Source organism: Ensifer adhaerens (assembly GCF_001270265.1).
In the GTDB taxonomy this organism is placed as follows: Bacteria; Pseudomonadota; Alphaproteobacteria; order Rhizobiales; family Rhizobiaceae; genus Ensifer; species Ensifer adhaerens_B.
Genome location: NZ_LGAP01000009.1, coordinates 55,789 through 107,324 on the forward strand (window position 1 = coordinate 55,789; position 51,536 = coordinate 107,324).

Annotated in this window: 64 protein-coding genes and 1 tRNA gene (2 of these 65 only partly in view); 22 read left to right on the forward strand and 43 right to left on the reverse strand. The window is 62.5% G+C overall.

Annotated features, from left to right (window positions below; genetic code table 11):
* From AC244_RS15595 to AC244_RS37520, 6 genes are all read right to left on the reverse strand, one after another.
* Positions 1-183: the 5' portion of a sensor histidine kinase gene (locus AC244_RS15595; RefSeq protein ID WP_152975968.1), read on the reverse strand. The gene continues 1,311 nt to the left of window position 1, outside the view; 183 of the gene's 1,494 nt are visible here — the first part of the coding sequence; its start codon is at positions 181-183; its stop codon lies beyond the left edge, outside the window.
* A gap of 249 nt (positions 184-432) precedes the next feature.
* The gene (locus AC244_RS15600) at positions 433-669 is read right to left on the reverse strand and encodes a sulfurtransferase TusA family protein (RefSeq protein ID WP_053249739.1); all 237 of its coding nucleotides are present in this window, start codon (positions 667-669) and stop codon (positions 433-435) included.
* Complete coding sequence (locus tag AC244_RS15605) at positions 669-2,126, reverse strand: L,D-transpeptidase family protein (RefSeq protein ID WP_053249875.1); 1,458 nt, start codon at positions 2,124-2,126, stop codon at positions 669-671. The genes AC244_RS15600 and AC244_RS15605 overlap by 1 nt, the downstream gene beginning before the upstream one ends.
* Positions 2,127-2,336: 210 nt before the next feature.
* Complete coding sequence (locus AC244_RS15610; protein ID WP_053249740.1) at positions 2,337-3,290, reverse strand: acetyl-CoA carboxylase carboxyltransferase subunit alpha; 954 nt, start codon at positions 3,288-3,290, stop codon at positions 2,337-2,339.
* A gap of 64 nt (positions 3,291-3,354) precedes the next feature.
* Complete coding sequence (xerD, locus tag AC244_RS15615; RefSeq protein ID WP_053249741.1) at positions 3,355-4,317, reverse strand: site-specific tyrosine recombinase XerD; 963 nt, start codon at positions 4,315-4,317, stop codon at positions 3,355-3,357.
* Positions 4,314-4,463 (reverse strand): hypothetical protein, encoded by a 150-nt coding sequence (locus AC244_RS37520; RefSeq protein WP_152975969.1) that lies wholly within the window; start codon positions 4,461-4,463, stop codon positions 4,314-4,316. Before AC244_RS37520 ends, xerD begins: the two co-directional genes overlap by 4 nt.
* Positions 4,464-4,704: 241 nt before the next feature.
* Here AC244_RS37520 and AC244_RS15620 point away from each other — a divergent pair, with 241 nt between their 5' ends.
* The 3 genes from AC244_RS15620 to AC244_RS15630 are packed head-to-tail and all read left to right on the forward strand — an operon-like array spanning position 4,705 to position 7,725.
* Positions 4,705-5,295: a shikimate kinase gene (locus tag AC244_RS15620; protein WP_053249742.1), complete on the forward strand. Its 591-nt coding sequence runs from the start codon at positions 4,705-4,707 to the stop codon at positions 5,293-5,295.
* The gene (gene aroB, locus AC244_RS15625) at positions 5,288-6,421 is read left to right on the forward strand and encodes a 3-dehydroquinate synthase (RefSeq protein WP_053249876.1); all 1,134 of its coding nucleotides are present in this window, start codon (positions 5,288-5,290) and stop codon (positions 6,419-6,421) included. Before AC244_RS15620 ends, aroB begins: the two co-directional genes overlap by 8 nt.
* Complete coding sequence (locus AC244_RS15630) at positions 6,418-7,725, forward strand: HlyC/CorC family transporter (protein WP_053249743.1); 1,308 nt, start codon at positions 6,418-6,420, stop codon at positions 7,723-7,725. Before aroB ends, AC244_RS15630 begins: the two co-directional genes overlap by 4 nt.
* A 3-nt stretch (positions 7,726-7,728) precedes the next feature.
* Here the strand turns inward: AC244_RS15630 and AC244_RS15635 are convergent, their stop codons facing one another.
* A complete protein-coding gene (locus AC244_RS15635) occupies positions 7,729-8,010 on the reverse strand; it encodes a BolA family protein (protein ID WP_053249744.1) in 282 nt (93 codons plus the stop codon).
* A gap of 143 nt (positions 8,011-8,153) precedes the next feature.
* Between AC244_RS15635 and AC244_RS15640 the strand changes: the two genes are divergently transcribed.
* The 5 genes from AC244_RS15640 to AC244_RS15660 all read left to right on the forward strand — a co-directional run bounded on the left by AC244_RS15640 (position 8,154) and on the right by AC244_RS15660 (position 13,300).
* On the forward strand, positions 8,154-8,789 hold the full coding sequence (locus AC244_RS15640; RefSeq protein WP_053249745.1) for a J domain-containing protein: 636 nt from the start codon (positions 8,154-8,156) through the stop codon (positions 8,787-8,789).
* Between the two features lie 74 nt (positions 8,790-8,863).
* Complete coding sequence (gene cobS, locus AC244_RS15645; RefSeq protein ID WP_053249746.1) at positions 8,864-9,859, forward strand: cobaltochelatase subunit CobS; 996 nt, start codon at positions 8,864-8,866, stop codon at positions 9,857-9,859.
* Between the two features lie 153 nt (positions 9,860-10,012).
* Positions 10,013-10,309, forward strand: coding sequence for a GNAT family N-acetyltransferase (locus AC244_RS15650; protein ID WP_268750768.1), 297 nt, complete (start codon positions 10,013-10,015; stop codon positions 10,307-10,309).
* Positions 10,306-12,201, forward strand: coding sequence for a cobaltochelatase subunit CobT (cobT, locus tag AC244_RS15655; protein WP_053249748.1), 1,896 nt, complete (start codon positions 10,306-10,308; stop codon positions 12,199-12,201). Before AC244_RS15650 ends, cobT begins: the two co-directional genes overlap by 4 nt.
* Before the next feature lie 106 nt (positions 12,202-12,307).
* Complete coding sequence (locus AC244_RS15660; protein WP_053249749.1) at positions 12,308-13,300, forward strand: esterase-like activity of phytase family protein; 993 nt, start codon at positions 12,308-12,310, stop codon at positions 13,298-13,300.
* A gap of 47 nt (positions 13,301-13,347) precedes the next feature.
* Here AC244_RS15660 and AC244_RS15665 read toward each other — a convergent pair whose 3' ends face one another.
* Positions 13,348-13,986 (reverse strand): VUT family protein, encoded by a 639-nt coding sequence (locus AC244_RS15665; protein ID WP_053249750.1) that lies wholly within the window; start codon positions 13,984-13,986, stop codon positions 13,348-13,350.
* Positions 13,987-14,139: 153 nt separating this feature from the next.
* A complete protein-coding gene (rpmB, locus tag AC244_RS15670; protein ID WP_053249751.1) occupies positions 14,140-14,436 on the reverse strand; it encodes a 50S ribosomal protein L28 in 297 nt (98 codons plus the stop codon).
* A gap of 389 nt (positions 14,437-14,825) precedes the next feature.
* Here rpmB and AC244_RS15675 point away from each other — a divergent pair, with 389 nt between their 5' ends.
* Together AC244_RS15675 and AC244_RS15680 are read left to right on the forward strand one after the other, a co-directional pair.
* On the forward strand, positions 14,826-15,602 hold the full coding sequence (locus AC244_RS15675; protein ID WP_053249752.1) for a DUF3108 domain-containing protein: 777 nt from the start codon (positions 14,826-14,828) through the stop codon (positions 15,600-15,602).
* Positions 15,603-15,791: 189 nt separating this feature from the next.
* Positions 15,792-16,682, forward strand: a complete 891-nt coding sequence (locus tag AC244_RS15680) for a DMT family transporter (RefSeq protein ID WP_053249753.1) — start codon at positions 15,792-15,794, stop codon at positions 16,680-16,682.
* Between the two features lie 77 nt (positions 16,683-16,759).
* Here AC244_RS15680 and AC244_RS15685 read toward each other — a convergent pair whose 3' ends face one another.
* Both AC244_RS15685 and gloB read right to left on the reverse strand, forming a co-directional pair.
* A complete protein-coding gene (locus AC244_RS15685) occupies positions 16,760-17,203 on the reverse strand; it encodes a cupin domain-containing protein (protein ID WP_053249754.1) in 444 nt (147 codons plus the stop codon).
* Complete coding sequence (gene gloB, locus AC244_RS15690; RefSeq protein ID WP_053249877.1) at positions 17,203-17,973, reverse strand: hydroxyacylglutathione hydrolase; 771 nt, start codon at positions 17,971-17,973, stop codon at positions 17,203-17,205. The genes AC244_RS15685 and gloB overlap by 1 nt, the downstream gene beginning before the upstream one ends.
* 182 nt (positions 17,974-18,155) lie before the next feature.
* Here gloB and AC244_RS15695 point away from each other — a divergent pair, with 182 nt between their 5' ends.
* The 3 genes from AC244_RS15695 (at position 18,156) to AC244_RS15705 (ending at position 21,041) form a co-directional block, all read left to right on the forward strand.
* Positions 18,156-18,920, forward strand: coding sequence for a class I SAM-dependent methyltransferase (locus AC244_RS15695; RefSeq protein ID WP_152975970.1), 765 nt, complete (start codon positions 18,156-18,158; stop codon positions 18,918-18,920).
* 91 nt (positions 18,921-19,011) lie between these two features.
* On the forward strand, positions 19,012-20,118 hold the full coding sequence (hisC, locus tag AC244_RS15700; RefSeq protein WP_053249755.1) for a histidinol-phosphate transaminase: 1,107 nt from the start codon (positions 19,012-19,014) through the stop codon (positions 20,116-20,118).
* Complete coding sequence (locus tag AC244_RS15705; RefSeq protein ID WP_053249756.1) at positions 20,115-21,041, forward strand: prephenate/arogenate dehydrogenase family protein; 927 nt, start codon at positions 20,115-20,117, stop codon at positions 21,039-21,041. The genes hisC and AC244_RS15705 overlap by 4 nt, the downstream gene beginning before the upstream one ends.
* A gap of 69 nt (positions 21,042-21,110) precedes the next feature.
* Here the strand turns inward: AC244_RS15705 and AC244_RS15710 are convergent, their stop codons facing one another.
* Positions 21,111-22,124 (reverse strand): DUF2125 domain-containing protein, encoded by a 1,014-nt coding sequence (locus AC244_RS15710; RefSeq protein ID WP_053249757.1) that lies wholly within the window; start codon positions 22,122-22,124, stop codon positions 21,111-21,113.
* A 192-nt stretch (positions 22,125-22,316) separates the two neighbouring features.
* On the opposite strand from AC244_RS15710, the gene AC244_RS15715 reads away from it, so the two are divergent.
* On the forward strand, positions 22,317-22,868 hold the full coding sequence (locus AC244_RS15715; RefSeq protein WP_053249758.1) for a gamma-glutamylcyclotransferase: 552 nt from the start codon (positions 22,317-22,319) through the stop codon (positions 22,866-22,868).
* A gap of 5 nt (positions 22,869-22,873) precedes the next feature.
* On the opposite strand, the gene AC244_RS15720 is transcribed toward AC244_RS15715, so the two are convergent.
* The 4 genes from AC244_RS15720 to ftsE form a co-directional block, all read right to left on the reverse strand.
* Positions 22,874-23,665 carry a lysophospholipid acyltransferase family protein gene (locus tag AC244_RS15720; RefSeq protein WP_053249879.1) on the reverse strand — a complete coding sequence of 264 codons (792 nt, stop codon included), beginning with the start codon at positions 23,663-23,665 and terminating at the stop codon, positions 22,874-22,876.
* 125 nt (positions 23,666-23,790) lie between these two features.
* Positions 23,791-24,489, reverse strand: coding sequence for a YdcF family protein (locus AC244_RS15725; protein ID WP_053249880.1), 699 nt, complete (start codon positions 24,487-24,489; stop codon positions 23,791-23,793).
* A gap of 96 nt (positions 24,490-24,585) precedes the next feature.
* Complete coding sequence (locus AC244_RS15730) at positions 24,586-25,533, reverse strand: cell division protein FtsX (RefSeq protein WP_152975977.1); 948 nt, start codon at positions 25,531-25,533, stop codon at positions 24,586-24,588.
* A gap of 73 nt (positions 25,534-25,606) precedes the next feature.
* Positions 25,607-26,266 (reverse strand): cell division ATP-binding protein FtsE, encoded by a 660-nt coding sequence (gene ftsE / locus AC244_RS15735; protein WP_063934108.1) that lies wholly within the window; start codon positions 26,264-26,266, stop codon positions 25,607-25,609.
* A gap of 294 nt (positions 26,267-26,560) precedes the next feature.
* On the opposite strand from ftsE, the gene AC244_RS15740 reads away from it, so the two are divergent.
* From AC244_RS15740 to AC244_RS15750, 3 genes are all read left to right on the forward strand, one after another.
* Positions 26,561-27,229: a hypothetical protein gene (locus AC244_RS15740; RefSeq protein WP_053249760.1), complete on the forward strand. Its 669-nt coding sequence runs from the start codon at positions 26,561-26,563 to the stop codon at positions 27,227-27,229.
* 63 nt (positions 27,230-27,292) lie between these two features.
* Positions 27,293-27,838: a hypoxanthine phosphoribosyltransferase gene (gene hpt, locus AC244_RS15745; RefSeq protein WP_025424639.1), complete on the forward strand. Its 546-nt coding sequence runs from the start codon at positions 27,293-27,295 to the stop codon at positions 27,836-27,838.
* A gap of 300 nt (positions 27,839-28,138) precedes the next feature.
* Complete coding sequence (locus AC244_RS15750) at positions 28,139-28,498, forward strand: response regulator (RefSeq protein WP_025424638.1); 360 nt, start codon at positions 28,139-28,141, stop codon at positions 28,496-28,498.
* A gap of 161 nt (positions 28,499-28,659) precedes the next feature.
* On the opposite strand, the gene AC244_RS15755 is transcribed toward AC244_RS15750, so the two are convergent.
* The 4 genes from AC244_RS15755 to argH form a co-directional block, all read right to left on the reverse strand.
* Positions 28,660-31,278: a TIGR02302 family protein gene (locus AC244_RS15755; RefSeq protein ID WP_053249761.1), complete on the reverse strand. Its 2,619-nt coding sequence runs from the start codon at positions 31,276-31,278 to the stop codon at positions 28,660-28,662.
* A gap of 154 nt (positions 31,279-31,432) precedes the next feature.
* Entirely contained in the window at positions 31,433-32,701 is a 1,269-nt protein-coding gene (gene lysA / locus AC244_RS15760) for a diaminopimelate decarboxylase (RefSeq protein WP_053249762.1), read from the reverse strand.
* Between the two features lie 15 nt (positions 32,702-32,716).
* Positions 32,717-32,911, reverse strand: coding sequence for an LPS translocon maturation chaperone LptM (lptM, locus tag AC244_RS15765; protein ID WP_053249763.1), 195 nt, complete (start codon positions 32,909-32,911; stop codon positions 32,717-32,719).
* Between the two features lie 150 nt (positions 32,912-33,061).
* Positions 33,062-34,465: an argininosuccinate lyase gene (gene argH, locus AC244_RS15770; RefSeq protein ID WP_053249764.1), complete on the reverse strand. Its 1,404-nt coding sequence runs from the start codon at positions 34,463-34,465 to the stop codon at positions 33,062-33,064.
* A 26-nt stretch (positions 34,466-34,491) separates the two neighbouring features.
* Between argH and tlpA the strand changes: the two genes are divergently transcribed.
* On the forward strand, positions 34,492-35,163 hold the full coding sequence (gene tlpA, locus AC244_RS15775) for a thiol:disulfide interchange protein TlpA (protein ID WP_053249765.1): 672 nt from the start codon (positions 34,492-34,494) through the stop codon (positions 35,161-35,163).
* A 175-nt stretch (positions 35,164-35,338) separates the two neighbouring features.
* On the opposite strand, the gene AC244_RS15780 is transcribed toward tlpA, so the two are convergent.
* The 7 genes from AC244_RS15780 to AC244_RS15810 all read right to left on the reverse strand — a co-directional run bounded on the left by AC244_RS15780 (position 35,339) and on the right by AC244_RS15810 (position 40,945).
* A complete protein-coding gene (locus AC244_RS15780; protein ID WP_053249881.1) occupies positions 35,339-36,211 on the reverse strand; it encodes a 3-hydroxybutyryl-CoA dehydrogenase in 873 nt (290 codons plus the stop codon).
* 157 nt (positions 36,212-36,368) lie between these two features.
* Positions 36,369-37,298, reverse strand: a complete 930-nt coding sequence (locus tag AC244_RS15785; RefSeq protein WP_053249766.1) for an electron transfer flavoprotein subunit alpha/FixB family protein — start codon at positions 37,296-37,298, stop codon at positions 36,369-36,371.
* Positions 37,299-37,320: 22 nt separating this feature from the next.
* Positions 37,321-38,070, reverse strand: coding sequence for an electron transfer flavoprotein subunit beta/FixA family protein (locus AC244_RS15790; protein WP_053249767.1), 750 nt, complete (start codon positions 38,068-38,070; stop codon positions 37,321-37,323).
* Positions 38,071-38,358: 288 nt separating this feature from the next.
* The gene (locus AC244_RS15795; protein ID WP_053249768.1) at positions 38,359-39,153 is read right to left on the reverse strand and encodes a rhomboid family intramembrane serine protease; all 795 of its coding nucleotides are present in this window, start codon (positions 39,151-39,153) and stop codon (positions 38,359-38,361) included.
* 135 nt (positions 39,154-39,288) lie between these two features.
* A complete protein-coding gene (locus AC244_RS15800; RefSeq protein WP_053249769.1) occupies positions 39,289-39,867 on the reverse strand; it encodes a cob(I)yrinic acid a,c-diamide adenosyltransferase in 579 nt (192 codons plus the stop codon).
* A 16-nt stretch (positions 39,868-39,883) separates the two neighbouring features.
* The gene (locus AC244_RS15805; RefSeq protein ID WP_053249770.1) at positions 39,884-40,087 is read right to left on the reverse strand and encodes a twin transmembrane helix small protein; all 204 of its coding nucleotides are present in this window, start codon (positions 40,085-40,087) and stop codon (positions 39,884-39,886) included.
* Positions 40,088-40,111: 24 nt separating this feature from the next.
* On the reverse strand, positions 40,112-40,945 hold the full coding sequence (locus tag AC244_RS15810) for an SDR family oxidoreductase (RefSeq protein WP_053249771.1): 834 nt from the start codon (positions 40,943-40,945) through the stop codon (positions 40,112-40,114).
* 183 nt (positions 40,946-41,128) lie between these two features.
* On the opposite strand from AC244_RS15810, the gene AC244_RS15815 reads away from it, so the two are divergent.
* Positions 41,129-42,010 (forward strand): YihY/virulence factor BrkB family protein, encoded by an 882-nt coding sequence (locus AC244_RS15815; protein ID WP_053249772.1) that lies wholly within the window; start codon positions 41,129-41,131, stop codon positions 42,008-42,010.
* A gap of 210 nt (positions 42,011-42,220) precedes the next feature.
* Here AC244_RS15815 and gluQRS read toward each other — a convergent pair whose 3' ends face one another.
* Positions 42,221-43,147 carry a tRNA glutamyl-Q(34) synthetase GluQRS gene (gluQRS, locus tag AC244_RS15820; RefSeq protein WP_152975972.1) on the reverse strand — a complete coding sequence of 309 codons (927 nt, stop codon included), beginning with the start codon at positions 43,145-43,147 and terminating at the stop codon, positions 42,221-42,223.
* A gap of 18 nt (positions 43,148-43,165) precedes the next feature.
* Between gluQRS and AC244_RS15825 the strand changes: the two genes are divergently transcribed.
* Both AC244_RS15825 and AC244_RS15830 read left to right on the forward strand, forming a co-directional pair.
* Positions 43,166-43,813 carry a DNA-3-methyladenine glycosylase family protein gene (locus AC244_RS15825; RefSeq protein WP_053249774.1) on the forward strand — a complete coding sequence of 216 codons (648 nt, stop codon included), beginning with the start codon at positions 43,166-43,168 and terminating at the stop codon, positions 43,811-43,813.
* Positions 43,814-43,919: 106 nt separating this feature from the next.
* Entirely contained in the window at positions 43,920-44,477 is a 558-nt protein-coding gene (locus AC244_RS15830) for an HNH endonuclease (protein WP_025424621.1), read from the forward strand.
* A 118-nt stretch (positions 44,478-44,595) separates the two neighbouring features.
* Here the strand turns inward: AC244_RS15830 and AC244_RS15835 are convergent, their stop codons facing one another.
* Positions 44,596-45,105 carry a disulfide bond formation protein B gene (locus tag AC244_RS15835; RefSeq protein ID WP_053249775.1) on the reverse strand — a complete coding sequence of 170 codons (510 nt, stop codon included), beginning with the start codon at positions 45,103-45,105 and terminating at the stop codon, positions 44,596-44,598.
* A gap of 220 nt (positions 45,106-45,325) precedes the next feature.
* On the opposite strand from AC244_RS15835, the gene AC244_RS15840 reads away from it, so the two are divergent.
* Positions 45,326-45,410 (forward strand) — tRNA-Leu (locus AC244_RS15840).
* A 90-nt stretch (positions 45,411-45,500) separates the two neighbouring features.
* Here the strand turns inward: AC244_RS15840 and AC244_RS15845 are convergent.
* The 14 genes in view from AC244_RS15845 to AC244_RS15905 are tightly spaced (at most 8 nt apart) and all read right to left on the reverse strand, a layout consistent with a single transcriptional unit that may run on beyond the window.
* The gene (locus AC244_RS15845; protein WP_053249776.1) at positions 45,501-46,592 is read right to left on the reverse strand and encodes a tyrosine-type recombinase/integrase; all 1,092 of its coding nucleotides are present in this window, start codon (positions 46,590-46,592) and stop codon (positions 45,501-45,503) included.
* A complete protein-coding gene (locus AC244_RS37525; protein ID WP_202596077.1) occupies positions 46,576-46,872 on the reverse strand; it encodes a hypothetical protein in 297 nt (98 codons plus the stop codon). Before AC244_RS37525 ends, AC244_RS15845 begins: the two co-directional genes overlap by 17 nt.
* Positions 46,873-46,880: 8 nt before the next feature.
* Positions 46,881-47,252: an HNH endonuclease signature motif containing protein gene (locus tag AC244_RS15855; protein WP_053249777.1), complete on the reverse strand. Its 372-nt coding sequence runs from the start codon at positions 47,250-47,252 to the stop codon at positions 46,881-46,883.
* On the reverse strand, positions 47,249-47,779 hold the full coding sequence (locus AC244_RS15860; RefSeq protein WP_053249778.1) for a hypothetical protein: 531 nt from the start codon (positions 47,777-47,779) through the stop codon (positions 47,249-47,251). The genes AC244_RS15855 and AC244_RS15860 overlap by 4 nt, the downstream gene beginning before the upstream one ends.
* Positions 47,776-48,021, reverse strand: a complete 246-nt coding sequence (locus AC244_RS15865; RefSeq protein ID WP_053249779.1) for a hypothetical protein — start codon at positions 48,019-48,021, stop codon at positions 47,776-47,778. The genes AC244_RS15860 and AC244_RS15865 overlap by 4 nt, the downstream gene beginning before the upstream one ends.
* A complete protein-coding gene (locus AC244_RS15870; RefSeq protein ID WP_053249780.1) occupies positions 48,018-48,221 on the reverse strand; it encodes a hypothetical protein in 204 nt (67 codons plus the stop codon). The genes AC244_RS15865 and AC244_RS15870 overlap by 4 nt, the downstream gene beginning before the upstream one ends.
* Entirely contained in the window at positions 48,218-48,478 is a 261-nt protein-coding gene (locus AC244_RS15875) for a hypothetical protein (RefSeq protein WP_053249781.1), read from the reverse strand. Before AC244_RS15875 ends, AC244_RS15870 begins: the two co-directional genes overlap by 4 nt.
* Complete coding sequence (locus AC244_RS15880) at positions 48,475-49,509, reverse strand: DUF5131 family protein (protein WP_053249782.1); 1,035 nt, start codon at positions 49,507-49,509, stop codon at positions 48,475-48,477. The genes AC244_RS15875 and AC244_RS15880 overlap by 4 nt, the downstream gene beginning before the upstream one ends.
* Positions 49,502-49,744, reverse strand: coding sequence for a hypothetical protein (locus tag AC244_RS15885; RefSeq protein ID WP_053249783.1), 243 nt, complete (start codon positions 49,742-49,744; stop codon positions 49,502-49,504). Before AC244_RS15885 ends, AC244_RS15880 begins: the two co-directional genes overlap by 8 nt.
* Positions 49,741-50,343, reverse strand: a complete 603-nt coding sequence (locus tag AC244_RS15890; RefSeq protein WP_053249784.1) for a hypothetical protein — start codon at positions 50,341-50,343, stop codon at positions 49,741-49,743. The genes AC244_RS15885 and AC244_RS15890 overlap by 4 nt, the downstream gene beginning before the upstream one ends.
* Positions 50,336-50,506 (reverse strand): hypothetical protein, encoded by a 171-nt coding sequence (locus AC244_RS37530; RefSeq protein WP_202596078.1) that lies wholly within the window; start codon positions 50,504-50,506, stop codon positions 50,336-50,338. The genes AC244_RS15890 and AC244_RS37530 overlap by 8 nt, the downstream gene beginning before the upstream one ends.
* A complete protein-coding gene (locus AC244_RS37535) occupies positions 50,499-51,122 on the reverse strand; it encodes a hypothetical protein (RefSeq protein ID WP_053249785.1) in 624 nt (207 codons plus the stop codon). The genes AC244_RS37530 and AC244_RS37535 overlap by 8 nt, the downstream gene beginning before the upstream one ends.
* On the reverse strand, positions 51,119-51,451 hold the full coding sequence (locus AC244_RS15900; protein ID WP_053249786.1) for a hypothetical protein: 333 nt from the start codon (positions 51,449-51,451) through the stop codon (positions 51,119-51,121). The genes AC244_RS37535 and AC244_RS15900 overlap by 4 nt, the downstream gene beginning before the upstream one ends.
* A protein-coding gene (locus AC244_RS15905; RefSeq protein WP_152975973.1) for a hypothetical protein crosses the window boundary here: on the reverse strand, positions 51,451-51,536 show its 3' portion. 190 nt of this gene lie beyond the right edge of the window; 86 of the gene's 276 nt are visible here — the last part of the coding sequence; its start codon lies beyond the right edge, outside the window; the stop codon is at positions 51,451-51,453. Before AC244_RS15905 ends, AC244_RS15900 begins: the two co-directional genes overlap by 1 nt.

Below are 51,536 nucleotides of genomic sequence, written 5' to 3' on the forward strand. Positions count from 1 at the left end.
CGTCGTCCAGATCGTGAGGGCGATCATCAGCGCCACGACGACGAAGGAGGCAATGATGATGAACTGAACCTCGAGCCGCAGCCGCTGGAACGTCGACAGCAGGTTTCGCAAGATGGCTGGCCGGCTCAAGTTCTGCAGGAAGGTTTGCTTGGCCGTTTCTGTGTCGTTCCTGGCGGAGTCCATGAGATTTGCCCGATCACGTGCTGGCGCCTTTATATGCTCTATTCCTTAAAAATGCCTCCGCCGATTCCGGCATCATCGACAAAAAGATTCCACAAACCGGACGGGTGCAAGGGAATTCTGCAGCCAATCAAATGGTTGACCTTTCCTCGAGGGGAAGGAGCTGCCCTGTGGTGATCGGCCCAGCTCGGCGCTGCAGCGGAATCGGACCTCGGCCAGCGGGCGGCTGATCGAGAACACTGTGGTTCCGCGTCAGGCGCCCTTGCGGATCAGGAAGCGATGCCCGCCTTCTGCCGGGCAAGCCGCTTCAAGGCTATGGCCGTCTTCCCGGCAGAAATGCGGGATATCGATCACCGCCATCGGGTCGGTGGTCTCGATCTCGAGCAGTGCGCCTGCGGCCATGGAGGCGATACGCTTGCGGGCCTTCAAAACGGGAAGGGGGCATTTAAGCCCCCTGAGGTCGTAGACCGTCTTTCCTTCGTCAGGCATCAATTGCCCCAGATCTTCCAGAATGGGCGCTTCTTCGGCGGTTCCTCGACGGCAACAGGTGCTTCAGCCGCTGGCGCCGCTGCGCCCTCAGCACTTGCGGATGCCATCGCGGCACTCTCAGGCTGAGCATTTTGAGGTGCTGCGGCCGACCGTGTCTGCTTTGCCGCTGCTCCTGCCGGCTGCACCTGCGGCTGAACGGCGGCCTGCTCATCCGGGGCCACAGCGACGGGCGCGGGTGCCTGCGCCTGTTCTGCGGCCTCGCCCTTGGAGAACAGGCTCCAGAAGGACTTCTTCGCCGGCTGCTGCTCGACGGCCGCCTGCAGTACGGGCTGAGGGATGGGATTGGCGGCGGGAACGGGCACGTGGGTGCCACCCTTGGTCGCCTTTTCCAGTTCCTTCTTCTGGATCTCGACAGCCAGCTTGGTTTCTTCGGCTTCCTTCTGCTCGGCCAGCTTCTTCTCGAGGTCGCTCGCCTTCATCAGCTTGCCGGCATCGATCGAGTTGCCGGTCGGCGCGTAGGCAAGCTCGCGGCCGGCGCGCTGCTTGGCGACGATCGCCTTGCGCTCAGCTTCGCTCGGCTCATACCAGACCATGCCATCGTACTTCTTCATGGCCTTGTCGTAGTCGAGCTTATAGCCCTTCTCGAACGTCGACATGGCCATCTGCAAGGCAGGCGGGGTCGACATGGCCGGGCATGTTCCACCCGGATTGAAAGCGCCGCTGCCCTGTTGGTTGAAGACGTATTTCTTCTCGCAGACATTGATCTCAGGCGGACGCTTGGTGACTTCGAACTGGTCGTAGCCGACCTTGAGCATGTTCCAGAAATCGATGTTCGGATTGTTGCGATGACGCGCCATGTTCTCGGCGGTCATGCGGAAGGGGAAAGCTTGCAGCTGGACGCTTTGCTGCCCGCCCTTGAAGGCGTCGCGTGCCATGGCGAAAATTTCGATCATCTGCTCGTCGGTCATCGAGTAGCAGCCGGACGACGAACAGGCGCCGTGGATCATCAGATGCGTACCCTGACGACCGTTGGCGCGGTCATAGGTGTTGGGGTAGCCGGTGTTGATCGCCAGATAGTATTTCGAGTTGGGATTCAGCTGTTGCGGGAACAGCGGATAGAAGCCTTCCGGCGCCTGACGGTCGCCTTCCTTCACTTTCGGACCGAGTTTGCCCGACCAGGCGCAGATCTTGTAGCTCTTCAGCAGCTGGAAGCGGTTGGACGTGTTGGCCTTCCAGACCTCGAGCGTGCCTTCTTCCTTGAAGATGCGCAGGGCGATCGGGGATGTCTTCTGCATCCCGAGCTCGCTCATCTTGGCGCTCATCGTGCTTGAGAGCTGGTACTCGGTCTTGTTCTTGACAGCCGAAAGATCGACTGCCGCCGTATCCAGGGCATCGTTGGTGCAGCCGGCAAGCAGCGCGGCAACAGCGGCGGTGGCTACAAGGTTTCTCAAGCGCATCAGCGAAAGCCCGTTCAAACCAAAACTCGTCAGTGCGAGCCGCGTCCGACGGGAGGGCTCTTAGGGAATCAGTAAGCCATTATACTTCACGAATTCTTAACCCTGCAGGATGCCCTGCGCACGCCGTTGTTCATGACCCCACGAATATGGCCAAGATTTGGCCACAGTCCGATTTGTGGTTGCGAATTTTCGTCGAACAATCGCTTGGGCTCAGAGGTTCCGGCCGATATTCAGGTATTTCTGTCGGCGATCGCTACGCAGTTCGTCGCCGTTGCGTCCGGACAGTTCCTTCAGCGCATCGGCAATCACCGTTCCGGTGCGGGCGATGACCGACTGCGGGTCGCGGTGTGCGCCGCCGACCGGCTCGGGAATGATGCCGTCGATCACGCCCAGCGCCTTCAGATCTTCAGACGTGATCTTCATGTTGCTGGCCGCTTCCTTGGCGCGGGTCGAATCGCGCCAGAGGATCGAGGCCGCACCTTCCGGCGAGATGACGCTGTAGATGGCATGCTCGAGCATATAGACGCGGTTGCCGGTGGCGATCGCGATGGCGCCGCCGGAGCCGCCTTCGCCGATGACGACGGTGACGATCGGCACGCGCACGTTCAGGCACATTTCGGTCGAGCGGGCGATGGCTTCCGCCTGGCCGCGTTCTTCCGCGCCGACGCCGGGATAGGCACCGGCGGTGTCGATCAGCGTGATCAGCGGCAGGCTGAAGCGGTCGGCCATTTCCATGATGCGGATGGCCTTGCGATAGCCTTCAGGGCGCGGACTGCCGAAGTTGTGCTTGATGCGCGACTTGGTATCGCTGCCCTTTTCCTGGCCGAGGACGGCGACCGGCATGCCGCGGAAGCGCGCAAGCCCGGCCTGGATGGCCTCGTCGTTACCATAGTTGCGGTCGCCGGCGAGCGGCGTGAACTCGGTGAAGAGTTCCGCGGAGTAGTCGAGGAAATGCGGACGCGAGGGGTGGCGGGCAACCTGGGTCTTCTGCCACGGCGTCAGCTTCGAATAGATCTCGGCCATCGCATCGCGGACGCGCGTCTCGAGCCGTTCGACCTCATCCGAAGTGTTCACACTCTCGTCTTCGCCGGCGAGCTTCTTCAATTCGAGAATCTTGCCTTCGAGGTCGGAGATAGGTTTTTCGAAATCGAGATAGTTGTGCATGAGATGCGTTTCCGATCGTTTTGCGACAAGGACCTGCCGGCCGAAACCAGCCTGCCCGGCGGTCCTAATCCTGTTTTTTCGCCTGTTTGGCAAGAGGGTGATGGTTTTGCACGAGGTCGTGCAGCCGTTCTTCCAGAACATGTGTATAGATTTGTGTCGTGGAAATGTCCGAATGACCCAACAGTTCCTGCACGGCACGGAGGTCGGCGCCGTTGGCAAGCAGGTGGCTGGCGAAGGCATGGCGCAGCACATGTGGCGAGATTGTTGCCACGCGGATACCGGCACGCGCGGCGAGCGATTTCAACTCGCGGGCAAAGACCTGGCGAGGGAGAAAACCCGCCTTTGCAGACGACGGAAACAACCACGGGCTTTCGCGCTCGCCCTTGTCCGCTTTCGCAAACTCTTCAGCCAGAGCCGCACCGTAAAGCCGCATTGCGCGGATCGCTGCCTGGGACAGCGGTACCAGCCGCTCCTTGTTGCCCTTGCCGCGGATGACGAGAAAGCGTCCATCCTGGGCGAGCACGCTTGCCGGCAGCGACACCAGTTCGCTGACGCGCATCCCGGTCGCGTAGAGAAGCTCCATCAAGGCATGCATGCGCAGCTTGGTAAACCGCTCCGGCCCGTCTGTCGTGGCCTCGGCTTCGGTCTCGGCCCGGCCGATCAGCCGTGAAACGTCGTCGACGCTCAGCGTCTTCGGCAGGCTTCTGCCCTTCTTCGGCGCATCGAGGATGCCCGTCGGGTCGTCGCCGCGCAGGCCCTCGGCATAGAGAAACTTGTAGAACTGTCTGAGCGCCGACAGTCGCCGCGCCTGCGAGGACGGCTTGAAGCCTTGGCCCGCCAGATGGGCGAGATAATGCCGGAGATCGTCGGTTGCGGCGCTCGTGAGCCCCGTTCCTCGGCTGCGCATGTGGGACAATGCGTCTTCCAGATCGCGCTCGTAGGATTGCAGCGTATTGACGGCGGCGCCGCGTTCGGCGCTCATCATTTCGAGGAAGGCCTCGACATGTGCCGCGGAAAGATCGCTCATGGGGTCTTGTTGACCCGTTCGGAGGGGATCTTCACGGTCACGTTCCGCTCGACCGGCTCGACGAAGGTGACGAGCGCGATCATCGTGCCGTAGATCAGCCCGGCGATGACGCCGCAGAAAAACAGGAACCGGAAGAGGGTGGGCATTTCAGTCTCCTGTGCATGGTTCCTTAAACCGGAGCGAATTTAAGGATAAAATCATGCAGCCGTTGAATGTGCTACGGCAACCTTGTGCGCGTCGGACCGGACGCGCCGCACTTTGGCGGATGCTCGATCTATATGAACGCCCCTTTCGCCAAGTTCAAGAAGCATGCACGGACGCGCGCGACGGCTTGACGCTCCACCCCGATTTGTCGATACCGAAAGGGAATGGGGAATAAGAAGTCCAATGAACGACGTGATCGAACCGGTTTCCGCGACGCTTGCCGAACGGGCGAAGCTTGCGCTCGGTAAACGCAATCTCGTTTTCATCGGCCTGATGGGCGCCGGAAAATCGGCGATCGGCCGGCTGACGGCGCAGGCGCTCGGCATTCCCTTCGTCGATTCCGACCACGAGATCGAGCGCGTCTCGCGCATGACGATCAGCGATCTCTTCGCCCGTTATGGCGAGGACGAGTTTCGGGCGCTGGAAACGCGCGTGTTGAAACGCCTGCTGCGCACCGGCCCCCGCGTCGTTTCCACCGGCGGCGGCGCCTATGTCAACGAGCGATCACGGCGCCCGATCAAGCGCGGCGGCCTGACGATCTGGCTCAACGCCGAACTGGACGTGCTCTGGGAGCGGGTCAACAAGCGCGATACGCGTCCGCTCTTGAAGACCGAAAACCCGAAGCAGACCCTCGAAAACCTGATGCGCGCCCGTTACCCGATCTACGCCGAGGCCGATCTGACGGTATTGTCGCGCGATGTGAACAAGGAGACGATGGTGGAAGAGGTTCTCACCGCCGTCATAGATTTCCGGAAAGTGCCAAATGATGACTAGCCATGTGATGCCCGCCGCCGAGCGCAAGGTTCGTGTCGATCTCGGCGACCGTTCCTACGACATTCTGATCGGCCCGGGGCTGATCGCTGCCGCGGGCAGCGAGATCGCCTCGCGCCTCAAGGGGCGCAAGGTGGCCGTCATCACCGACGAGAATGTGGCGCCTCGCTATCTCGATCAGTTGATGGCAAGCCTCAAGGGCAGGGATATCGAGGGCGTGTCGCTGGTGCTGCCCGCCGGCGAGAAGACGAAGAGCTTCGAGCATCTCATCCCGGTCTGCGAGACGGTGCTTGGCGCCCGGATCGAGCGCAACGACGCGGTGATCGCGCTCGGCGGCGGCGTCATCGGCGATCTGACCGGCTTTGCGGCGGGCATCGTGCGTCGCGGCTCGCGCTTCATCCAGATCCCGACATCGTTGCTGGCGCAGGTCGATTCTTCGGTCGGCGGCAAGACCGGCATCAATTCGCCGCACGGCAAGAACCTGATCGGCGTCTTCCACCAGCCGGATCTGGTGCTCGCCGACACGGACGTGCTCGACACGCTGAGCCCACGCGAGTTCCGCGCCGGCTATGCCGAGGTTGCGAAATACGGCCTGATCGACAAGCCGGACTTCTTCGCCTGGCTGGAGAAGAACTGGCAGGCGGTGTTTTCCGGCGGGGCCGCCCGCATCGAGGCGATCGCCGTCAGTTGCCAGGCCAAGGCTGATGTCGTGGCGGCGGACGAGCGCGAGAACGGCCAGCGTGCGCTGCTCAATCTCGGCCACACCTTCGGCCACGCGCTGGAGGCCGCCACCGAATACGATAGCACCCGGCTGGTGCATGGCGAAGGCGTGGCGATCGGCATGGTGCTGGCGCACCAGTTCTCGACGCGCATGAACCTTGCAAGCGCCGATGATGCGAGCCGGGTGGAAGCGCATTTGAGAGCCGTCGGCCTGCCGACGCGCATGTCCGAAATCCCCGGCCGCCTGCCGCCGGCCGAACGGCTGATGGACGCAATCGCCCAGGACAAGAAGGTCAAGGGCGGCAAGCTCACCTTCATCCTGACTAGGGGCATTGGCCAGTCCTTCGTCGCCGATGATGTGCCGTCCTCCGAGGTCCTGAGCTTCCTGGGGGAAAAACACCCCCAATGACCGGCGAAGCGTTCCTGGCGTTTCTTGGCGAATACTGGCTGTCGATTACCGCGGTCTTCTGCCTGTTGTTGTTTTCCGCTTTCTTCTCGGGCTCCGAAACGGCGCTGACTGCGGCTTCGCGCTCGCGCATGCATTCGCTGGAGAACAACGGCGACGAGCGGGCGGGCATCGTCAATCGCCTGATCGAGCGCCGCGACAGGCTGATCGGCGCGCTGCTGATCGGCAACAATCTCGTCAACATTCTCGCCTCGTCCTTGGCGACGAGCCTGTTGATCGGCCTGCTCGGCAGTTCGGGCGTGGCGATCGCCACGGTCGTCATGACCGTGCTTTTGGTGATTTTCTCCGAAGTGCTGCCGAAGAGCTGGGCGATTGCGTCGCCGGATCGCTTCGCACTTGCCGTCGCGCCGCTGGTTCGTCCTTTCGTCGCCGTGGTTGGGCCGCTTTCGAGCCTTGTCAACGGCATCGTTCGCCGCATCCTGTCGCTCTTCGGTGTCAGCCTTTCCTCCGAGATGTCGATGCTTTCGGCGCATGACGAACTGCGCGGCGCGGTCGACCTGCTGCATCGCGAAGGCTCGGTCATCAAGGCCGACCGGGATCGGCTCGGCGGTGTGCTCGATCTTGGGGAACTCGAGATCTCCGACATCATGATCCACCGCACCAACATGCGGGCGATCAATGCCGACGATCCGCCGGAAATCTGCGTGCGCGATATCCTGCAAAGCCCGTTCACGCGCTTGCCGCTGTGGCGGGGCGCCACCGACAACATCATCGGGGTGGTGCATTCCAAGGATCTGCTGCGCGCGCTTGCAGAACCGGACGTCGAGCCCGAAAACCTCGACATCGTCAAGATCGCGCAGAAACCCTGGTTCGTTCCCGACACGACCAACCTCAAGGACCAGCTCAACGCCTTCCTGCGTCGCAAGCTGCATCTTGCCATCGTGGTCGACGAATATGGCCAGGTTCAGGGGCTGGTGACGCTCGAGGACATTCTGGAGGAGATCGTTGGTGATATCGCCGACGAGCACGACCTTGATATCCAGGGCGTTCGCCAGGAAGCCGACGGTTCGATCGTGGTCGATGGCTCGGTGCCGATCCGCGACCTCAACCGCGCTCTCGACTGGTCGCTGCCCGATGAAGAGGCGACGACGGTCGCCGGTCTGGTGATCCACGAGTCGAAAAGCATCCCGGAGGAGCGTCAGGCCTTCACCTTCCACGGCAAGCGCTTCATCGTGATGAAGCGGGTGAAGAACCGGATCACGAAACTCAGGATCCGTCCGGCCGAGGACCAGACGCCGATCGCCTGATGCCTACCAGCGCGTCGGCTCGCCGGGGGCTGCCGGCTCCACCGCCAGCGCGTGCAGGCCGGCGTCGAGTTCGGGCTTCAACAGGTCGTTGATGGCGCGATGGCGCGCCACCCGGCTCATGCCGACAAAGGCCTCGGAAACAATGCGGATGCGCATATGGGTTTCGCCGCCGCCGTCGAAGTCCGGCTGATGGCCCGCATGCAGATGGCTTTCGTTGATCACGGCGAGCCGCTCGGGGTGGAAGGCGTCGGTCAATTTCTGTTCGATCGTGTCCCGCAGCGACATTCTTCCGTCCCATTTCCTTGGTTGCTGGGTGCCCTTGTGTTGGTCGGGTCCGGCAGCGCGGCCTTGGCGGCGCAAAATGCCCGCACAAAGCCAGCAACATTCCGCTTTGTCAATTCTTGTTGTGGCCCCGGCCAACCCCCATAATGAGCGCCATGAGACTCGATTCAAAATACTTCGATCGCATTCGGACACGGCGCAAGGTCGAGCCGCGCGCAGAGCCGACCGCCCCCACCTGTCAGTGGGACGGCTGCGACAAGAAGGGCGTTCATCGCGCACCCGTCGGCCGCAATGCCGAGGGGCAGTATTTCATGTTCTGCTTCGAGCATGTGAAGGAATACAACAAGGGCTACAACTACTTCTCCGGCCTGTCCGACAACGAAGTCGCGCGCTACCAGAAGGAAGCGGTGACCGGACATCGTCCGACCTGGACGGTCGGCGTCAACAAGAATGCCAAGAATAGTCCGACCCAGTCGCAGACCCGTTCGGGCTCGGCCGGGGCACAGGCGCGCATGCGCGATCCCTTCGGTTTCGTCAGCGAAGCAAAGGCGCGCGCCGGCCGTCCCGAGCCCCGCCAGCGCAAGCTGAAGACGCTGGAAGCCAAGGCCTATGAGACGCTCGGCCTCGGTGCCTCGGCCAGCGCCAGCGATATCAAGGCGGCCTACAAGGATCTGGTCAAGAAACACCACCCGGACGCCAATGGCGGGGACAGGGGATCGGAGGAGCGTTTTCGCGCAGTAATTCAAGCCTACCAATTGTTAAAACAGGCTGGTTTCTGCTAACAACGCGGATTATTACAGAAGCACTTTTGCAGGCGAATGCGCGGGTGCCGTCCGGTGGCCGCTCTGGAGACATGATGAGCAAGATTGACCTCGACATTTCCAACCTCCCCGACACGACCGTATCGGTTCGGGAGGTTTTCGGCATTGACACGGATTTGCGCGTTCCCGCCTACTCGAAGGCCGACGCCTACGTGCCGGATCTCGATCCGGACTACCTCTTCGACCGCGAAACCACGCTCGCCATTCTCGCAGGCTTTGCTCATAACCGACGCGTGATGGTCTCGGGCTATCACGGTACCGGTAAGTCCACCCACATCGAGCAGGTCGCAGCGCGCCTCAACTGGCCGTGCGTGCGCGTCAACCTCGACAGCCATGTCAGCCGTATCGATCTCGTCGGCAAGGACGCGATCGTCGTCAAGGACGGTCTGCAGGTCACCGAGTTCAAGGACGGCATTCTGCCCTGGGCCTACCAGCACAATGTCGCGCTCGTCTTCGACGAATACGATGCCGGCCGCCCGGACGTGATGTTCGTCATCCAGCGCGTGCTGGAATCCTCCGGTCGCCTGACGCTGCTCGACCAGAGCCGGGTCATTCGCCCGCATCCGGCCTTCCGCCTGTTTGCGACCGCCAACACTGTCGGCCTTGGCGACACGACCGGCCTCTACCACGGCACGCAGCAGATCAACCAGGCGCAGATGGACCGCTGGTCGATCGTCACCACGCTGAACTACCTGCAGCACGACAAGGAAGTCGACATCGTCGCCGCCAAGGTGAAGGGTTTTACCGCCGACAAGGGCCGCGAGACCGTTTCCAAGATGGTGCGCGTTGCGGATCTTACCCGCGCCGCCTTCATCAATGGCGACCTGTCGACGGTCATGAGCCCGCGTACGGTGATCACCTGGGCCGAGAACGCCTATATCTTCGGCGATATCGCCTTTGCCTTCCGCGTGACCTTCCTCAACAAGTGCGACGAGCTGGAGCGGGCACTGGTGGCCGAGCATTACCAGCGCGCTTTCGGCGTCGAGCTCAAGGAGAGCGCCGCCAATATCGTACTGGAAGCCACCGCCTGAGCCATGGCAGGGGCGGAGGCGAAGGGCGCACCGGCGCTTCGCTTCGTTGAGGAGAAGAGCGTCTAGAAGACCGCTAAAGCAGTCTTCAAGGGCCTCAAGGCCTTCAACCTCGAAAAGGCGGGAAGCGCCAAATACAGGCGCTTCGCCATTTCGCTGCGTGACGACGGCGATGAGATCGTGGGCGGCATCGTCGCCTACACCGCGTGGAACTGGTGCTTCATCGAACTGCTCTGGGTAGACGAGGCGCTGAGAGGTTCCGGCAGCGGGCGCGAGCTCGTTGCGCGTGTCGAGGCAGTCGCTGCAAGCCGCGGCGCCCGCTACGTCTACGTCGACACGTTCAGCTTCCAGGGCGACGGCTTCTATCAGAAGCTGGGTTACGACGTTTATGGCAAACTCGATGATTTCCCGCCGGGATTTCACCGCATCTGGCTGAAGAAGGAACTCTCGTGAGCTCGAACTCCAAGGCAAAGCCGACCACGCGCGAAAATGCAGCCGAACCGTTCAAGCGGGCGCTTTCCGGCTGCATCCGATCGATCGCTGGCGATGCCGAGGTGGAGGTGGCCTTTGCCAACGAGCGGCCGGGCATAGCGGGCGAGCGCATCCGTCTGCCCGAAATCTCCAAGCGGCCGACGCGGCAGGAACTCGCCGTGACGCGCGGCCTCGGCGACAGCATGGCGCTGCGCAAGGCCTGTCATGATGCGCGCATCCACGCGACGATGTCGCCGCAGGGCGCCGATGCGCGGGTGATCTTCGACGCCGTCGAGCAGGCGCGGGTCGAAGCGATCGGCTCGCTGCGCATGGAGGGCGTTGCCAAGAACCTGGGCTCCATGCTCGAGGAGAAATATTCCAAGGCCAACTTCGGCGCGATCAGCAAGCAGGCCGATGCGCCGCTCGGCGAAGCGGTGGCATTGCTGGTGCGCGAGAAGCTGACCGGCGAGAAGCCGCCGGCATCGGCCGGCAAGGTGCTCGATCTCTGGCGCGACTTCATCGAGGAGAAGGCTGCCGGCGACATGCGCAACCTTTCGGCGGCGCTCAATAACCAGCAGGCCTTCGCCCGCGTCGTGCGCGACATGCTGACGTCGATGGATGTTGCCGAGAAATACGGCGACGACGACATCGAGCCGGACGAGCAGGAAAGCGAGACCGACGAGGATCAGCCGCGCAGCCAGGAGCAGGACGAGAACGCCAGCGACGAGGAAGCCGGCGACGATGCGGCACCCGCCGACGAAAACCAGGCTGCCGAAGAGCAGATGGAAGAAGGCGAGATGGACGGCGCGGAGATTTCCGACGACGACCTGCAGGACGAGGGTGACGAGGACAGCGAGACGCCCGGCGAGGTCAAGCGCCCGAACCAGCCGTTTGCCGACTTCAACGAAAAGGTCGACTACACCGTCTTCACCCGCGAGTTCGACGAGACCATCGCGTCGGAGGAGCTCTGCGACGAGGCGGAACTCGACCGTCTGCGCGCCTTCCTCGACAAGCAACTCTCGCATCTTCAGGGTGCGGTCGGCCGGCTTGCCAACCGCCTGCAGCGCCGCCTGATGGCGCAGCAGAACCGGTCTTGGGAGTTCGACCTGGAAGAGGGTTATCTCGACACCGCGCGCCTGCAGCGCATCGTCATCGACCCGATGCAGCCGCTCTCGTTCAAGCGCGAGAAGGATACGAACTTCCGCGACACCGTGGTGACCCTGCTGATCGACAATTCCGGCTCGATGCGGGGCCGGCCGATCACGGTTGCGGCGACCTGCGCCGATATTCTGGCGCGCACACTGGAGCGCTGCGGCGTCAAGGTGGAGATCCTCGGCTTTACCACCAAGGCCTGGAAGGGCGGGCAATCGCGCGAGAAATGGCTGGCCGGCGGCAAGCCGCAATCGCCGGGCCGCCTCAACGACCTGCGCCATATCATCTACAAGTCGGCCGATGCGCCGTGGCGGCGCGCGCGCCGCAATCTCGGCCTGATGATGCGTGAGGGCCTGCTCAAGGAAAACATCGACGGCGAGGCGCTGATCTGGGCGCATGAACGCCTGATGGCCCGGCGCGAGCAGCGCCGCATCCTGATGATGATTTCGGATGGCGCGCCGGTCGACGATTCGACGCTGTCGGTCAATCCGGGCAACTATCTCGAACGGCACCTGCGCGCCGTGATCGAGCAGATCGAGACCCGCTCGCCGGTCGAACTGCTGGCGATCGGCATCGGTCATGACGTGACGCGCTATTATCGCCGCGCCGTGACGATTGTCGATGCGGACGAACTGGCTGGCGCGATGACCGAGCAGCTTGCCGATCTGTTCGAAGACGAAAGCATGAGCCGCCGTCCGGGGCGGACCCGCCGCGCAGGATAATCTTTCGCGAAACCGGGCGGCTTTCTGTCGCCCCTTTCATCTCCAAGGCGGCCACTGTTGCCGCCACCTCCCTGCCTATCCTGCCCGCCTGAAGGAACTCCCCCAGATGCTTGGCCGCGGTCTCCTCGTTCTTTCCCTGCTGGCGTCGACCGGCGTGGCGTGGGCCGCCAGCGGCTGCGAGACGCTGCCCATTGCCAGCCGGCAGATAGACGCTTTCAAGGTCGGCTCCAGCCAGACGCGGTTCGGTCAGCTCGAATTCATCGGCGGACTGGAGATGACGTCGTCCAACGCGCTGTTCGGCGCGGTTTCGGCGATCCGGTTCCGGACCGATGGCACTTCCTTCGTTGCAGTAATGGATACGGGCCATTGGCTCGAAGGGGCGGTGACCCGTGATGCTGACGGCAGGCTTTCGGGCCTGACGGACCTGACGGCAACGCCGATGGCAGATAGAAGCGGTGCGGTCGGGCTGGAGAAGTGGAAGGTGGATTCGGAGGGGCTGGCGCTGCGCGAGGGCGAGGTGATCGTCAGCTACGAGCAGGCCCATCGCATCGATATCTACCCGGACCCGGGTTTTGCCGGTTCAGGGCCGATCGGCAGCCTGCCGTTGCCGTTCCCGAAGACGGAGCTTCGCAACAATGGCGGGCTCGAGACCGTGGCGATTTCACCGAAGGATGGCCCGCTTGGCGGCGCTGCCGTCACCGTGTCCGAGCGTAGCGTCGACAAGGCGGACAATCTTCTCGCAGGCATTCTCGACGGCCCGATGAAGGGTGCCTTTGCGGTTGCCCGCACCGAGCCTTACGCGGTCACCGACGGCGCTTTCCTGCCCGATGGCGACCTCCTGTTGCTGGAGCGGCGGTTCAACTTCGCCTCCGGTCTCGGCATGCGCATCCGCCGCATCCCGGGTGCAAGCATCCGACCGGGCGCCGTGGTCGATGGCGACGTCATTCTCGAAGCCGACATGGGCTATCAGATCGACAACATGGAAGGCCTCGACGTTGTCACAGGTGCCAATGGCGATGTCCGCGTCATCATCGTTTCCGATGACAACCACTCGATCCTCGAGCGCAACCTGTTGCTGGAATTCCGCCTGATCAAATGAAAACGGGGCCAATCGTCCCCGTCATCAATTTCTTTTTCCAAACGATATCAGGCTGTCGCCTTCGTGGCCGGCATGGGCTTGATCACGCTCATTAGCGCGCCGTAGGGCAGCAGCATGACGATACCGCAGAGGATCTTGACCGTTAGGTCGCCCAAGGCCCAGGAGATCCAGCGCGGGGCTTCGGTCGAAAGGATGCCGAGCAGCGGCGCGGTCTCCAGCGCAAAGCTGTCATTCGGTCCGAGGAACACGAAGAACGGCGCAAAAGCGAAGGAGAAGAACATCGCCGTGTCGAGCGCCGAGCCGATCAGGGAGCCGGCCAGCGGCGCACGCCACCAGCTCTGGCGGCGGAGCCTGTTGAATACGGAGATATCAAGAAGCTGGCCGAACAGAAAGGCGGAGCCGGAGGCGATCGCGATGCGCGGCGTGGCTGCGAAGAAGGAGAGAACGATCGCGACGAGAAAGCCGGCGACGACGACACGACGCGCAATGCGCGGGCCGAAATGACGGTTGGTCAGGTCGGTGACAAGGAACGCGAAGGGATAGCTGAAGGCACCCCAGGTCAAGAGGTCGCCGAGCTGCATGCCGGCGATCGAGCCCGGCAGCGGGTACTGAACGAGGAAGTTCGAGGCCACGACCACCAGGGTCATGAGCGCGACATAAACGAAGAACGTGCGGTTGATCAGCATTTTTTTATCCTGGGAGATGCCACCAGTTAGAGAGCGGGAGCCGGGCTCGAACGCCCGGCCGATGAAAATCTGTAAATCAAACACGAGAAAAAGGCTTGCCAGATAAACCCGCAAGCCTTTTAAAGTCGTGTCAAAGACAGACGCTGGCGCCGATTAAGCGGCGGCGGCTTCCGCAGCCTTCTTGACGATCTGACGGCGCAGCAGGCGAGCGCGCATGCTCAGCTCGTTCTCGTCAGCTTTCACGAGGAAAGCGTCGAGGCCGCCACGGTGTTCAACCGAGCGGAGAGCCGCTGCGGAAACGCGCAGGCGGAAGCGCTGGCCGAGAGCATCGGAAATCAGCGTGACGTTGCACAGGTTCGGAAGGAACTTGCGCTTGGTCTTGTTGTTGGCGTGGCTGACATTGTTGCCCGACTGGACGCCCTTGCCGGTCAATTCGCAACTACGGGACATGGTACACCTATTCTCTTTATCGCCGCCGGACGATGCGGTAGCGGGCCCAGAGCCCAGGCCGCGTTCCTGTTGGCCATTATTGGAAAGTTGCGGTTCTATAGTCAGAGACAGCCCGCCCGTCAAGCCAAACCTCTTGCATTCTCGGAAAACCGCCGTTTCTCCCGGCCGTTTCTGCATCAGGCAAGCTCGATCGCGGCCACAATAAAGCGTCGCGCGGGCCATTCCAAGCGGTTTATGATGCGCTATCTGTAGTCTTGCGGATGCAGCAGAACGTCCATGACGCGGTCGGTGGTCATGTGGCCGGATCTCTCTGAAAGGCGTAGAAAAGCCGCAAACGCCCTGCATTCCAAGGCATTGCGACGGCATTCGAGTAATGGATCTCTTGGGGCATGAAGTTGCGCATCGGTTCTCGCGCGGTAGCGCTGTTGTCAGTGGCATTGTTTTCCACAGCATCGCTTGCTGCGGATGTCGAGCATCAGACGGACTACAGCATCTCGCTTGCCGGTTTGCCGCTTGCGAGAGCGTCGTTCCATACGGCGCTTGAAAAGAATCGCTACACGATATCAGGAACGCTGCACTCGGCGGGCCTCGTCGACATTTTCAGCCGGACCTCGGGCCAGACCCGCGTCTCCGGCGTGATCGGCCGCGACCATCTGCGCGCAAACGAATATTCGATGTCCTATCGCAGCGGCAAGAAGGGCCGGGCGATCAGCGTCACCTACAGCAACGGCAACGTTGTGCATGCCAGCATGAACCCGAAGCGCACGCCGCTGCCGAAGAACTGGGTGCCGGTGACCTCACGCGACATGCGCAACGTGCTCGATCCGCTGTCCGGCCTCATCATTCCGGGCAAGGCCCGCGTTTGCCCTAATACGCTGCCGATCTTCGACGGCGAATCGCGCCTGGACATCAAGCTGTCGGCGAAGGGGACCAGGCCGTTCAAGACCAAGGGGTTTGACGGCGAGGCGATTGTCTGCGGCATCCGCTTCGTTCCGAAGGCGGGCTACAAGAAGGGGCGCGAAGACGTCGAATATCTCAGGCGGCTGCAGACGATGGAAATCTGGTTTGCCAAGTCGGACGCCGTCGATGTCTATGCGCCCGTCTATGTGCGCATCCCGACCAAGCTTGGTCCGGTGACGGTATCGGCGACGCGATTCGGCGGTTGAAACCGGCGGTTGGCTCTAACATTTCGCACCGAGTCGTGATTTTATCCGCGCCGGTTTTCGCTACAGCGCCGCGCGTCAAATATGACGCGCTAAGGACGCTGTAACACTTTAACTTGCTGCATAATTTTCTCCTTAAATCGATTCCGATTTAACGAATTATGCAGTGGAGGCCGCGTGAGGGGATAAGGCATGAAATTCAAGGCAACGTTGATCGGCGCGACCGCCATTTTGATGTGGTCGCTGCTGGCGCTGTTTACGGCTGCGTCGGGTAAAATGCCGCCGTTCCAGTTGTCTGCGATCTGTTTCCTCATCGGCAGTGTTCCCGGACTGATCGTCCTCGCGCTGAAGCCCGAGCGGCTCGCGCTCTTGAAGCAGCCGGCCAAGGTCTGGATCACCGGCATCGCCGGTCTTTTCGGCTATCACTTTCTCTACTTTACCGCGCTTCGCAACGCGCCGGCCGTCGAGGCGGGCTTGATCGCCTATCTCTGGCCGCTGCTGATTGTCGTCGGCTCGGCCCTGCTGCCCGGCGAACGGCTGCGCTGGTACCACGTTGCCGGCGCGTTTTCGGGCCTGATGGGAACGATCATGATCATCGCCCGCAACGGCATCGCCTTCGACGACGCCTATCTCATGGGTTACGGCGCCGCGTTGCTGTGCGCCTTCACCTGGTCCGGCTATTCGCTGCTGACCCGCCGCTTCGAGGCGGTTTCGACCGACGTCGTCACCGGCTTCTGCCTGGCGACGTCGTTCCTCTCTTTCGTGTGCCATTTCGGTCTGGAGACGACCGTATGGCCGGAAACGACGTTCGAGTGGCTGGCGGTTGCGGGCCTTGGCCTGTTGCCGGTGGGCGCCGCCTTCTATGCCTGGGACTTCGGCGTCAAGAACGGTAATATCCAGCTGCTCGGTGTTGCCAGCTATGCAGCGCCGGTGCTGTCGACGCTGATCCTGATCCTGTTCGGCTTTGCCGAGCCGTCCTGGCGCATCGCCGCCGCGTGCCTTTTCGTCACGGGCGGCGCCGTGCTGGCGGCCAAGGACATGATCTTCGGCAGGGGCCGCGCGGTGGCGCAGCCGGCAGAGTAACCGCCGAACTGCTCTATCTCTTTGATCTTACGCATTTCCTGACGGAAAAACCGCTTCGCACTTTTCCTGGAAATGCTCTATTTCTCAGGCGGCGCCCAGTCGGGGGCCGCCATCTCGAAGACGGAGAAGTCGAAGCCCGGCGCCACCGTGCAGCCGACGAGCGTCCAGTCGCCGAGCGAGACGGCGGATTGCCACCAGTTGGGCGGTACCAGCCCTTGCGGGCGCTCGCCGTCCAGAATGCCGGGACCGAGACGCAGAACCGTTGCAGGCGCCCCTTCGGCGGCAATGCTCAATTCCAGCGGCGCGCCGGCATAGTGATGCCAGATCTCGGCGGCATCGCGCACCCGATGCCAGTGCGAGCGCTCGCCGCGCTCCAGGAGATAGTAGATCGCCGTCGAGTGACCCCGCGGCCCGCCGTTGCCGTCGCGGAAGGTCTGCACATACCAGCCGCCCTCGGGATGGCGCGTCAGTCCGAGCATTTCGATGATGGTGGAGGGCGTCAGGTCTTGGTCGGTCGCCATCAGAAGTTATCCTTCCGCTTGCGGATTTCGGCAAAGACGGCCGCATCGGTCGCTCCTTCCATGCCGAGATGCGCGCGGATCTTCGCGTCGCCGGCGCGCAGGAACGGGTTCGTGCGCTTTTCCAGGCCGATCGTCGTGGGGGCAGTAAAGCCGCCATCGCAGCGGGTTTCCTCGATCTCGGCGGCACGCTCCTTCAGCGCACTATTGTCGGGATCGATCGTTACGGCGAAATGGGCGTTCGACAGCGTGTATTCGTGGCCGAAATAGACCGTGGTGTCGTCGGGCAGGGCGAGAAGCCGGCTGAGCGACCGCCACATCGTATCCGGCGTTCCCTCGAACAAGCGGCCGCAGCCGAGCGCAAACAGGGTGTCGGCTGCAAAGAGCAGCTTGTCGTCCGGAAAGTGGAAACAGATATGGCCGGCGGTGTGTCCGGGCGTTTCGATGACCTCGATCGGATGGCCGGCAAAGTCGAAGCGCTCGCCATGGCGCACGCTCCTGTCGATGGCGGGGATCTGCGCCGCTTCTGCAGCCGGCCCGATGATGGTCACGCCGAAACGATCCTTCAGGGCGACGTTGGCTGCGACGTGATCGCCATGGTGATGGGTGGTGAGGATATGGGTCAGCTTCCACCCCCGGCGCTCCAGTGCCTCCAGGATCGGCTGCTCTTCGGGCGCGTCGATCGACGCGGTGGCGCCGCTGACCGGATCGTGCAGCAGCACGCCGAAATTGTCGGTGCGGCAGAGGAAAAGGTCGAGTTCGAGTGCGGCCATGGCATGTCTTCCGATCGGCTTCTTCTGCATGATCTTTCGATCGGTATCGATCTTTGGCAAAATCATGCAGCGAGTTTAAAGCGCTACAGTGACCTTGCGCGTCATATTCGACGCACGGCACTGCAGTAACTGCTGCCGAATGTAGCGAGGCTTGCCTTGAAGTCTACCGCTTCAAGGCTAACATGTTGCGCATGCACACTGATATCGTCGATCTCCGAGAATTCTATCATTCCGAACTGGGCCGAATGGCGGAACAGTCCGTGACCATGGCGCTGTCCTCAGTCTGGGCGCGCCTGCCCGAAGAGCGGCTCGTCGGGCTCGGCTATGCCGTGCCCTATCTCGAACGCTTCCGCAAGGACACGGAGCGAACCTTCGCCTTCATGCCGGCAGGGCAGGGGGCGGTGAACTGGCCGGTTGCCGAGCTGTCCTCGACGGCGCTGGTGTTCGACGAGGAACTGCCGCTGCCCGATGCCTCGATCGACCGGGTGCTGATGGTGCATTCGCTGGAATTTGCCGAAAGCCCGCGGGAGACGATGAAGGAGATCTGGCGGGTGCTGGCGCCGGGAGGCCGGCTGGTGATCGTCGTGCCCAACCGCCGCGGTGTATGGGCGCGCATGGAGCATACGCCTTTTGGCTCCGGGCGGCCCTATTCGCGCGGTCAGTTGACGGCGCTCTTGCGCGAAACGAACTTTACACCCGGCGCTTCGGCGGAGGCGCTGTTTTTCCCGCCATCGAAGCTGAAGATGATCCTGCGCCTGCGCCGCGGCTTCGAGCGGCTTGGTCGGTCGCTCTGGCCGGTTTTTTCCGGCGTGATTGTGGTCGAGGCGCAGAAGCGGCTCTATCAGGGCCTGCCGGTTGCGGCGCGCGCATCGCGCCGCGTGTTCGTGCCGGTGCTGGCCCCGCACGGTATCCCCAGCACCCGGGAGAGACCGCGCGCTCAGTCGTGATCGCTGTTCTACCAGGGCTTGCCCACCCTCGACAAATGCCGATTGCGCCGGTATTGGCTTGGCCTCATTTCCTGCCTTGAAAGCTGATCCGATGAGCCTTGCCTCGAAGAGCCCGCAGCCGCGCCCCGGCATTCTGGACATTGCCGCCTATGTGCCCGGCAAGGAGCATGCCCCCGGTGTCGCCAAGGTTCACAAGCTCTCCTCCAACGAGACGCCGCTCGGCGCCAGCCCCAGGGCGATCGAGGCGTTTCAGGCCGCGGCCTTCAATCTGGAGCGCTATCCCGACGGCCAGGCGCAGGCGCTGCGCGCGGCGATCGGTGCCGTGCACGGGCTCAACCCGGCAAACATCCTGTGCGGCAACGGCTCGGACGAACTTCTCAGCCTCCTCTGCCACACTTATCTCGCGCCCGGCGACGAGGGCATCATCACCGAGCACGGGTTCCTGGTCTATAAGATCCAGATCATGGCCGCCGGCGGCACGCCGGTCACGGTCAAGGAGCGGAACGCCACCGTCGACGTCGATGCGATCCTTGCTGCAGTGACCGAGCGCACGAAGCTCGTGTTCATCGCCAATCCGGCGAACCCGACCGGCACCTATATCCCGGTCGACGAAGTTCGCCGCCTGCATGCGGGCCTGCCCGAGGGCGTGCTGCTCGTGCTCGATGCGGCCTATGCCGAATATGTTCGCCGCAACGATTACGTGGCCGGGCTCGAGCTGGTATCGGCCAACCGTAATGTCGTCATGACGCGAACCTTCTCGAAGATCTACGGTCTGGCTGGCCTGCGCATCGGCTGGATGTACGCGCCGCCGGAAGTGATCGACGCCGTCGATCGCGTCCGCGGGCCGTTCAATCTCAGTGCTGCGGCGATTGCGGCCGGAGCGGCCGCGGTTCGCGATCAGGCCTTCGTCGCGCGGGCGGTCGACCATAACCTCGTCTGGCTGGAGCGCGTCAGCCGCTCGCTGGAAGCGATCCGCCTCAGGGTCACGCCATCGGTGACCAACTTCGTGCTCATCCACTTCCCGGACGAGGACGGCAAGCACGCGGTCGATGCGGACGCGTTCCTGACCCGTCGCGGCTTCATTCTGCGCGCAATCGCGGCTTATGGCTTTCCCAATGCCTTGCGCATGACCATCGGCTCTCAGGAAGCCAACGAGGGTGTCATCGCGGCACTGACAGAATTCATGGGACGGAAATGATGACACAGCAGTTTGAAACGATCGCGCTTATCGGCATCGGCCTCATCGGCTCATCGATCGCCCGGGAAATCCGCGACAAGCAGCTCGCCGGCACCCTGGTGATCTCGACCCGCAGCGAAGCGACGCTTTCGCGCGCCGAAGAGCTTGGCCTTGGCGATCGCTACACGCTGTCGGCTGCCGATGCGGTGCGCGGCGCCGATCTCGTCATCGTGTCGGTGCCCGTCGGTGCATCCGGTGCGGTGGCCGCTGAAATAGCGGCTCACCTGAAGCCTGGGGCGATCGTGACCGATGTCGGCTCGACCAAGGGCTCGGTCATCGCCCAGATGGCGCCGCATCTGCCCGACACGGTTCATTTCGTGCCGGGGCATCCGATTGCCGGCACCGAGCATTCCGGCCCCGACGCCGGCTTCGTCGGCCTCTTCCGTGGCCGCTGGTGCATCCTGACGCCGCCGCCCGGCCAGGACGAGGAAGCGATCGCGCAGCTGCGACTGTTCTGGGAAACGCTCGGCTCGATGGTCGAGGAAATGGATGCCGAGCACCACGACAAGGTGCTGGCGATCGTCTCGCATCTGCCGCACATCATCGCCTACAACATCGTCGGCACGGCGGACGATCTGGAAGCGGTGACCGAATCCGAAGTCATCAAGTATTCGGCGTCGGGTTTCCGCGACTTCACCCGTCTGGCCGCTTCCGACCCAACCATGTGGCGGGACGTCTGCCTGCACAACAAGGACGCGATCCTGGAAATGCTGTCGCGGTTTTCCGAGGACCTCGCCTATCTGCAGCGGGCGATCCGCTGGGGCGACGGCGACAAGCTGTTCGACCTCTTCACCCGCACCCGCGCGATCCGTCGCTCGATCATTCAGGCGGGCCAGGACACGGCCATGCCGGACTTCGGCCGTCACGCGATGGACCAGAAGTAGGCGTTACGCAAAAAGAAAGCCCGGGGCGTGGAATGATCCATGCCCCGGGCTTTTTTATTCGCGCCTGTATCAGAGTGTCGGCAGCACGCCGATCGGGATGAAGGCGAGGAAAGCGGTGCCGTCGCGCACGTTGAGCTTCACTGTCGCCTCGTTCTTGCCGTTGGCAAGCGCCTTCAGCATGTTGGCGGTGTTGTTGACGAGGTTCGCATCGTCGGGGATCAGCGTGACCAGATTGGCCCGCCAGGCCTCGATATTGGTCATCGTCAGCGAAAACTCACCGGAGATCAGCCCCTGGTCGTTGACTGAGAACGGGCCCGACAGCTTGGCGTTCATTCCCGAGCCGAGGTCAAGCGTCATCTGGCGCAGTTCGCCCTTGCTGCCACGCAGCATGGCGGGCGTCGGGATGCCCGAGCCCATCCAGCTCGCCTTGTCGACAAAGGGGAGGTCGGCGGCGACATTGGCGGGCGGCGCGAAGCTCGCGCCGTTCTCCGGGCGAAGATCGAGCTTGTCGACGCTTACGGCCGCATCGAGGTCGTTGCCATTCCGACGCAGATGCATTTCGCCATGGCTGGCGCCGAAACCGAAGCTGCCGCCGGTCAGCGGCAGGCGCACGGTGCCGGTCAGGTTGTCATAGGTGAGCGAGCTGCGGTCGAGGCCGGAGAGCGTCGCCCTGACGCTCGCATGCAGCAGCGTCCAGTCGGCCGAGACATTGAGGTCGGGCGATACGCGCAGTTCTGCCGGACCATCGAGTTCGATGATCGCGTGGCCGGGCTGGTAGACCTGCGCTGCGGTTCGAAGCGCGCCGAAGGAGGCGGAGGCGCCGCGGCGGGTGTCGTCGAGATTGACCTTGTCGCAGAAGAGCCCGATGCGGAAGGGGAAGCCACGCACGTCCATGTTCGTGCACTCGCCGCCGAGCCCGTTTGCCCGGCCGTCTGCGAGATGGGCCGTCAGGCGTTTCTCGACCTGATCGGCCACGGCAAACCAGCCGGCCGAGTAGGCGGCACAGACGATCACGATGCCGGCGATCAGCCAGCGAAACTTCCGGCTGACCGGCGAGGGATTGGCGACTGCGGTTGCGGTCATGATAACGCGTACTCCACCAAACTCAGACCGCGGCCGCCTTTCGGGTGGCGCCGCCGATCCTGTTTATTATCTTTCATACTATGCACGGGAACGACTTGTCTCTTCCGTGCCGAGATGCTGTGCCGTAGAAAACCGACATGGCTGACCACCGATGAGCCGACGATTCGGCGATGAGCAGACAGCGCGGATTGAATGACAGTGGATATGGACGAATTTTGGGTCTTTGGCTACGGGTCGCTGATGTGGAACCCGGGCTTCCGGTTCGAGGAAAGATCGACGGCGCGAGCATTTGGCTATCGTCGATCGCTTTGCGTGCGCTCGTGGGTCCATCGCGGCACGCAGCAGCGACCAGGCCTCGTGCTGGGGCTCGATTATGGCGGCTCCTGCATCGGTACGGCGTTTCGCGTCGACAACGGCGAGAGGGCCGAGGTGGTCGACTATCTGCGCGAGCGCGAGCTTGTCACGCATGTCTACAAGGAAAAGACGATGCCGGTGCAGCTCGCCGACGGCCGGCGTGTTCCGGCGCTGACCTACGTGATCGATCGCGCCCATGTGCAATATGCCGGGGCGCTCAGTGCCCCGGAGGCGGCGGCGATCGTCGCGGTCTCGTCGGGAAAGTCGGGGGCAAACAGCGAATACGTGTTCAACACGCTTGCCCATCTCAAGGAGATGGGCATTCGCGACCATTGGCTGGAAGAAGTCGTGACGACGCTTAACGCATCGGTCGCCAGATCGAAGCCGTAGCCGATTTAGCCGCGGCCGGCGGCCTTCAATTCGTTGAGGCGCTGCCGTGCCGTCGGCGGCAGCGGCAGATGCGGGTTGTTCCTGACGGTCTCGATCAGCAACTCGTCGCTTGCTGCCTCGGTCACCTCGACCAGTCTGGCGAGGAACTCGTCGGGATCCAGACCGGCCTCGATCGGCGGCAGCACGCGCACCTTGAAATGACCGGGGAAGCGCAGGAACTTGCGGCGCGGCCAGAACAGGCCGGGATGCATGGCGACAGGCACAACAGGCACATTGAGATCGCGATAGAGCCGGGCGATGCCGTATTTGTAGTGCGGCGGTGCGCCAGGCGGCCGCCGGGTGCCTTCGGGATAGATGATCAACTCGCGGCCGGAAGCCATTTCCTGCTTGGTGCGATCCATGACTTCGGTCATGGCACGGCCACGGGCGGCCCGGTTCACCGGCACCATGCGCTGCTTCTTGATGTACCAGCCGAAGAGCGGGATCCAGGTCAGTTCGCGCTTGAGAATGAAGAACGGATCATTGAGCCAGGGCAGGAGCGCATAGACATCCCAGAACGACTGGTGCTTGGGCGCGAAGATGTAGCCGCTCTTGGGAATGTTTTCCAAGCCCTCGATCTCGAAGGTCGTGCCGACCATCTTTTCGAACAGCCAGTGATTGCTGCGCGCCCAATTCTTCGGAACGAACCACGCCGTCTTTCGCGGCACCAGAAAATAGGCCGGCGTAAAGACGATCATCTGCAGGATCAGATTGACGTAGAAGACCAGATTGAAAAGGACCGAACGCAGGACGATCATCAGCAGGCTCTCGAGAGGCGAGTTCAGGGATATCCAGCCCGTGGGCCGATGGATCGCTGCGTACACGAATAAACGCCGAAGGAAAACCGCCCGTTCTCACTTTGCTGATTGAGGCGCGCCAGCGATTATTCTTCGGCCGGCGTCGCACGCGAGGGAACGGTGCGCAAGCCGCTCGCCGGGCGGGCACCCGCCATATCGCGCACGGAGGCGACGGAATATTTGCCGAACTCCAGCAGGATCGATTTCAGCACCATCGGATTGCGTAGCCAGTTCGTCGTCTTGAGGTCCGAATTGACGACGGGATAGGCGATGAATTCGGTCTCCGGGCGGGCGCGGCGCAGCTCGAGCAGGCTTCGCGGCATGTGGTAGTTGTTGGTCACGACCAGCACGCGCTTGTAGCCTCGGTCGCTGATCCATTGGCTTGCCTCGGTCGCGTTGCCGATCGTGTCGATCGCCTCGTGACCGATGTCGACGCAGCACTTGAAGAGATCGGCCGAGCTTTGGGTGTTGCGCCGGATCTGGCTGCCGGTGGTCGCCGGGTGGACGCCCGAAATCAGCAGTCGTTTGCCGGCCCCGGACTTCAGGAGGTCGACCGCCTGATCGATGCGCTGAAAGCCGCCGGTCAAGACGACGATCGCTTCCGCCTTCGGGTTTGCCGGAGGCTGCAAGGAGGCGACGGTATCGGCGAAGTTGAGGAAGGCTGCGACAACGATCGCGAACGGCACAAGCAGAATGAAGAACGTTCGCCGGAGGATTTTGCGCAGAGGACCACGGGGTCGGCGTTCTTGCTCGGCCCCGCCTTGCCATTTTCCGCCTCCGGCCATCCCGCTCCCGCGAAGTCCTTGCGCCATCATGATTCTCTTCAGATAGCGCCAGATTGCGGCAAGGAATAGATCGAATAAAGGCGAAACATCTGGGCGTCAGCTTTGGTAGGTATCCGTACGTCCGGGGTCGGAGCGGATCAGGTCGATCTCGTAGATCGTGCGCGTTACCGTGAGCCGCGCCGTCAGCGTCGTCAACACCGCAATGACGATCATGATGGCGATAATGCCGAGATAGCCACTGTAGCCGATGGTGAATGTGCCGAAGAGGGCGGTCGCCTGGTCGGTTTCCGGCGTCGCCAATGTGCGGGATTGCCAGTAGCCTGCAAGCGCAAAGAAGATTGCGGCGAGCAGGCCGCCGGCGCCGGCCCCCTTGAGGCTTATTCTCAGGAAGTGCTTCTGGAACTCCGATGCCACGAAGCCTGCCTCGGCGCCGACGAAGTGCAGCACTTCGACGATATGGCGGTTTCCAGACAGTGCACCGCGCGTGGCGAAGATGACGGTCAGCACCATGGTCGAGAACACGAGGACGAGCACGCCCGTGCCGATCATCGCCGTCGTGTTGGCCATCGCCACCAGGCGGTCGACCCAGGTGCGGTGATCGTCGAGGAAGGCCTGCGGGATGATCTCGGTCAGCGCCTTGCGCATGGCGGCGAAATCGGGCGGATTGTTTTCGTCGATGGTGATGATGACGAGGCGGGGAACCGGCAACTCGTCGAGATCGAGGCCCTCGCCGAGCCAGGGTTCGAGCAGGCGGGCGGTTGCTTCGCGGTCGACGATCTTGCCAACGGTCGCACCGCTGAAGGTCAAAGCCAGGTCGCGCGCGTCGGCGAGCGCCTTTTCCATGTCGAGATTGTCGTCCGGCTTGATCTGGATGGTGATCTCGCGGGAAATCTGGCTCTGCCAGCTTTGCGCGGTGGCGCGCACCATGCTGACGCCGCCAAGCGTAAGGCAGGCAAGAAACGACATGATGGCGATCACGCACATCAGCGCGTGGCCGGACACGTTTGTTGCCGGCACGATCGGCCCCATCGGCCGCACGCGCATCTCCGTCCGGCGCGGCTGCTGCTGCGGTTCCGGTTGCTGCTCCGGCACCTCGTGGGTGCGTTTGGTGCGGCCCTCACTCATAGATATCGAGCCGCCCTTGCGAAAGGATCATGCGCCGCGCCTCGACCTGATCCATCAAGGACAGATCGTGGGTGGCGATGACGACGGCGGTTCCGAGCCGGTTGAGCTCGAGGAAGAGGTTCAGGAGGCGCCGGGCCATCGGCGGGTCGACGTTGCCGGTCGGCTCGTCCGCGAGCAGGATTTCGGGGCGGTCGATCAGGGCGCGGGCGATTGCCGCGCGCTGCTTCTCACCGCCGGAGAGCACCGGCGGCAGCACGTTGATGCGCTCGCCAAGTCCGACCCATTTCAACAGTTCGAGCACGTCGGCGCGGTAGCTCGATTCGTCCTTGCCACGCACGCGCAGCGGAAGGGCTACGTTTTCGTAGGTCGTCAGATGGTCGAGCAGGCGGAAATCCTGGAAAACGATGCCGACGCGTCGGCGCAGCATCGGGAACTCTTCGCGCGGGATCGACGAAATGTTGCGGTCGAACATGCGGATCAGGCCGCGCGTCGGTTGCAAGGAGAGGAAGAGCAGGCGCAAGAGCGTCGTCTTGCCGGCACCCGAAGGTCCGGTCAGGAACTGGAACGACCGACGCGGAATATCGAAGGTCAGGTCCCGGAGAATTTCCGGCCCCATACCATAACGCAGTCCGACGTTCTCAAAATGAATCAAAGGTAGCCCAGTCTCTCTCACGACCCGTCCAGCTCTGCTTGGGGGCTGTCCATCTGCGCATAGGACGACAAGCACCGAAAGGCAAAACCGCCAGCGGAACCATGGTTAAGCAGCGGTTAATTTTTCATGAAAAGACGCCGCTTTCACGGCCTCTTTCCGAAGCATTAACCATTTCGGTTTACGTGTCGGAAAGATTTGATGCAATGCCCTGATTCTTGCACCGCCCGGGATCGGCGCATTGCCCGATGGTTTCGCATGGACGGCAGGTCCGCCCGCGATCCAGGAGGAAAGGCGATGCAGGCGTTCCGCACGAAATCGGCTGGAGCCGCGGCCTATGCCGATCTGCTGCCACCGGACCGGGTTGCGCGCGAAGGCGCAGCCGCAACGCGCCGCGTCGACTATGTCGATGCCGAGTTCGAGACCGTTTCGGCGACGGCCCGCCGCAATCCCTATCCTGTTTTCAACGACAATCAGAAGCAAACCAGACGCCATGGCCCGACCCTGACGGTCGTTCGCGACGAGCAGTCCCCGCTGAGGCGCCTGCTGTCCTTCGCCGAGACACGGTTACGCGCCATGCCGGCGCGCCAGTTCGCCGGGCTGGTCGCAGGCTTCGCCATTGCGGCTTTTGCGGGCATTATCGCTCTTTCGACCGGCGACGGGCTCGAGAACGAGCCGCTGGCGATCACCGACGTGACTGCGTCGCTCGATTACTCCGGCGGCATGCGGGTGCTTTCGGTTTACGGCTCCATCGACAATTCCTCCTCCGCGCTCCAGCGCCTGCCGTTGGTCGTGGTGGATGTGGTCAGCAATGGCCGCAAGGTTACGGCGACGCGATTGATGCCGGAGGGTGCTGCAATCGCGCCCGGCGAGAGCCGCCGCTTCGTCACCAGGCTCCCATATGCAGGTGGAAAAATGCCCGAGGTGAAGGTTTCCTTCGCCGAAAACGGTGTCTCCGTGCGCTGATTGTGCTAAGCGGGCGCGAAAGGGAAGGCGTTTGTCTTCCGGATGAAACGCTGGAGAAGCCGCATGCCCGTCGTTCGCGGAAAGAATATCGAGCCCCTTTATACGGCAGAAACGATCGCCGCACGCAACACCGAGCTCGCTGACATGATCGTAGAAGGTCCCCACAAGGACCTGCTGGTAATCGCGGTGTTGAAGGGCTCGTTCATCTTTGCCGCCGACCTGATCCGCGCCATGCACAATACCGGCCTTGCACCGGAAGTCGAGTTCATCACGCTGTCGAGCTACGGGCTCGGCACGGTCTCCCAGGGCGTGAAGATCATCAAGGACATCGATAGCGACGTGCACGGCCGCGATGTGCTCCTGATCGACGATATCCTGGAATCCGGGCGCACCCTGCGCTTTGCCAAGGAACTGATGTACGAGCGCGGTGCGCGTAACGTTACCATCGCCGTGCTGCTCGACAAGCGCGTCAAGCGCAAGGTCGAGCTTGAGGCGGACTATGTCGGCTTCGAATGCCCCGATCATTTCGTCGTTGGTTACGGCATGGACGTGGCCTATGCGTTCCGCGAATTGCCCTTCGTCGGCGTTGTCACCGGCGACGCCGAGTAAAAGCGAAAATACGCAGCGCTGCGGCATTTGAGATCGCGGCGCTGTAACGCCTACCCGGTGCGTTCAGCGCACGCAGCAGGGCCTGCTCAATCCGGTATTCCGAAATCCAGCCGCCCGGCGTTTACCGAACACAAAGAAAAAGCTGGTTGTTTGAGGTCGTGTCGTGCGTCGTCCCCTTAAGGGCGCCGCGTGCCGCTGCGGCCTACCGCCACATTTCTCGTGAGCGTTGCCGTATCCATTGGAATGGGCCGGTCTCTTCGCGATAGAGCCGTGCCGTCGCAGCGAACGCGGGAGGCCATGATGGCGAAGATCCTGATTACCGAGGACGAGGATGCATTGCGTTCCTTCGTCGCGCGGGCCTTGAGGCTCGATGGACATGAGACCGTGGAGGCTGGAGACGGCGCAGACGGACTTGCCTGCCTGCAAACCGAGAATTTCGACCTGCTGCTGTCAGATATCCGCATGCCCGTCATGGACGGCATCGAGCTGACGCATCAGGCGTCCGCCGCTTTTCCGGCGATGAAGATCCTGCTGATGACCGGTTACGCCGAGCAGCGTGAGCGTGCAGACGATCTCGCCGACAAGATCGTCGACGTCATCTCCAAACCCTTTTCCCTGCCTGATATCCGCAAGGCCGTGGCACTGGCGCTTGCCGCCTGAAATCTGCCCCGTCGCAAGACGGCGCTTCACGGCAACTTTTTGCCGAAGAGGGAGCCCTAACGCTCTGCCGATCTGACAATTGATTACGCCCTTGGAGCATTTCTGCTCCAAGGGCGTTGTCTTTACCGGTTTTTCTTCCGGTTCTTTTTGCAGGTTGCGCCTCAGCGCATGTCGAGCAGCCGCTCGAGATATTGGCGCTCGGCTTCCGGCGACAGAGTGTTGCCGAGCCGGCGACGGATCTCGTCGAGGATCTCGCGGGCGCGCTGGGTATCGATTTCATCCGGCACCTTGACCTGGTCGCCGAAATCCGGACCGGCATTCTGCTGGCGCCGGCCGAGCGGATCGCGGCCATTCTGGCCATATTGCGGAATGCCCTGGCCAGGCCCCTGACCCTGGGCCTGCATCTGGTTCATCATGTCCTGGGCGCCTTCGCGCAGTGCCTGCAGTGCGCGGCCCTGGCTGCCGACGGCCGGCTCGCCCTGGCCCTTGCCGAGCGATCCGGAGGCGCCTTCCATTTCGCGCTTGGCGTCGCCGAACCCCTTGCCGGGCTTGATGCCCAGGCTTTCCAAGCCCTTCCGCAACTCGCTGAGTTGTTTGCCCAGCGCATCCTGCTGCTGCTTCAGCTGCTTCAGCGCGTCCTTCAGCTGCTCGGCGGTCATGTCGTCAAGCGGGTTGGGCTCACCGTCCTCATCGCCGCGCTGACCGGGGTCCTGCGGCATTTCCTGACCGTAAAGCTCGTTGTCTTCGCCCTGCAACGGATCGCCGCGCTGCATGCGGTCGCGCTGCGCCTGGTCGAGCTTGAACGTCTCGTCCATCAGCCTTTGCTGTTCCTGCATCAGCTGGCCGAGCTTGTCCATCTGCTCGCGCATGGCGTTGTTCTGTTCGCCCATCTGCTGCTGGCCGCGGTTGGCCTGCAGGTTGTTCATCAGCCGTTGGAGCTCGGACAGCATCTGCCGGGCCTGGTCGCGTGCGCCCGATCGCGCCAGGTTCTCGATCTGGTTCATCATCTTCTCCAGATCCTGCGGGCGCAGCACATTGTTCTGATCCGGATTGGCGGCCAAGCGCGGGTTTTTCGCGGCCTCCTTGGCGAGCGCCTGCATGTATTCCTGCATGGCTTCGCGCAGTTCCTTCATCAGTTTGGCGATCTCCTCATCGGGCGCATTGCGCTCAAGCGCGTCCGACAACGCCTGCTGCGCGTCGCGCAGGCGGCGATCGGCCAGCGACAGATCGCCATCTTCGATGCCAAGCGCGATCTCCCAAAGGTGTTTTGCGGCATCGCGCAGCATGTCTTCGTTATGCGCCAGCGCCATGCGTGAGCGCGCCGACTTCAAGAGCAGGAAGTGGGTGAGGTTGGGGATCGTCTCCTCGGCGAAGCTGGTGATCGCATCGTTGAGGTCGATCGCCCGGAGCAGGTCGTTGGCGTTGAGCGCGAAGACCTGGCGCTGTTCGGCGACGGAGCCAGCCAAGGGATTGAAGAACTGGCGTGCTGGCAGGATCATGTCCTGCGGCACGCTTCGGCCCTCCTGGCCGGCAGCATCACGAGCGACGAGCGTGACGCGAACGCGCTTGCCGGCGAGCGGATGTTCACTGAGGTTGCGGCTGGTCGTGCCCTTGGCCTCGCGGGCATTGCGGCGCGGCAGGTCGAGCCGGTATTCGGGAAGCGGATAGAGCGGCCGTGCGTCCTTCACAGGCTCGTCCAGCGGCTTGATCTCAGCCCATGCCTGAGCGATGCCGTAATCGTCGGTTGCCAGGAAGGCGATGTCCAGCGACGCATTGGGGGTGGGCTTCGGCAGGCCGTCGAAGGCGATCTGCGGCACGCTGTCTGGGGTGATCTTGAACGTCCACCTCTGGTCGCCTACAGATAGTTCGCCGCCCTTGACAATCTTGTAGGCGTGATTGCGCACGGCATTATCGGGCGCCTTTTGGACGGCCGGTTCCGCTGACGCAGTCTTTTCGTCGTGTTTTTCCCCGGCGGTCGGGATGATGATCGGCTCTGCCGCTCCGTCTTCCGCATAGCGGACGGTTTCTTCCGTGCCGGCGCCGGTGACGCGCACGGTCAGATCACTGAACTGCGGAATGGTGATTGCCGCTGTTTCATCAGATGGGGATGCGACGCCCTGGCGACCGGTGAGGAAGACGGGTGCGCGTCCGGTATAGGCGGGCGGCGTCACCCAGGCATCAACCCGGATATCGGCGACTTCGCTTGCAGCCTGCGGCAGATGGAACACGTCGGAGAGCAGCCCCGCCCGATTGGAATAGGAATAGGCGAAAGCGACGCAGGCGATCAGAACCGGCAGCGCGCGAAGCGCGAAGGGGTCGTGGCGGGCAATGTCGGGACGCGGCAGGCCGGTGTCGAGCGCGCGGATCGTCCGCGCCATGCGCGTCTGATGTTCGCGCCACAGCGCCTCGCCGAAGGCACCGCCGGTTGCCGGCATATCGTCTTGGACGCGGATCGCCTGGTGGGGAAGATCGTTGCGTTCCTCCAACATGCGGTCTGCGTCGACATTCCCAGGCAATCTTAACCGGGTCAGCGGAATGAGCGAGGCGATGAAGGCGACGAGAAAGCCCAGAAGCAGGACGGCATGCAGCCAAAGTGGGGCAATGCGGAACAGACCGAGCCAGGCGGCGGATAGAAACAGGAGGGCGATCGACGCGGGAACGAGGGCGCACGGCAAGACCTGCTCGGCGATCAACACCGCCCGCGCGACAAATCTCTTCAGTGCCAGTGTTCTGGCAAATGACTTCGGTTGTGGCGTTTCATCCTGCCGGAATTGCGTCATCCGCCCAAGTTCCCTTTCGGTCGCTCATGACCGCTCGTGACCGACCTTTTGAAGGATCAGGATAACACCGTTTGTGGCGAAGACGAGGGCGACAACAAAATCGTGATCGCCCGCACGGGCGATCCACAGATCATCGTCCGATCCGGGAGGTCGCTCAGTCGAGCCAGTCCGGGACGGAATCGAGCCCGATCAGGTCGTCGTAGCTCTGGCGTGGCCTGATCACATGGAAACGATCGCCCTTGACCAGGACTTCCGGGATCAGCAGTCGGCTGTTGTAGGTGCTGGCCTGGACTGCGCCATAGGCGCCGGCAGAACTGATGGCGAAGAGATCGCCCGGCTTCGGCATCGCCATCTCGCGATCGAGCGCCAGGTAGTCGCCGGTCTCGCAGACGGGACCGACGACATCGGCCTTGATGCGGGGCGCATTGGCGGCGGAGATGCGGACCGGCCTGATCTCGTGATAGGCCTCGTAGAGCGTCGGGCGGATCAGATCGTTCATGGCGCCATCGACGATGACGAAGGTCTTGTCACCGCCATCCTTGACGTAGATGACCTCGGTCACCAGGATGCCGGCGTTGCCGACGATCAGCCGGCCCGGCTCGGTGACGATCTTGCAGCCGAGCGACTGCAGCTGGCTCTTGACGATTTCGGCATAGGCGTCGGGCAAGGGCGGCGGATTGTTGTCTTCCTTATAGGGAATGCCAAGGCCGCCGCCGATATCGACGTGATCGATCGCATGGCCGTCGCTGCGCAGCGTGTCGACCAGCTCGCGCAGCAGCTTGAAGGCGTCGTCGAAGGGCTGCAGCTCGGTGATCTGGCTGCCGATATGCATATCGATGCCGGTGACCTCAATGCCCGGCAGCGTTGCGGCATGGGCGTAGACGGCGCGGGCGCGCTCCCAGGAGATGCCGAACTTGTTTTCTTTCTTGCCGGTCGAGATCTTCGAATGGGTGCGGGCGTCGACATCCGGGTTGATGCGGAAGGAGACGTGGGCACGCTTGCCGGCGCGAACGGCGCGCTGGTTCAAGACCTCGAGTTCCGGTTCGGATTCGACGTTGAAGCAGTAGATGCCGGCCTCGAGCGCGAGGTCCATTTCCTGCGGGGTCTTGCCGACGCCCGAAAACATGATGCGGCTTGCCGGAATACCGGCGGCCAACGCGCGGCGCAGCTCGCCGCCCGAAACGACGTCGACGCCGGCGCCAAGGCGCGCGAGTGTCTTCAGCACCGCCTGGTTCGAATTGGCCTTCATGGCGTAGCAGACCATCGCGTCGACGTCGGCAAAGGCCTTGGAGAAGACCTTGTAGTGCCGCTCGAGCGTTGCCGTCGAATAGCAGTAGAAGGGTGTTCCGACGGCACGGGCGATGTCAGTCACCGGCACGTCTTCGGCGTAGAGGATTCCGTCGCGGTATTCGAAATGGTTCACGGGGCGTGGCTCGGCTTAGAGGAGGGGATCGAGCAGGAAGCGGCGGTCGTCCACCTGTTCTTTCTGTTCGACGGTTCCGGCGGGGGTCAAGGTGTTGATCGGTGCCGTCGAGCCGGGTCGGTCGAGGTCGCCCTTGCGTCCGCAACCAACAAGAACCAGCCCGGGGATCGCCAGAAGAAGCGCAAGCCGGGCCGCCTTCGTGAATGTCATCGTGATTTTCCTTCGCGGAGACTGATGCTGGTGCGATGTCTTATCGATTTTTCCGGCGCTTGTGCACCCTTAATCTGCGACGCGTTTCAGAGCCTTGTGCCTATGCCTGCCGTCGGCCCGAAGCCGCTGAACGGTTTCGGGCGACAGGGATCAGTTGCGGGCGCGCCACCAGGCGATCTGCTTGCGAACCTCGTTCGGAGCGGTGCCGCCGAAGGAGGTACGGCTGGCGACCGAGGCCTCGACCGTCAGCACGTCGAAGACCTTGGCGGTGATCGAAGGATGGATCGACTGCAGGTCTTCAAGCGAGAGATCGGCGAGATCGCAGGTCTTCTGCTCGGCAAGGGCGACGGCGCGGCCAGTGACATGGTGGGCATCGCGGAAGGGCAGGCCCGCCTCGCGCACCAGCCAGTCGGCAAGGTCGGTCGCGGTCGAATAGCCGGAGCCGGCAGCCGCCTTCATCCGGTCGGCGCGGATGGTCATATCGCGCACCATGCCGGTCATCGCCGCAACGGCGAGCTCGAGGCTTTCGGCCGCGTCGAAGACCTGCTCCTTGTCTTCCTGCATATCCTTGGAATAGGCGAGCGGCAGGCCCTTCATGACGGTCAGAAGCGCGATCAGCGAGCCGTTGATGCGGCCGGTCTTGGCGCGCACCAACTCGGCGGCGTCCGGATTCTTCTTCTGCGGCATGATCGAGGAGCCGGTCGAAAACGCGTCGGAGAGACGGATGAAGCCGAACTGCGGCGTCGACCAGATGACGATCTCTTCGGCAAGGCGCGACATGTGCGTGGCGGCGATTGCTGCAATCGACAGGAATTCGAGCGCGAAGTCGCGGTCCGAAACCGTGTCGATCGAGTTGCGGGTGGGGCCGGCAAAGCCGAGCGCGCTGGCGGTCATGTGTCGATCGATCGGGAAGCCGGTGCCGGCAAGGGCGGCCGCGCCGATCGGGCTTTCGTCCATGTGCTCGATGGCGTGGCGCACGCGCGAGCGGTCGCGGCCGAACATTTCGACATAGGCCATGCAGTGGTGGCCGAAGGTCACGGGCTGGGCCGTCTGCAGATGGGTGAAGCCCGGCATGACGGTCTCGGCATGTTCCTCGGCGCGGTCGAGGAAGGCGGCGATCAGGCCGGTCAGGGCCGTCTCGGTCCTCTGCAGCTCTTCCTTGACCCAGAGGCGGAAATCGAGCGCCACCTGGTCGTTGCGCGAACGGGCAGTGTGCAGCCGGCCGGCCGCCGGGCCGATCAGGGTCGCAAGCCGGGCCTCGATGTTCATGTGGATGTCTTCGAGGCGACGGGAGTACTCGAACTCACCGCTTTCGATCTCTGACAGGATCGTGTTCAGACCGTGAACGATCTTGTCTTTGTCCTCGGCGGAAATGATGCCTTGATGCGAAAGCATGGTCGCATGCGCTATTGAGCCGCGGATGTCCTGAGCATAGAGCTTCTTGTCGAAGCCGATCGAGGCATTTATCTCCTCCATGATCGCATCCGGACCCGAGGCGAAACGACCGCCCCACATCTGGTTGGAGGATTTCGTCTCGGAATTGCTGTCAGCCATGAAGAATGCCCGCCTTGGAGAATGAAATGCCCGACCAGAAGAAATCCCCCCCGGCCGTGAAATTGTTCGCGCTCGCCGCCGTGTTCGGCGTGATCGTCGGTGCGGCAGCGGTATACGTGAAGGAGACGGGGTCTGGCAATGCCGAGACGGCCGAAACGGCCGCTGCCGTCTGCCCGTTGACGGGCGAAAAGGTCGCCTCGCTGACGCCGTTCATGAAGGGGCAGGTGGCTGCGATGTCGCCGGCCGCGTCGCCGCGCCCGATCGCGCTTGATTTCAACGGCCCGGACGGCAAGCCGACGACTGCCGCTGCCTTTGCCGGCAAAACCATCCTCGTCAATCTCTGGGCCACCTGGTGCGTGCCATGCCGCGAGGAGATGCCCGCCCTCAACGCGCTGCAGAAGTCGCTTGGCAGCGACAAGTTCGAGGTGGTCGCGATCAACATCGACGTCGGCGACGACGAAAAGCCGAAAGCCTTCCTCGATGAAACCGCCGTCCACGACCTGCGCTACTACCGCGATGCATCGATGGGCGTCTTCAACAATCTGAAGAAGGAGGGTTTGGCCTTCGGCCTGCCGGCGACCTTGTTGCTCGACGACAAGGGATGCCTGCTCGGCTCGATGAACGGCCCGGCCGCTTGGGACAGCGACGATGCCAAGGCCCTGATCAGCGCCGCCATTGCCCCGGCCGCCGGCAGCTGAGCGACTGTCCGCCACGGTCTGAAAACTGAAAAGCCCGGCATTTCGCCGGGCTTTGAATTTCCGAGTTGGCCGACCAAAGCATTTCCAGGAAAAGTGCGAAGCGGTTTTCCGTCAGGTAATGCGTAAAAACAAAGAGATAGAGCGTTTCTGCAACTCCGTCTGAACCGGAAATGCTCTAGCGGGTCGGCACCGGCACATCGCCGCGGTAGTCGTAGAAGCCGCGCCCGGACTTGCGGCCGAGCCAGCCGGCTTCGACATATTTCACCAGCAGCGGGCAGGGGCGATACTTCGAGTCCGCCAGACCGTCGTGCAGGACCTGCATGATCGACAGGCAGGTATCGAGGCCGATGAAGTCGGCAAGCTGCAACGGGCCCATCGGATGGTTGGCGCCAAGCTTCATCGCCGTGTCGATGGCTTCGACGGAACCGACGCCTTCATAAAGCGTGTAGATCGCCTCGTTGATCATCGGCAGCAGGATGCGGTTGACGATGAAGGCCGGGAAGTCTTCGGCGACAGTGACGGTCTTGTCGAGTGTAGCGACGAATTCCTTGGCGGTCTTGAACGTGCCTTCATCCGTCGCGATGCCGCGCACGAGCTCGACCAGCTTCATGACAGGCACCGGGTTCATGAAATGGATGCCCATGAAATGCTCGGGGCGATCCGTGGCCGATGCAAGGCGGGTAATCGAAAGCGAAGAGGTGTTGGTCGCGAGGATCGCTTCCCGCTTCAGGACGGGACACACCTGGCCGTAGATCTTGCGCTTGATCGTCTCGTCCTCTGTCACGGCTTCGATGACGAGGTCGGCCTGCGATAGGTCGTTGATGTCGGACGAGCCCTTGATCAGCGCCAGCGCGCTCTTGCGTGCCTCGTCGGTCATCTTGCCGGAAGACACCTGGCGGGCAAGGTTGCCGTTGACGGTGGCCAGCCCTGCTTCGATGCGGTCAGCGGCAAGATCGTAGATCTGCACCTTGTATCCGGCCATCGCCGAAACATGCGCAATGCCGCAGCCCATCTGCCCGGCACCAATAACTCCGACCGTCTTGATCATCGCGGCGAACATCCATCTTCAAGAATTTTGGCGGCCATGCCGCCGTCACATACGAAAATACCGGGCCGGTCTGACCGGCCCGGTAGATTGTTAATGCCAAGTCAGCGCTTTTGCCAGCCCTTTTCCTTGGGGCTCTCGCGGCGCGGTTGGCGAATGGTTACAGCGCCTTTTGCAGCTCCGGCAGGGCTTCGAACAGATCGGCGACGAGGCCGTAGTCGGCGACCTGGAAGATCGGTGCCTCCTCGTCCTTGTTGATCGCGACGATGACCTTGCTGTCCTTCATGCCGGCGAGGTGCTGGATCGCCCCGGAGATGCCGCAGGCGATGTAGAGATCGGGCGCGACCACCTTGCCGGTCTGGCCGACCTGCCAGTCGTTCGGGGCATAACCGGCATCGACCGCAGCACGGCTGGCGCCGACGGCAGCGCCGAGCTTGTCGGCAACCGGCAGGATCACTTCCTGGAACTTTTCCGACGAGCCGAGCGCACGGCCGCCGGAGATGATGATCTTGGCCGAGGTCAGCTCCGGGCGATCGGACGACGACAGCGCATCGGCGACGAAGGAAGAGAGGCCCGGGTTGGCCGCGGCCGAAACGCTTTCGATCGCAGCCGAACCGCCTTCAGGGGCGGAGGCGAAGGAGGCGGTGCGCACGGTGATGACGCGCTTGGCTTCGGTCGTCTGCACGGTCTGGATGGCGTTGCCGGCATAGATCGGGCGCTTGAAGGTGTCGGAAGAGACAACTTCGATGATTTCCGAGACCTGGCTGACGTCGAGCAGCGCTGCAACCCGCGGCATGACGTTCTTGCCGACCGAAGTGGCGGCAGCAACAATGGTGTCGTAGGCGCCGGCGAGCGAGACGATCAGCGCCGCCAGCGGCTCGGCGAGGTTGTTGGCAAGCGAAGCATCCTCGGCGACGAGAACCTTGGCAACGCCGGCAAGCTTGGAGGCTTGCTCGGCTGCCTGCTTGGCGCCGGCGCCGGCGACCAGCACATGCACATCGCCGCCGATCTTGGCGGCAGCGCTCAGCGCCTTGGCGGTCTGGTCGGAAAGGTGGTTGCTGTCGTGGTCAGCCAGAAGAAGAATGGCCATGATGTAATCTCCCTTCCTTAAATCAGAGCACGCCGGCTTCGGTCTTGAGCTTTTCGACCAGCTCGGCGACCGACTTGACCTTGATGCCAGCCTTGCGGCCCGACGGTTCCTCGGTCTTCAGCACCTTCAGCCGGGCGGCGGTGTCGACGCCGAAGTCGGCCGGGGTCTTCTTGTCGAGCGGCTTCTTCTTCGCCTTCATGATGTTCGGCAGCGAGGCATAACGCGGCTCGTTGAGGCGCAGGTCGGTGGTGACGACGGCCGGCAGCTTGATGTCGATCGTCTGCAGGCCGCCATCGACTTCACGCGTCACCGTAGCCTTGCCATCGCCGATCTCGACCTTGGAGGCAAACGTGCCCTGGGCCCAGCCGAGCAGGGCCGACAGCATCTGGCCGGTCTGGTTCGAATCGTCGTCGATCGCCTGCTTGCCGACGATGATCAGGCCCGGCTGTTCGGCGTCGGCGACGCCCTTGACGATCTTGGCGACGGCGAGCGGCTCGACCTGGTCTTCGGTCTCGACCAGGATGGCGCGGTCAGCGCCCATGGCAAGTGCCGTGCGCAGGGTCTCTTCGGCCTTGGCCGGACCGACGGAAACGACGACGACCTCATCCGCCTTGCCGGCTTCCTTCAGCCTGAGCGCCTCTTCGACCGAGATCTCGTCGAACGGGTTCATCGACATCTTCACGTTCGCGAGCTCGACGCCCGAGCCGTCAGCCTTCACCCGGATCTTGACGTTGTAGTCAACCACCCGCTTGACCGTCACAAGTATTTTCATGGATTCTTCCCTCCAAGAGCTTTCGCAGGAAAATGCGCCTTAACGGAGCCGCCTGATTGTCGGTTGGCGACATCGATACGCGTTTTTTCTCCAATTACAATCACTGTGCATGGCGCTAAATCGATATAACCCCGAGAATTGGAATAACGTTTACGTACACGTAAGAAAGTCACCTGACAAGACCTCTTCGCAGATGCGGTACGAGCGCCCAGTCTCTGTCGCCCGTGAAAGCTCAAGCCTTTGAAATGATGACGAAACTTCTGCGGATTGGATTTCAAGCCCACGGTTTCAAGCGGTCGGGCGACCCCAGGGTGTCGGCGGTTTGCGCGTTTCCGGCGTGGGTTGCGGCGTGACGACGACGGACTCCGTCCTGTGTTCGACAGCGCGGGGCGTGACGATCGTTCGATCGAAGAGCGGGACGCCGCGGCGTCGCAAAATGACCACCAGCACCAGCCCGGCGACGATGCCGCCGACATGGGCGCTCCAGGAGACGCCGCTACCGGGATCGACCACCAGCATGAAGAATTGCTGGCCGATCCAGAAGGCGAGCGGAATGGCGGCCGGCAGGGGCAAGGGTATGCGGAAGAACACCAGAACCCAGACACGCACCTTCGGGTGCAACAGAAAATAGGCGGCGACCACGCCGGAGATCGCGCCCGATGCCCCGATCAGCGGGGCCTCCGATGCCGGATCCAGCAGGCCATGCGCCAAGGCCCCGGCAGCGGCGCAGGCGAGGTAGAAGACCAGGTAGCGAAAATGCCCGAGCGCATCCTCGACATTGTCGCCGAACACCCAGAGGAACAGCATGTTCATTGCCAGATGCATGAAGTCGCTATGCAGGAAGGAATAGGTGATGAAGGTGAAGCCGTCGGGCACGATGATCAGCGACGGGTCGAGCTGGGCATAGTCAAAGATGAGCGCCGGGATATAGCCGAAGCCCAGCAACGTCGCATTGGCGAATTCTTCCGTGGCGATCGGACCGGTTATCAGCCAGACGACGATGTTGATAACGATCAGGCTGATCGTCACATACTGAACCTTGATGTGCTTCAGGCTGTTCTTGTCGTGTAGCGGTATGAACATGCGGTCTCCCGAAGCGTGTTTCTACAGCGCCGCGCCTATCAAGGCGCGCAAGGTCGCTGTAACACTCTGATTTACTGCATAATCTCGCCCTTAAGTCGAACAAGATTTAAGGGCGAGATCATGCAGTGGGGAACGTTATCGGTTTTTCCCGGGAATCCAAAGGACGTCGGCATGGCCCTTGTCGTTTGCCCAGCGGGCTGCGACGAACAGGAAATCCGACAGCCGATTGATGTAGGCAATCGCCTCGCGGCTGACGATTTCGGCCTCGAGCTGGGCAAGCGCCACCATCTGCCGCTCGGCACGCCGGGCAACGGTTCGCGCCACATGGAGCGCGGCGGATGCGGCGCTGCCAGCCGGCAGCACGAAGGAGCGCAGGGGCTCGAGATCGGCGTTCAGCCGATCGATCTCGGCTTCGAGCCAGGTCACTTGCGTGGCGACGATGCGAAGCGGCTCGTATTGCGGCTTCTCGCCGGTGTCGGGGGTCGCGAGATCGGCGCCGAGATCGAAGAGATCGTTCTGGATCCGCATCAAGGCGGCGTCGAGATCGACGACGTCGGCGGTGTGTTGCCGTGCGAGCCCGACGAAAGCGTTGGCCTCATCGACAGCGCCGTACGCGTCGACCCGGAGATCGCTCTTCAGGCGGCGCGCACCGGAAACGAGCCCGGTGGTGCCGTTGTCGCCCGTCCGGGTGTAGATCTTGTTGAGCTTGACCATGGTGTCGTCACGTTCCTCAGGCGGGGCGGCCGCCGCCGGTGATCCATAGCGTCAGCATGATCAATACGATCGCGACTGCCTGCAGCAGGACGCGCGCCTGCATCAGCTTGTTGGATTTGCTGCTGCTGCCACCCCTCATCATGTTCAAGAGGCCGCGGATCAGAACGATGGCGACCAGCCCCATGACGAACAGGGTCAGGCCGGTGACGAAACTGGACATCGAATGCTCCCTTGCGTTTTTCACTCAGCCGAGTCGGCCGATGATGCGGTAAAACAATGCTGCCGGCAGGAGTTTCTTCAGGAACGCGCCCTGCTTGGCGGGCCTTGTTACAATATAGTGCGGTTTCGGTCTCTTTGCTGCCAGCGCGTGCTTTAGGACCGAATATACGGCATCCGGTCCGAGCTTGCCCGCGACCGGTTTGCTCTCGCCTTTCAGGCGGCGCATCTGCCGCTCGTACTCGGCGCGGTGGACCGAATTCTTCAGGTCGATGAAGCGCTCGATATAGGTCACGGCATTGGCGGTGAATTTCGAGGCGATCGGCCCCGGCTCGATCAGGCTGACCTTGATGCCACTTCCGGCGAGTTCCATTCTCAGGGTCAGCGACAGCGCCTCGATCGCGAACTTCGATGCGTTATAGGCGCCGCGCCAGCGATAGGGCACGATGCCGAGGATGGAGGAGCATTGCACGATGCGGCCGCTTCCGCGCGCCCGCATCGCCGGGATCACCCGCCGCGTCAGGTCGTGCCAGCCGATGACGTTGGTTTCCAGCTGCAGCCGCAGGGCTTCCGGCGGCAGGTCCTCGACGGCGCCGGCCTGTCCATAGGCGCCGTTGTTGAACAGCGCATCGATACGACCGCCGGAGCGCGCCATCACTGCCTCGACGAGGGCGGCGATCGTCTCCGGCTTGGTATAGTCCATCAGGAAGGTTTCGATGCCCTCGTTTTCCAGGGCGCTTCGGTCCTCTTCGCGGCGCACGGTTGCAAACACCCGCCAGCCGTCCGCATGCAGCGCGCGGGCACAATGGGCGCCGATCCCGGATGAACAGCCGGTGACAATGATTGTGGGGCGATCGGACATCCTGTCGATTCCTGTAGAAATCCTGCCCCCGTTTCCCATATTCATCGGCGGGATACAATTGAATTGCGCGAGCCCAAACCCGTGTACGCTGTCGCGGGCGGATGAGCGTCAATGCCATGGAACGGCGCCGGACGGGCTGCATGCGAAGGCAGGCGACCCCGGCGCCACTGGGCCGGAGTCGAAATGCCAGCGTTTATTCGCATCATCTGGAAAGTCGTGTTCGATGCGCTATGGCACTTCAGTCTGGACGACGGCTGGGCGATGGCGAGCCATGTGGCGCTTTCGTCCTTGCTCGCCGTCTTCCCCTTCCTGATTTTCGGCACGGCGCTCGGCAGCTTCCTTGGCGCCGACCAGTTTGCCGAGACTGCGGTTCACCTCATTTTCGACGCCTGGCCGGAGTCGATCGCAACCCCGATCGCCAATGAGATCGTCCAGGTGCTGACCATTCCGCGCGGCGGTCTGTTGACCGTTTCGGTGCTCGCGGCCGCCTATTTCGCCTCGAATGGCGTCGAGGCGTTGCGGGTGTCGCTCAACCGCGCCTACCGGGTGACGGAAAGCCGCTACTGGTATGTGACGCGTCTTGCCAGCCTTGGGTTCGTGATCGCCGGCGTGCTGATCCTGGCGGCCCTCAGCATCCTGCTCGTCGCCGTGCCGCTGGCGCTTCGCTATGCCGGGGAATGGCTGCCCTGGCTCGATGGCGTGCTGGCGACGGTCGACAACTGGAGCCTGCCGCTGGCGCTCGTGGTTGTGACGGGAGGGCTCCTTGTGTCGCATCTCTGGCTGCCGGACGGTCACCGCAAGGTGGTCGACGTGTTGCCGGGCATCTTCCTGACGTTGCTCTGCTGGACGATCGGCGGCTACACCTTCGCCTATTACCTCTCGACCTTTGCGACCTATGTCTCGACCTATGCCGGCCTGGCCTCGATCATGATCGTGCTGGTGTTCCTCTATATAGTCGCGGCGATCTTCATCATCGGCGCCGAGATCAATGCCGCGATCCTTAAATATCGGGTCAAGCGCATGGTGCGGCGCAGCTTCCAGAACGTGCGCACGACCGAGGATTAAGTTCGCTTAGAGCATTTCCAGGAAAAGTGCGAAGCGGTTTTCCGTCAGGGAATGCGTAAAAACAGAGAGATAGAGCGTTTCTGCGACTCCGTCTAAACCGGAAATGCGCTAGATCATTTCATTGTTTCATTGAAACAGTGAAATGATCTAACTCTTTGAAACTACGCAATTCCGGGCGGAAAACCGTTTCACACTTTTCCTGGAATTGCTCTAGAGGATCAGGGCACGGATATCGGCCGGCGACCGGCCAGCCTCGCGGAAGGCTGAAATACCGGTGTCCCGATTGCTCTTGGAAAGCTTCCGGCCGTCGGCGTCGAGCAGCAGGCGGTGATGGTGGTAGATCGGTTCGGGCAGATCCAGCAGCCGCTGCAGCAGGCGATGCACGGCGGTTGCATGATAGAGGTCGCGACCGCGCACCACATGGGTTATGCCTTGCAGCGCATCGTCGACGACAACAGACAGATGGTAGCTCGACGGCGCGTCGGAGCGCGACAGGATGACGTCGCCCCAGGCGGCAGGATCGGCCTTTATGGTGCCCGTCTCTCCATCCGGTCCACTGCCGGTTTCCTGCCACACGAGGGGAGGGGCACCGGCCGCAAGCACCGCCTTTTGCATGTCCAGCCGCCAGGCATAGGGCTTGCCGCCTGCGATGATGGCGTTGCGCGCATCGGTCTCCAGATCGCGCTCGCGCCCGGGGTAGAGCGGTGTGCCGTCCGGATCGCGCGGCCAGCTCTTGCCCTCAGCTTCAGCATTGGCAACCGCCGCCTTGATCTCGCCGCGCGACAGGGCCGAGGGGTAGACGAGGCCCATATCGTTCAGCCGCTGGAGTGCGGATGCGTAAAGGTCGAGATGGTCCGATTGCCGGCGCACTGGCTGTTCCCATTCAAGCCCGAGCCAGGCGAGATCGCTAGCGATCGCGGCCTCGAATTCCGGACGGCAGCGCGTCCGGTCGATATCCTCGATGCGCAGCAGGAACCGCCCGCCCGATGCGCGCGCCATGTCGTGGTTGAGCATCGCCGACAGCGCGTGGCCCAGATGCAAAAGGCCGTTCGGACTCGGTGCAAAACGGAAAACAGGTTGTGCGGATGACGTGTCTGCCATCGTTTCCCTTTGGCATGGAAGCGGTATAAAAATCATCCGCTTTTTGGAGGCGCCATGCGGATCATCCGGACACATGAGGACATCGAGGCGGGTCTTGCCGGTCTGGTGATGCTCGACGCCCGTCTCGAACATGTCGTGGCCAGGGCCGGGCCCGTGCCGCTCAGGCGAACCGACCCCGGCTATCGCGGTCTTGCCAGCATCATCGTGTCGCAGATGGTATCGAAGGCAAGCGCTGCGGCGATCTGGAAACGCATGGAAGCGTCGCTCGGTGAGATCACCGCGCCTGCCGCCCTGGCACTCAGCGACGAGGATTGCCGGACGATCGGACTTTCCCGCGCCAAGGCCGACGCGCTGAGGCGGGTGGCACAGGTGGTTGTTGCCGGCGAGATCGACCTCGACGCGATTTGCAATGTCGAAGCCCAGGAGGCGATCCGGGAACTCACGACCATCAAGGGCGTCGGGCGCTGGACAGCGGAGGTCTATCTCTTGTTTTGCGCCGGGCATCCGGATGTCTTTCCATCCGGCGATGTCGCGTTGCAGAATGCGATCAGCCACGGTCTCGGTCTGGAGTTGCGCCCGACCGCCCGCGAGATTGATTCGCTGGCCGCGTCATGGTCGCCCTGGCGCAGCGTCGCGGCACGTCTGTTCTGGGCCTATTACGCGCAAGAAATGCGGCGGGATGCTGTTCCTGTGACGCCTTGAAGGAAAAAGCGAATCCACTGTTCGTTTTTTCTTTCCGACTTCACAATCCTGTTGCAACGGGCCTAATATAGAAGGTGCAGATGCCGAATCGATCAGGAGAATACGCTTGACGATTGCAGTCTCACCGCAGGCCTTGCCGGCGCTCGTCTTGAACGCTGACTATCGGCCGCTGAGTTATTACCCCTTGTCGCTCTGGTCCTGGCAGGACGCGATCAAGGCCGTCTTCCTTGACCGTGTGATTATCCTTGCAGAATACGAGCACTCGGTCTCCTCACCCAGCTTCTCGATGCGGTTGCCGAGCGTTGTTTGCCTGAAAAGCTACGTGCAGCCGTCGCGGCATCCGGCGTTCACCCGGTTCAACGTCTTCCTGCGCGACAAGTTCGAATGCCAGTATTGCGGCACGCCCGACGATCTGACCTTCGACCATGTCGTGCCTCGGGCCCATGGCGGCCAGACGACCTGGGAAAACGTCGTTGCGGCCTGCTCGCCCTGCAATTTGCGCAAGGGCAGCAAGCTGCCGAAGCAGGCCGGCATGTTCCCGCACCAGAGGCCCTATCAGCCGACGGTGCAGGATCTGCACAACAATGGCCGGCTTTTCCCGCCGAACCATCTGCATGAAAGCTGGATGGACTATCTCTACTGGGATGTCGAACTGCAGCCCTGAGGCATCTCGGCCATCACTTTGTGGACGACGGCAGGCCGAGAGCGGAGCTATGGCGTAGGCCGCCTAGCTCATTGTCACGCGGCCATCTCCTGAAGGCAGGCCGTTTCAGTCTCGGGGATCAGGCCTTCGCAGCGCCGCGCAAGGCGATCGCTGCAAAGATCAGGCTGGCAATCACATTCCAACCGGCAAAGGACAGGCCGAGCACGCGAAGCGCCGCCTCAGAGCAGGACGGGGCGTGCTTGGAATCGAGATCGCCCAGGAGGTCGCCGACATTCGACGATACGCCCTGCGCCGTCGTCGCGCAGGTCGACGGACCTTCCCAGAAGCCCCATTCGGCGCCTGAGTGATAGACGCCCATGCCCGCACCGACGAGCATCAGGATGCCGATCGCCAGAAGCAGGGTGCGCGTCGTCCAGGCCGGCAGCCTCAAGGCACTGGTGATAACAGCCAGAATGCCGAGCGGGATGCCGTAGTAATAGGGATCGCGCTGCAGCAGGCAAAGCGCGCGGGGGATGTCCCCGCCGAGGTGTTCGAAACCGAGCGCGCCGCCAACGGTCGCCGCCATGCCGAGCGTCACGAGAACGGCGATGAGCAACTGATGGCGGGAAGCGGTGGAAGCGTCGATCATGCGTACCTCACGCTGGAAAACATTCCGGATTTTCGTCCGGCTATGCTGCATTGCAACTGAATAATGGCGTTCTTTAGGTGCGATAGGGCGCGCTGTAAATCGCCTCCCATGCGTCACGTTTGCACGCTTTCGTGATTGTCGCCGCGCAAGTTGAAAATGATGGTTGACCGCGGCAAAAACCTTCGTGTAAATCCCAGCCGCTGATATCTTATATCCCTGAGCCCCATTGGCGGAATTGGTAGACGCGCTCGACTCAAAATCGAGTTCCGAAAGGAGTGCTGGTTCGACCCCGGCATGGGGCACCACTCTTAAAAACCAGCGCTGTTTTTATTGAGCTTTTTCGCTGTTTTTGCCCCACATTTTAACACCACCAAATGTGTGGGACAAAAAGCGACCTACTTTTGTTCCGGGACCAGCTTGTGCATTGCCCCTGCGGCCATCTGTTTGCGGCGCGCTTTCTTGGTGTAGGTCGTCGTCTGGTTCTTCGTCGTCCACCCGAAAATTGCCATCAGTTCTTCATCCGTCGCGCCGTTCTCGGCGGCGATCGTGGCGCCGGCTTTGCGCAACCCATGAGTGGTGCAGTGGAACAATCCGGCCTGGTCGCACCAGTCCCGCATCTTGTTGCCTAGACCGTTCGTGGTGAATGGTTTGCCGAACTCGGTGACGAGGAAGGTCAGGTTTCCGGTCGGGCATTCGTCGATCGTCTTTTGCAGTTCCGGCAGCACCGGAATGTCCACGATGACGCCGCTCGACTTACGCGTTTTCTCCGGCCGGATGGTCAATTGACCGTTGCGAATGTGCTGGAGGCCGACGATGGAGAGACTATCGAGACGCAGGCCGGTGTAGAGCGCCAGGTGCAGCATAAGACGCGCCTTTGTGCCGGCGACGTGCTTGGCCTCGTACTGGCGCACTTCCTCAACGGTCCAGGTGTGGAAACCGTCGCCGGAATGCAGCGGTTTGATCTTCGCGGCCGGGTTCATCTGCGCGAGGTCGCTTTCGACGGCCCATGCGAAAAAGGCCGATATCGCCTTCTTCACGTCATTGCGAGAGCCTGGCTTGTCTCGGATCGCATCGCGGATCTCGACGACGTGCCGCTTGCGCATGTCAGCATAGGGTAGGTCGCCGCAACGAGCTGTGCCGAACTTGTAATCACAGACCTCTTCGAGGATCGTCGCGCGACGAGCCATGACGCCGGCGCTGACGGTCGCGCGACGCTTGTACTCCGCATAGAGCCAATCGACGGTGCCTTCGGCGGGATCTCTTTTCAGCGTCACCACGGCAGGCGGTGGCTCTGCGCCTTCGGGCACGTAAGGTATACCAAGGCGGGCGCACGCAACTTCCTTGTCGAATGCATCGGTTCCCGGCGTCTCTCTCAGGCGCACCTTCTTGCGGCCGGGCGCGCGAAAGTAATACCGCGCCTCCCTGGTGCGGAAGTCGCGGTCTAGGCTCACGCCCTTCTGCAGTTTGTCGTCAACCCTTTTTGGCATTGTCGAACGCATTTCCTTGTGGCCGCTGCTCGTCCGGATATCGGTGCATGCCAGCCTTGTGGGGGAGCGCTCGGAAGCTCGCCCAAAGCTCGTCGACATCCCAGATGTTTCGCCCGCCGAGCACTCTCGGTTGTGGCATGGTGCCAACTTCAACGGCGCTGTCAAACAGGGATGCGCTAATGCTCAGCAAAGCGGCAGCTTGCTCGCGGGAAACGCCGAAGGGCGGGAGGCTTGGCGGAAGCATGGTTGAACGGCGAGCGCGCGTGTCGACCATGGTCATTTCCCTGCTCATTGAGAGATCTCCTCGCATTCGAGTGTCGGCCTGCCGTTGTGGCCACGCATATCTCGCTGGGCTTTCGCCCGCCGCTTCTGGTTCTGGAGATGCGTCACTAGCTCTGTGTGCTTCGGATCTGGGTTGACGCAGAGCCGGTTTCGGCACTTGTGGTCGAGCTGCTTTTTGCCGGGGATGTAGCCGTGTACGTTAGTCCACATGACCAGATGCACGGCGACCGTCTGTCCACCGAGCGACATGCGCGGATAGTCCTTGCCTCGGCCGGTCTTTCCTGATGTCGGGCCTTGCCAGATCCAGCAGCCGGTAACGGGGTCGACAAAGACCCTCGCCATGATCTTTTCGAAGATTTCGAGACGCCGGCCGTTCATCCGTTCCGTCTCCAGGCGTCGAACTCGTCGCGGAGATCGCGCCAGCGTGCAGCGGCGGCCGCATCTTCGTTTAGCTTGCTGCGCGATGATACCTTAAGCAGCGAGCGAACGCGGGTGTTCACGCGCTCGTCGGTTAGCGGGCGCTCCAAGCCGTGGCGCTCCTCGAGGAATTTCTTGAAGGCCGGTTCCTTGCATTTCATCGCACACTCGGCGGCGTAGTTCTTCGGGTCGTTTTGGTGAGACCGCAGTCGTAAAAGCTCTCGCTCGGCGGCGCGGAGCCGAGTGGCGAGTTTTCCATACAGCTCGATCGTCCAGCGAAGATCCTCCGGCGCCCTTAGCGCCAGCTCCGTGTCGTCGAGGTTGGCGGCCTTCGGGATGATTGCAATCGTCTCCTGACCGTTGTTCCCGGCAAGCAGGTGTGTCCCTTCCGCGTCGGCGCTGATGCTCCATTCTTTTGACGCCTGTGACAGTCGGTTGCGGATAGCGTCGAGGCGGCGCTGGCTGGGGCTCGGCTGCGGCTCGGTCATTGGCGGTAACCTCCGATGATCGGCAACTGGTGCGCCAACCCGGACTCGACCGTTTCCTCCAGCGCGTCACCGAACTGTCGTGCCGCCACCATAGCTTCTTCGCGGTTAGGGGCGCCTTCCACGATCGCCATCGCAATCGCGCTGATCGCGGCAACGAAAGCGTCGTGGAACTCTTCGCCGTCGATGACCTCGGCGATATCGTGGGCGAGCTGCACTTGGGTGTGCGTCAGGGCGGTGCTCACAGCAGCCTCCCGCCCGGACGCACCTGGCAATGGTTGCAGACGTGGCGCCAGGCGCCGGCGCGCTTGTCGACCTTCCAGCCGTCGGCACGTGCCATGGCGATCATTTTAGCGAACTCGGGCTGGTCGTAGGTGTCTCGCCGCTTGGCGGGGCACTCGTCGCATTTCAGGAAGGATTTTCCTGCTTCGATCGCCACTGTCATGGCTGTTCCTCGATCGTGATCTGACGGATACGGGCGACGATGTCTGCCGCTTCGTCCATGCGCTCGCTGCAAAGGCAATCGAGGTTTCGGACCATGAGGCTGCATTCGAGCGTGCCGGTCGCTGGATCGGTGCCGTTGCATTCGCAGGCGATCCCCTTTTCCAGTGTCTGGCTCGCGGTGACGATCGCCATGTCACGGGCAAGAAAGAAGCCCTTACGAAACGCGCCCATGCGGCGCTGCTTATCGCGCTTTGTCATCGGCGGATCTCCGGAAAGCCGTTGTGCTCGACGCCGTCGAGAAGGCGGCCAGCAGCTGCCTTGCCGACGTGGCGCATGGCGATCACGTTCCCGGTGTCATCCGGGTACTGCTCAAGCTTCCCGCCCGCATTGGCTATCAGTTCGCCAATCCGGGCCGTTGCCGGGTTCCAGAACTCAGTGAGTGTGATGCGTTTCGGAGAGAAGGCACCCCACTGCTTGAACAGAAATGGCACGCCGGCGGCGGCGCATTGATCGCGTAGCTCGCGTGCCCAGTCGGGATGCATCGGCCGAGCTCCGGGGCCGCTTTCGCCGCCCGCAACAAGCCAGTGGATGCCCTGAAGGATTGGCCCGTTTCTCCACGGGTGTAGCCGACCGGAGGGCATTGCGGCGCTGGTCTTGTAAAAATCCACCTGCCCGAGCAACGGCTCGGCGCTTATCCAACGGACGGCCGCCGGCGTGTCGAGCAGGATCGGGATGCGTTCATCGGCGCGCTTCTGATCCTCGACCGAGACGCCGAGCCAGACATTCGGAAGAGGCCTGGCAAGAGCTTCGTGCGCGGTCTCGTAAACCAGATCGGGCCGATCGCCTCCCCAGATCAGCGCGCCGTAACCGGCGATGAAATCCCTGCGCTGCTCCATGCCGCGAATGTAATCGCGCATCCGCTCGGGCCGCTTCGTCAGCACTTGGAATGTATGCTGGGGCGCCAGCGCCATCACGGCGAACACGTTATCGATCCAGAGTTCGTTGACGCCTTCTGCGAACAGATCGCCATGGGCGCAAACGAAGATCATGCGTGGCTTTGTCCAGCGCAGGGGTTGGTCCAGCCACTTCCTGTTGAACCGGATTTCGCCGGTCCATACCGGGCCGGCCTTGGTGTCCTTCGTCAGCCCCTTGCGGCTCGGGTGGTTCTTAAGCCGCGAGCCGGCGAGCTTCATCGCGTAGCAATTCGTGCAGCCGGGCGAGACAATGGCGCACCCGGTGATCGGGTTCCATGTCGCGTCGGTCCATTCGATCTTGGTGCCGTCAGCCATTGAGATGGTGCTCCGGACTAAGGCCGGCGTGTTCGTTCACACAGGCGCAGATGAGGAGGGCGAGCGTCTTGACCTGGTCGTCAGGGTGGAAACCGTTGCTGTCGACGGTGAATACGTCGCGGTCGTCGGCATCGAGCACAACGCCGCAATCGGTTTCGGAAGGGCGGATGGGCAGCTTTACGCCCTGGTCGAGGAACGCCGCGCGAACGGCTATGGGGCTTGGTGCGACAATCACTTGGACTCCTCCAGCTCACGCGCTCGGCGCAGCCACGTCTCGGCCGCGACGTTCGGTGTCCACGGCAGGATCTCGAAGTCATAGGGCAGGGCCAGGTCTTCGACCGTCCAGCGTTCGCCGTTCCATGGCAGCAGGTCGCGGCGCTCGGTCGCGAGCATGCGAATGTCGGCGTGCTTGATTGCGACGGGGTCGGTGATCTCGATACCGAAACGAGCGAGGATAGCCGCCTCGCTTCGCTTCTCGTCGGCCTTGAACGATGGGTTCTTGGATTTGAGCGGGCCCGTCATGTCGCCGCAAACGGCTTCGCCAGCCTCATGCCAGAGTGCGGCACGGGCCAAATGGGGCTCGACAGCGTGGCTCATGAGAACGCAATGCTGAGCGACCGTATACATGGCGCGCTCGCCGAGCAGGCGGCTAACGCACTGGCCGGCGAACCGGCCTTCGTAACCGAGCCCATAGGCGACGTCTTCCAAGGTAATCAGGCTGTCCTCAGGGGCGTCGAAGTCGAAATAGGTGCCGGATCCGAGCAGGATGGTCGGACCGATGGCACGGCGGATCGTGCTTTCGCGCATGGCGTCGATGGTGGCGAGGTCAATCATCGGCCTTCTCCCTGATGAGTTTGACTTTGCGGATGGCGCCGGGCGAAACGCGGCGGCGCTCCTCGGCGATGCCGCGCGCGGCCTTGGCGTCGGTGGCGTCGATATCGATCGGCGCAAGTTCAGGATCTTGGAAGTGGATGCGGAAGGGGTGGAGGTCAGCCATTGGTGCTGCCCTCCGCGGTGCTTTCGGTTTCCGCAAAGCGGAACGTCGAAGCCGGACCGGCCGTCGGCTCCCCAGTCTCAAGGTCGACGACTGGGGAGCCTTCCAGGCACGCTGCATGACATGTGCCCTCGGTGATATCCGCCGCGCACAGGTCGTCATCCTTGAATGGCTCGGCGCAGATGGGGCATCTACTCGTGCTCTGGGCGCCATCACCCTCTTCGCGCTGGTGGATCATCATCGACAGATTGGCGATATCAACAGGGTCCAACACAGCACGTGCGTGGAATTGGTCGTCAAGTAACTGGTGAAGATAGTCGATATGGCACTGTTCTGGATCGTCCCACCCGCCACGGCCTTCAGCACGCTTTTTGGCTAGTTTGGCCTTCATAGCGGCGGCAAAACGGTCGACTGCGATATCGTCCAGATGCGCCAGCTTGCCTGATTCAGCGGAGCGGGAGGAGAGGGCGGCTTCAACTCGGCGCGCAAGCTGGTCGAGCGCGTTAAGCCCTTCGGCTCTCGGATCGAACGATAGCCGGATCTCGTCATTGTTGATGGAATGCGGGCAAGAGGTGATTGCTTCCATTAGATCTTGGTTTTGGCGGGGCGGCCTCTTCATGCCGCGACCCTCCAATCAGCGTCCTTCCGGCCGTCCTCGATCGCCTTCACATGCATCGAGATCCGGGGCAGCGACACATGCATGACGTGGTAGGCGCTGCGTTCGAAGCTGCGGACGGTGTGGATGATTTTGCGGGTATCGGGCGCCGGCGCGCGGCGCTGGCTGTCTTCCCACTTGTGCAGGCGCAGGCGCAGGTAGCGCATCATGCTGGGCAGCGGCACGCAGAAGCGGATTGCCAGCTCGCGGGCGGTAGCGCCCTGTTCCCAGAGGGCGTGCACGACGGGCTCGGCCGGGACCGTGCCATAGAGGGGGTAAGCCGCGTGGCCCATTACTTGCTCCTGTTCTGCGCGGCTCTGGCGCGCTCGGGGACGGTGAAAAGGTCGAAGTAGAGATCCTGCAGGTGCGCTCGATCGA

What these genes read in the sequence shown, in the direction of transcription:
- AC244_RS15600 (WP_053249739.1), bottom strand. Translation starts at nt 669, where the DNA reads ATGCCTGACGAAGGAAAGACGGTCTACGACCTCAGGGGGCTTAAATGC.
- AC244_RS15605 (WP_053249875.1), bottom strand. Translation starts at nt 2,126, where the DNA reads ATGCGCTTGAGAAACCTTGTAGCCACCGCCGCTGTTGCCGCGCTGCTT.
- AC244_RS15610 (WP_053249740.1), bottom strand. Translation starts at nt 3,290, where the DNA reads ATGCACAACTATCTCGATTTCGAAAAACCTATCTCCGACCTCGAAGGC.
- xerD (WP_053249741.1), bottom strand. Translation starts at nt 4,317, where the DNA reads ATGAGCGATCTTTCCGCGGCACATGTCGAGGCCTTCCTCGAAATGATG.
- AC244_RS37520 (WP_152975969.1), bottom strand. Translation starts at nt 4,463, where the DNA reads ATGCCCACCCTCTTCCGGTTCCTGTTTTTCTGCGGCGTCATCGCCGGG.
- AC244_RS15620 (WP_053249742.1), top strand. Translation starts at nt 4,705, where the DNA reads ATGAACGACGTGATCGAACCGGTTTCCGCGACGCTTGCCGAACGGGCG.
- aroB (WP_053249876.1), top strand. Translation starts at nt 5,288, where the DNA reads ATGACTAGCCATGTGATGCCCGCCGCCGAGCGCAAGGTTCGTGTCGAT.
- AC244_RS15630 (WP_053249743.1), top strand. Translation starts at nt 6,418, where the DNA reads ATGACCGGCGAAGCGTTCCTGGCGTTTCTTGGCGAATACTGGCTGTCG.
- AC244_RS15635 (WP_053249744.1), bottom strand. Translation starts at nt 8,010, where the DNA reads ATGTCGCTGCGGGACACGATCGAACAGAAATTGACCGACGCCTTCCAC.
- AC244_RS15640 (WP_053249745.1), top strand. Translation starts at nt 8,154, where the DNA reads ATGAGCGCCATGAGACTCGATTCAAAATACTTCGATCGCATTCGGACA.
- cobS (WP_053249746.1), top strand. Translation starts at nt 8,864, where the DNA reads ATGAGCAAGATTGACCTCGACATTTCCAACCTCCCCGACACGACCGTA.
- AC244_RS15660 (WP_053249749.1), top strand. Translation starts at nt 12,308, where the DNA reads ATGCTTGGCCGCGGTCTCCTCGTTCTTTCCCTGCTGGCGTCGACCGGC.
- AC244_RS15665 (WP_053249750.1), bottom strand. Translation starts at nt 13,986, where the DNA reads ATGCTGATCAACCGCACGTTCTTCGTTTATGTCGCGCTCATGACCCTG.
- rpmB (WP_053249751.1), bottom strand. Translation starts at nt 14,436, where the DNA reads ATGTCCCGTAGTTGCGAATTGACCGGCAAGGGCGTCCAGTCGGGCAAC.
- AC244_RS15675 (WP_053249752.1), top strand. Translation starts at nt 14,826, where the DNA reads ATGAAGTTGCGCATCGGTTCTCGCGCGGTAGCGCTGTTGTCAGTGGCA.
- AC244_RS15680 (WP_053249753.1), top strand. Translation starts at nt 15,792, where the DNA reads ATGAAATTCAAGGCAACGTTGATCGGCGCGACCGCCATTTTGATGTGG.
- AC244_RS15685 (WP_053249754.1), bottom strand. Translation starts at nt 17,203, where the DNA reads ATGGCGACCGACCAAGACCTGACGCCCTCCACCATCATCGAAATGCTC.
- gloB (WP_053249877.1), bottom strand. Translation starts at nt 17,973, where the DNA reads ATGGCCGCACTCGAACTCGACCTTTTCCTCTGCCGCACCGACAATTTC.
- AC244_RS15695 (WP_152975970.1), top strand. Translation starts at nt 18,156, where the DNA reads ATGTTGCGCATGCACACTGATATCGTCGATCTCCGAGAATTCTATCAT.
- hisC (WP_053249755.1), top strand. Translation starts at nt 19,012, where the DNA reads ATGAGCCTTGCCTCGAAGAGCCCGCAGCCGCGCCCCGGCATTCTGGAC.
- AC244_RS15705 (WP_053249756.1), top strand. Translation starts at nt 20,115, where the DNA reads ATGATGACACAGCAGTTTGAAACGATCGCGCTTATCGGCATCGGCCTC.
- AC244_RS15710 (WP_053249757.1), bottom strand. Translation starts at nt 22,124, where the DNA reads ATGACCGCAACCGCAGTCGCCAATCCCTCGCCGGTCAGCCGGAAGTTT.
- AC244_RS15715 (WP_053249758.1), top strand. Translation starts at nt 22,317, where the DNA reads ATGACAGTGGATATGGACGAATTTTGGGTCTTTGGCTACGGGTCGCTG.
- AC244_RS15720 (WP_053249879.1), bottom strand. Translation starts at nt 23,665, where the DNA reads ATGATCGTCCTGCGTTCGGTCCTTTTCAATCTGGTCTTCTACGTCAAT.
- AC244_RS15725 (WP_053249880.1), bottom strand. Translation starts at nt 24,489, where the DNA reads ATGGCCGGAGGCGGAAAATGGCAAGGCGGGGCCGAGCAAGAACGCCGA.
- AC244_RS15730 (WP_152975977.1), bottom strand. Translation starts at nt 25,533, where the DNA reads ATGCGCGTGCGGCCGATGGGGCCGATCGTGCCGGCAACAAACGTGTCC.
- AC244_RS15740 (WP_053249760.1), top strand. Translation starts at nt 26,561, where the DNA reads ATGCAGGCGTTCCGCACGAAATCGGCTGGAGCCGCGGCCTATGCCGAT.
- hpt (WP_025424639.1), top strand. Translation starts at nt 27,293, where the DNA reads ATGCCCGTCGTTCGCGGAAAGAATATCGAGCCCCTTTATACGGCAGAA.
- AC244_RS15750 (WP_025424638.1), top strand. Translation starts at nt 28,139, where the DNA reads ATGGCGAAGATCCTGATTACCGAGGACGAGGATGCATTGCGTTCCTTC.
- AC244_RS15755 (WP_053249761.1), bottom strand. Translation starts at nt 31,278, where the DNA reads ATGACGCAATTCCGGCAGGATGAAACGCCACAACCGAAGTCATTTGCC.
- lptM (WP_053249763.1), bottom strand. Translation starts at nt 32,911, where the DNA reads ATGACATTCACGAAGGCGGCCCGGCTTGCGCTTCTTCTGGCGATCCCC.
- argH (WP_053249764.1), bottom strand. Translation starts at nt 34,465, where the DNA reads ATGGCTGACAGCAATTCCGAGACGAAATCCTCCAACCAGATGTGGGGC.
- tlpA (WP_053249765.1), top strand. Translation starts at nt 34,492, where the DNA reads ATGCCCGACCAGAAGAAATCCCCCCCGGCCGTGAAATTGTTCGCGCTC.
- AC244_RS15780 (WP_053249881.1), bottom strand. Translation starts at nt 36,211, where the DNA reads ATGATCAAGACGGTCGGAGTTATTGGTGCCGGGCAGATGGGCTGCGGC.
- AC244_RS15785 (WP_053249766.1), bottom strand. Translation starts at nt 37,298, where the DNA reads ATGGCCATTCTTCTTCTGGCTGACCACGACAGCAACCACCTTTCCGAC.
- AC244_RS15790 (WP_053249767.1), bottom strand. Translation starts at nt 38,070, where the DNA reads ATGAAAATACTTGTGACGGTCAAGCGGGTGGTTGACTACAACGTCAAG.
- AC244_RS15795 (WP_053249768.1), bottom strand. Translation starts at nt 39,153, where the DNA reads ATGTTCATACCGCTACACGACAAGAACAGCCTGAAGCACATCAAGGTT.
- AC244_RS15800 (WP_053249769.1), bottom strand. Translation starts at nt 39,867, where the DNA reads ATGGTCAAGCTCAACAAGATCTACACCCGGACGGGCGACAACGGCACC.
- AC244_RS15805 (WP_053249770.1), bottom strand. Translation starts at nt 40,087, where the DNA reads ATGTCCAGTTTCGTCACCGGCCTGACCCTGTTCGTCATGGGGCTGGTC.
- AC244_RS15810 (WP_053249771.1), bottom strand. Translation starts at nt 40,945, where the DNA reads ATGTCCGATCGCCCCACAATCATTGTCACCGGCTGTTCATCCGGGATC.
- AC244_RS15815 (WP_053249772.1), top strand. Translation starts at nt 41,129, where the DNA reads ATGCCAGCGTTTATTCGCATCATCTGGAAAGTCGTGTTCGATGCGCTA.
- gluQRS (WP_152975972.1), bottom strand. Translation starts at nt 43,147, where the DNA reads ATGATTTTTATACCGCTTCCATGCCAAAGGGAAACGATGGCAGACACG.
- AC244_RS15825 (WP_053249774.1), top strand. Translation starts at nt 43,166, where the DNA reads ATGCGGATCATCCGGACACATGAGGACATCGAGGCGGGTCTTGCCGGT.
- AC244_RS15835 (WP_053249775.1), bottom strand. Translation starts at nt 45,105, where the DNA reads ATGATCGACGCTTCCACCGCTTCCCGCCATCAGTTGCTCATCGCCGTT.
- AC244_RS15845 (WP_053249776.1), bottom strand. Translation starts at nt 46,592, where the DNA reads ATGCCAAAAAGGGTTGACGACAAACTGCAGAAGGGCGTGAGCCTAGAC.
- AC244_RS37525 (WP_202596077.1), bottom strand. Translation starts at nt 46,872, where the DNA reads ATGACCATGGTCGACACGCGCGCTCGCCGTTCAACCATGCTTCCGCCA.
- AC244_RS15855 (WP_053249777.1), bottom strand. Translation starts at nt 47,252, where the DNA reads ATGAACGGCCGGCGTCTCGAAATCTTCGAAAAGATCATGGCGAGGGTC.
- AC244_RS15860 (WP_053249778.1), bottom strand. Translation starts at nt 47,779, where the DNA reads ATGACCGAGCCGCAGCCGAGCCCCAGCCAGCGCCGCCTCGACGCTATC.
- AC244_RS15870 (WP_053249780.1), bottom strand. Translation starts at nt 48,221, where the DNA reads ATGACAGTGGCGATCGAAGCAGGAAAATCCTTCCTGAAATGCGACGAG.
- AC244_RS15875 (WP_053249781.1), bottom strand. Translation starts at nt 48,478, where the DNA reads ATGACAAAGCGCGATAAGCAGCGCCGCATGGGCGCGTTTCGTAAGGGC.
- AC244_RS15880 (WP_053249782.1), bottom strand. Translation starts at nt 49,509, where the DNA reads ATGGCTGACGGCACCAAGATCGAATGGACCGACGCGACATGGAACCCG.
- AC244_RS15890 (WP_053249784.1), bottom strand. Translation starts at nt 50,343, where the DNA reads ATGATTGACCTCGCCACCATCGACGCCATGCGCGAAAGCACGATCCGC.
- AC244_RS37530 (WP_202596078.1), bottom strand. Translation starts at nt 50,506, where the DNA reads ATGGCTGACCTCCACCCCTTCCGCATCCACTTCCAAGATCCTGAACTT.
- AC244_RS37535 (WP_053249785.1), bottom strand. Translation starts at nt 51,122, where the DNA reads ATGAAGAGGCCGCCCCGCCAAAACCAAGATCTAATGGAAGCAATCACC.
- AC244_RS15900 (WP_053249786.1), bottom strand. Translation starts at nt 51,451, where the DNA reads ATGGGCCACGCGGCTTACCCCCTCTATGGCACGGTCCCGGCCGAGCCC.